The 57671-nt window shown below is 71.5% G+C and carries 51 protein-coding genes (1 of these 51 only partly in view); 42 read left to right on the forward strand and 9 right to left on the reverse strand.

The genetic code is table 11. The features are described from left to right. A protein-coding gene (locus ABD691_RS20690; RefSeq protein ID WP_344682129.1) for a methyltransferase domain-containing protein crosses the window boundary here: on the forward strand, nucleotides 1-371 show its 3' end. Its footprint begins 466 nt before the window's first position; 371 of the gene's 837 nt are visible here — the last part of the coding sequence; its start codon lies beyond the left edge, outside the window; it ends in the stop codon at nucleotides 369-371. Between the two features lie 103 nt (nucleotides 372-474). Here ABD691_RS20690 and ABD691_RS20695 read toward each other — a convergent pair whose 3' ends face one another. Next, entirely contained in the window at nucleotides 475-1827 is a 1353-nt protein-coding gene (locus ABD691_RS20695; protein ID WP_344682131.1) for an FAD-dependent oxidoreductase, read from the reverse strand. Between the two features lie 338 nt (nucleotides 1828-2165). Between ABD691_RS20695 and ABD691_RS20700 the strand changes: the two genes are divergently transcribed. From ABD691_RS20700 to pgsA, 5 genes are all read left to right on the forward strand, one after another. Continuing rightward, nucleotides 2166-2975 (forward strand): SAM-dependent methyltransferase, encoded by an 810-nt coding sequence (locus ABD691_RS20700; RefSeq protein ID WP_344682133.1) that lies wholly within the window; start codon nucleotides 2166-2168, stop codon nucleotides 2973-2975. After that, a complete protein-coding gene (locus ABD691_RS20705; protein ID WP_344682135.1) occupies nucleotides 2976-5078 on the forward strand; it encodes a putative bifunctional diguanylate cyclase/phosphodiesterase in 2103 nt (700 codons plus the stop codon). A gap of 215 nt (nucleotides 5079-5293) precedes the next feature. Continuing rightward, on the forward strand, nucleotides 5294-7318 hold the full coding sequence (thrS, locus tag ABD691_RS20710) for a threonine--tRNA ligase (protein ID WP_344682356.1): 2025 nt from the start codon (nucleotides 5294-5296) through the stop codon (nucleotides 7316-7318). Then, the gene (locus ABD691_RS20715; RefSeq protein WP_344682137.1) at nucleotides 7315-7884 is read left to right on the forward strand and encodes an HIT family protein; all 570 of its coding nucleotides are present in this window, start codon (nucleotides 7315-7317) and stop codon (nucleotides 7882-7884) included. The genes thrS and ABD691_RS20715 overlap by 4 nt, the downstream gene beginning before the upstream one ends. Nucleotides 7885-8071: 187 nt before the next feature. Then, a complete protein-coding gene (gene pgsA, locus ABD691_RS20720) occupies nucleotides 8072-8680 on the forward strand; it encodes a phosphatidylinositol phosphate synthase (RefSeq protein WP_344682139.1) in 609 nt (202 codons plus the stop codon). A gap of 4 nt (nucleotides 8681-8684) precedes the next feature. Here pgsA and ABD691_RS20725 read toward each other — a convergent pair whose 3' ends face one another. Next, the gene (locus tag ABD691_RS20725; RefSeq protein WP_344682141.1) at nucleotides 8685-10748 is read right to left on the reverse strand and encodes an elongation factor G-like protein EF-G2; all 2064 of its coding nucleotides are present in this window, start codon (nucleotides 10746-10748) and stop codon (nucleotides 8685-8687) included. Nucleotides 10749-10978: 230 nt separating this feature from the next. On the opposite strand from ABD691_RS20725, the gene pdxS reads away from it, so the two are divergent. From pdxS to ABD691_RS20745, 4 genes are all read left to right on the forward strand, one after another. Then, nucleotides 10979-11857, forward strand: coding sequence for a pyridoxal 5'-phosphate synthase lyase subunit PdxS (pdxS, locus tag ABD691_RS20730; RefSeq protein WP_344682143.1), 879 nt, complete (start codon nucleotides 10979-10981; stop codon nucleotides 11855-11857). A 134-nt stretch (nucleotides 11858-11991) separates the two neighbouring features. Next, a complete protein-coding gene (locus ABD691_RS20735; protein ID WP_344682145.1) occupies nucleotides 11992-13149 on the forward strand; it encodes a glycosyltransferase in 1158 nt (385 codons plus the stop codon). A 27-nt stretch (nucleotides 13150-13176) separates the two neighbouring features. Continuing rightward, entirely contained in the window at nucleotides 13177-14016 is an 840-nt protein-coding gene (locus ABD691_RS20740; RefSeq protein WP_344682146.1) for a helix-turn-helix domain-containing protein, read from the forward strand. 74 nt (nucleotides 14017-14090) lie between these two features. Continuing rightward, nucleotides 14091-14483: a VOC family protein gene (locus ABD691_RS20745; RefSeq protein ID WP_344682148.1), complete on the forward strand. Its 393-nt coding sequence runs from the start codon at nucleotides 14091-14093 to the stop codon at nucleotides 14481-14483. A gap of 3 nt (nucleotides 14484-14486) precedes the next feature. Here ABD691_RS20745 and ABD691_RS20750 read toward each other — a convergent pair whose 3' ends face one another. Then, the gene (locus ABD691_RS20750; protein ID WP_344682150.1) at nucleotides 14487-15047 is read right to left on the reverse strand and encodes a helix-turn-helix domain-containing protein; all 561 of its coding nucleotides are present in this window, start codon (nucleotides 15045-15047) and stop codon (nucleotides 14487-14489) included. 70 nt (nucleotides 15048-15117) lie between these two features. Here ABD691_RS20750 and ABD691_RS20755 point away from each other — a divergent pair, with 70 nt between their 5' ends. Then, nucleotides 15118-15819 carry an AzlC family ABC transporter permease gene (locus ABD691_RS20755; RefSeq protein ID WP_344682151.1) on the forward strand — a complete coding sequence of 234 codons (702 nt, stop codon included), beginning with the start codon at nucleotides 15118-15120 and terminating at the stop codon, nucleotides 15817-15819. After that, nucleotides 15816-16124: an AzlD domain-containing protein gene (locus ABD691_RS20760; protein ID WP_344682153.1), complete on the forward strand. Its 309-nt coding sequence runs from the start codon at nucleotides 15816-15818 to the stop codon at nucleotides 16122-16124. Before ABD691_RS20755 ends, ABD691_RS20760 begins: the two co-directional genes overlap by 4 nt. 32 nt (nucleotides 16125-16156) lie before the next feature. On the opposite strand, the gene ABD691_RS20765 is transcribed toward ABD691_RS20760, so the two are convergent. After that, nucleotides 16157-17479 (reverse strand): phytase, encoded by a 1323-nt coding sequence (locus tag ABD691_RS20765; protein ID WP_344682154.1) that lies wholly within the window; start codon nucleotides 17477-17479, stop codon nucleotides 16157-16159. Nucleotides 17480-17843: 364 nt separating this feature from the next. On the opposite strand from ABD691_RS20765, the gene ABD691_RS20770 reads away from it, so the two are divergent. The 8 genes from ABD691_RS20770 (at nucleotide 17844) to ABD691_RS20805 (ending at nucleotide 26280) form a co-directional block, all read left to right on the forward strand. Continuing rightward, entirely contained in the window at nucleotides 17844-18167 is a 324-nt protein-coding gene (locus tag ABD691_RS20770; RefSeq protein WP_344682156.1) for a hypothetical protein, read from the forward strand. A gap of 225 nt (nucleotides 18168-18392) precedes the next feature. Then, a complete protein-coding gene (locus ABD691_RS20775; RefSeq protein ID WP_344682157.1) occupies nucleotides 18393-20636 on the forward strand; it encodes a SulP family inorganic anion transporter in 2244 nt (747 codons plus the stop codon). 112 nt (nucleotides 20637-20748) lie between these two features. Continuing rightward, complete coding sequence (locus ABD691_RS20780) at nucleotides 20749-21141, forward strand: hypothetical protein (RefSeq protein ID WP_344682158.1); 393 nt, start codon at nucleotides 20749-20751, stop codon at nucleotides 21139-21141. Next, nucleotides 21131-22594, forward strand: a complete 1464-nt coding sequence (locus tag ABD691_RS20785) for a sensor histidine kinase (RefSeq protein ID WP_344682159.1) — start codon at nucleotides 21131-21133, stop codon at nucleotides 22592-22594. Before ABD691_RS20780 ends, ABD691_RS20785 begins: the two co-directional genes overlap by 11 nt. Continuing rightward, nucleotides 22591-23262, forward strand: a complete 672-nt coding sequence (locus ABD691_RS20790; RefSeq protein ID WP_344682161.1) for a response regulator transcription factor — start codon at nucleotides 22591-22593, stop codon at nucleotides 23260-23262. Before ABD691_RS20785 ends, ABD691_RS20790 begins: the two co-directional genes overlap by 4 nt. A 240-nt stretch (nucleotides 23263-23502) precedes the next feature. Beyond that, nucleotides 23503-24819, forward strand: a complete 1317-nt coding sequence (locus ABD691_RS20795; protein ID WP_344682358.1) for an amino acid permease — start codon at nucleotides 23503-23505, stop codon at nucleotides 24817-24819. Nucleotides 24820-24834: 15 nt separating this feature from the next. After that, on the forward strand, nucleotides 24835-25479 hold the full coding sequence (pdxT, locus tag ABD691_RS20800; protein WP_344682163.1) for a pyridoxal 5'-phosphate synthase glutaminase subunit PdxT: 645 nt from the start codon (nucleotides 24835-24837) through the stop codon (nucleotides 25477-25479). Between the two features lie 51 nt (nucleotides 25480-25530). Then, nucleotides 25531-26280: a YebC/PmpR family DNA-binding transcriptional regulator gene (locus ABD691_RS20805; RefSeq protein WP_344682164.1), complete on the forward strand. Its 750-nt coding sequence runs from the start codon at nucleotides 25531-25533 to the stop codon at nucleotides 26278-26280. A 195-nt stretch (nucleotides 26281-26475) separates the two neighbouring features. On the opposite strand, the gene ABD691_RS20810 is transcribed toward ABD691_RS20805, so the two are convergent. Together ABD691_RS20810 and ABD691_RS20815 are read right to left on the reverse strand one after the other, a co-directional pair. Then, nucleotides 26476-26802 carry a putative quinol monooxygenase gene (locus ABD691_RS20810; RefSeq protein WP_344682166.1) on the reverse strand — a complete coding sequence of 109 codons (327 nt, stop codon included), beginning with the start codon at nucleotides 26800-26802 and terminating at the stop codon, nucleotides 26476-26478. 56 nt (nucleotides 26803-26858) lie between these two features. Beyond that, nucleotides 26859-27488: a class I SAM-dependent methyltransferase gene (locus ABD691_RS20815; protein ID WP_344682167.1), complete on the reverse strand. Its 630-nt coding sequence runs from the start codon at nucleotides 27486-27488 to the stop codon at nucleotides 26859-26861. Between the two features lie 165 nt (nucleotides 27489-27653). Here ABD691_RS20815 and ABD691_RS20820 point away from each other — a divergent pair, with 165 nt between their 5' ends. The 9 genes from ABD691_RS20820 (at nucleotide 27654) to ABD691_RS20860 (ending at nucleotide 37194) form a co-directional block, all read left to right on the forward strand. Continuing rightward, the gene (locus tag ABD691_RS20820) at nucleotides 27654-28160 is read left to right on the forward strand and encodes a DUF4262 domain-containing protein (protein ID WP_344682169.1); all 507 of its coding nucleotides are present in this window, start codon (nucleotides 27654-27656) and stop codon (nucleotides 28158-28160) included. 106 nt (nucleotides 28161-28266) lie between these two features. Next, the gene (gene ruvC / locus ABD691_RS20825) at nucleotides 28267-28911 is read left to right on the forward strand and encodes a crossover junction endodeoxyribonuclease RuvC (protein ID WP_344682171.1); all 645 of its coding nucleotides are present in this window, start codon (nucleotides 28267-28269) and stop codon (nucleotides 28909-28911) included. After that, the gene (gene ruvA / locus ABD691_RS20830) at nucleotides 28908-29510 is read left to right on the forward strand and encodes a Holliday junction branch migration protein RuvA (protein ID WP_344682173.1); all 603 of its coding nucleotides are present in this window, start codon (nucleotides 28908-28910) and stop codon (nucleotides 29508-29510) included. The genes ruvC and ruvA overlap by 4 nt, the downstream gene beginning before the upstream one ends. 10 nt (nucleotides 29511-29520) lie before the next feature. After that, on the forward strand, nucleotides 29521-30609 hold the full coding sequence (ruvB, locus tag ABD691_RS20835; protein WP_344682175.1) for a Holliday junction branch migration DNA helicase RuvB: 1089 nt from the start codon (nucleotides 29521-29523) through the stop codon (nucleotides 30607-30609). Between the two features lie 188 nt (nucleotides 30610-30797). Continuing rightward, on the forward strand, nucleotides 30798-31193 hold the full coding sequence (gene yajC, locus ABD691_RS20840) for a preprotein translocase subunit YajC (protein ID WP_344682177.1): 396 nt from the start codon (nucleotides 30798-30800) through the stop codon (nucleotides 31191-31193). 200 nt (nucleotides 31194-31393) lie between these two features. Continuing rightward, the gene (secD, locus tag ABD691_RS20845; protein WP_344682179.1) at nucleotides 31394-32962 is read left to right on the forward strand and encodes a protein translocase subunit SecD; all 1569 of its coding nucleotides are present in this window, start codon (nucleotides 31394-31396) and stop codon (nucleotides 32960-32962) included. 1 nt (nucleotide 32963) lies between these two features. After that, complete coding sequence (gene secF / locus ABD691_RS20850; protein ID WP_344682181.1) at nucleotides 32964-34154, forward strand: protein translocase subunit SecF; 1191 nt, start codon at nucleotides 32964-32966, stop codon at nucleotides 34152-34154. Between the two features lies 1 nt (nucleotide 34155). Further along, complete coding sequence (locus ABD691_RS20855) at nucleotides 34156-34704, forward strand: adenine phosphoribosyltransferase (protein WP_344682183.1); 549 nt, start codon at nucleotides 34156-34158, stop codon at nucleotides 34702-34704. 174 nt (nucleotides 34705-34878) lie between these two features. Beyond that, on the forward strand, nucleotides 34879-37194 hold the full coding sequence (locus ABD691_RS20860) for a RelA/SpoT family protein (protein WP_344682185.1): 2316 nt from the start codon (nucleotides 34879-34881) through the stop codon (nucleotides 37192-37194). Between the two features lie 51 nt (nucleotides 37195-37245). On the opposite strand, the gene ABD691_RS20865 is transcribed toward ABD691_RS20860, so the two are convergent. Then, nucleotides 37246-38079, reverse strand: a complete 834-nt coding sequence (locus tag ABD691_RS20865) for a peptidylprolyl isomerase (RefSeq protein WP_344682187.1) — start codon at nucleotides 38077-38079, stop codon at nucleotides 37246-37248. 181 nt (nucleotides 38080-38260) lie between these two features. Between ABD691_RS20865 and ABD691_RS20870 the strand changes: the two genes are divergently transcribed. Genes ABD691_RS20870 through ABD691_RS20880 form a run of 3 tightly spaced genes read left to right on the forward strand, consistent with a single transcriptional unit; the run spans nucleotide 38261 to nucleotide 40857 of the window. Beyond that, complete coding sequence (locus ABD691_RS20870) at nucleotides 38261-38944, forward strand: MBL fold metallo-hydrolase (protein ID WP_344682188.1); 684 nt, start codon at nucleotides 38261-38263, stop codon at nucleotides 38942-38944. 18 nt (nucleotides 38945-38962) lie between these two features. Continuing rightward, entirely contained in the window at nucleotides 38963-40225 is a 1263-nt protein-coding gene (gene hisS / locus ABD691_RS20875) for a histidine--tRNA ligase (RefSeq protein ID WP_344682189.1), read from the forward strand. After that, nucleotides 40222-40857: a hypothetical protein gene (locus ABD691_RS20880; RefSeq protein ID WP_344682191.1), complete on the forward strand. Its 636-nt coding sequence runs from the start codon at nucleotides 40222-40224 to the stop codon at nucleotides 40855-40857. Before hisS ends, ABD691_RS20880 begins: the two co-directional genes overlap by 4 nt. Nucleotides 40858-40860: 3 nt before the next feature. Here ABD691_RS20880 and ABD691_RS20885 read toward each other — a convergent pair whose 3' ends face one another. Further along, nucleotides 40861-42231, reverse strand: coding sequence for a YibE/F family protein (locus ABD691_RS20885; protein ID WP_344682192.1), 1371 nt, complete (start codon nucleotides 42229-42231; stop codon nucleotides 40861-40863). A 98-nt stretch (nucleotides 42232-42329) separates the two neighbouring features. Here ABD691_RS20885 and ABD691_RS20890 point away from each other — a divergent pair, with 98 nt between their 5' ends. Continuing rightward, entirely contained in the window at nucleotides 42330-43397 is a 1068-nt protein-coding gene (locus ABD691_RS20890) for an Rv2578c family radical SAM protein (RefSeq protein ID WP_344682194.1), read from the forward strand. Nucleotides 43398-43566: 169 nt separating this feature from the next. Beyond that, nucleotides 43567-45216: an FAD-binding oxidoreductase gene (locus ABD691_RS20895; RefSeq protein WP_344682196.1), complete on the forward strand. Its 1650-nt coding sequence runs from the start codon at nucleotides 43567-43569 to the stop codon at nucleotides 45214-45216. Nucleotides 45217-45918: 702 nt separating this feature from the next. Here the strand turns inward: ABD691_RS20895 and ABD691_RS20900 are convergent. Continuing rightward, nucleotides 45919-46962 (reverse strand): hypothetical protein, encoded by a 1044-nt coding sequence (locus ABD691_RS20900; protein WP_344682198.1) that lies wholly within the window; start codon nucleotides 46960-46962, stop codon nucleotides 45919-45921. Between the two features lie 997 nt (nucleotides 46963-47959). Between ABD691_RS20900 and aspS the strand changes: the two genes are divergently transcribed. The 8 genes from aspS (at nucleotide 47960) to ABD691_RS20940 (ending at nucleotide 57384) form a co-directional block, all read left to right on the forward strand. Further along, nucleotides 47960-49780, forward strand: a complete 1821-nt coding sequence (gene aspS, locus ABD691_RS20905) for an aspartate--tRNA ligase (RefSeq protein WP_344682200.1) — start codon at nucleotides 47960-47962, stop codon at nucleotides 49778-49780. Nucleotides 49781-49884: 104 nt separating this feature from the next. Beyond that, the gene (locus tag ABD691_RS20910; RefSeq protein ID WP_344682202.1) at nucleotides 49885-50826 is read left to right on the forward strand and encodes a DUF389 domain-containing protein; all 942 of its coding nucleotides are present in this window, start codon (nucleotides 49885-49887) and stop codon (nucleotides 50824-50826) included. 227 nt (nucleotides 50827-51053) lie between these two features. After that, nucleotides 51054-52265 (forward strand): phosphotransferase family protein, encoded by a 1212-nt coding sequence (locus tag ABD691_RS20915; protein ID WP_344682204.1) that lies wholly within the window; start codon nucleotides 51054-51056, stop codon nucleotides 52263-52265. A gap of 7 nt (nucleotides 52266-52272) precedes the next feature. Further along, the gene (locus tag ABD691_RS20920; RefSeq protein WP_344682206.1) at nucleotides 52273-52989 is read left to right on the forward strand and encodes a GNAT family N-acetyltransferase; all 717 of its coding nucleotides are present in this window, start codon (nucleotides 52273-52275) and stop codon (nucleotides 52987-52989) included. 332 nt (nucleotides 52990-53321) lie between these two features. Continuing rightward, complete coding sequence (locus ABD691_RS20925) at nucleotides 53322-53693, forward strand: hypothetical protein (protein WP_344682208.1); 372 nt, start codon at nucleotides 53322-53324, stop codon at nucleotides 53691-53693. A 68-nt stretch (nucleotides 53694-53761) separates the two neighbouring features. Beyond that, nucleotides 53762-54361: a carbonic anhydrase gene (locus ABD691_RS20930; protein ID WP_344682210.1), complete on the forward strand. Its 600-nt coding sequence runs from the start codon at nucleotides 53762-53764 to the stop codon at nucleotides 54359-54361. 119 nt (nucleotides 54362-54480) lie between these two features. After that, on the forward strand, nucleotides 54481-55986 hold the full coding sequence (locus tag ABD691_RS20935; RefSeq protein WP_344682212.1) for a SulP family inorganic anion transporter: 1506 nt from the start codon (nucleotides 54481-54483) through the stop codon (nucleotides 55984-55986). A gap of 36 nt (nucleotides 55987-56022) precedes the next feature. Beyond that, nucleotides 56023-57384, forward strand: coding sequence for a replication-associated recombination protein A (locus tag ABD691_RS20940; RefSeq protein ID WP_344682213.1), 1362 nt, complete (start codon nucleotides 56023-56025; stop codon nucleotides 57382-57384). Nucleotides 57385-57671 lie beyond the last annotated feature (287 nt).

The raw sequence follows: 57671 nt of genomic DNA on the forward strand, positions 1-57671 counted from the left end.
TGAACGTCTTCGCACCGCGCAACGCCGCGGAGATGCACCGCGTGCTGCGGCCAGGAGGCCACCTGGTGGTGGTCACCCCGAATTCCGGGCACCTGGCCGAGCTGGTGACCAGCCTCGGTCTGCTCAACGTCGACGAGCGCAAGCGGGAACGGCTCGACGAGCAGTTGTCCGGCCTGTTCGAAGCCGTCGCGCTGCGGCCCCGCGAGTTCACCATGTCGCTGGGCGCAGGCGAGGTCGAAGCCGTGGTCGGGATGGGGCCGAGCGCGTGGCATTCAGCGCCGGAGGACATGCGCGCCCGCATCGCCGAGCTGCCCGACCCGGTGCGCGTGTCGGCGGCGGTGACCGTCTCGGTGTACCGACGCCGCTCCTGAGCGGATCAGCGGAAAAGCCCTTGTGCGGCAACGGGAAGCGCTGGTCCGGAAACGCGAAAAGCGGCCCGCGCCGAGGCACGGGCCGCTTTCCGGTCCGGAGTGGTCAGCCTTCGGCGCGGGCGATGCGGACCATCTCGTCGCGCGGAACGACCTTGATGCGCTCCCGGCCCTCGGCCTCGCCGAGCGCCTTCTCGTGGGCGTCCAGCCGGTTCCAGCCGTCCCACGTCGTGTACTCGACGCCACGCTCCTCCAGCAGCCGCAGGACGCTTTCCTGCTCCGGCTGCTCGGCGGAGGACAGCGAGTCCAGGTCCGAGAGCAGGTTGTTGATCGTCTCCAGCGCGTCACCCTTGGTGTGGCCGATCAGGCCGACCGGGCCGCGCTTGATCCAGCCGGTGGTGTAGACGCCGGGGATGTGGTCGCCGTCGATGTCGAGCACCCGGCCGCCGTCGTTGGGCACGGTGCCGCTGCCGTGGTCGAACGGCAGGTCCGCCACCGGGGAGCTGAGGTAGCCGACGGCGCGGTACACCGCCTGCACCGGGTACTCCTCGAACTCGCCGGTGCCGCGCACCCTGCCGTCACCGGTGAGCTCCATGACCTCGGTCCGCAGCCCCTCGACCCGGTCGGTGCCGGTGATCTCGGCGGGACTGCGCAGGAAGTGGAAGTGCAGCCGCCGCGGGGTGTTGTCCTGGCGGTCCCGCAGCGCCCAGTCCTGCAGGGTCTTGACGATCGTCTTGACCTGGTTGTTCGTGCGGATGGCTTCCTCGCTGGCCTCGTCCAGTTCGAAGCCCTCGGGGTGCACGATCAGCTCGACGCCGTCCTGGTGGTCGAGCTCCCGCAGTTCGAGCGGGGTGAACTTGGACTGCGCCGGGCCGCGCCGGGCGAACAGGTGCACGTCGGTCACCTTGGACGCCTTGAGCCCCTGGTAGACGTTGTCCGGGATCTCGGTGCGCAGCAGGTCGTCGGCCTGCTTGGCCAGCACCCGCGCCACGTCCAGCGCGACGTTGCCCGCACCGATGACCGCGACCTGCTCGGCGTCGAGCGTCCAGTCGCGGGTGGCCTCGGGGTAGCCGTCGTACCAGTAGACGAAGTCCGCGGCGCCGTGGCTGTGCGCCAGGTCGACGCCGGGGATGTCGAGCTCGCGGTCCTTGTCGGCGCCGGTGGAGAAGATGATCGCGTCGTAGTGCCGGCGCAGGTCGTCGAGCTTGAGGTCCACGCCGTAGTCGACGTGGCCCAGGAAGCGGATCTCGGGCTTTTCCAACACGCGGTGCAGCGCGTTGACGATGCCCTTGATCCGCGGGTGGTCGGGTGCCACGCCGTAGCGGATCAGTCCGTACGGTGCGGGCATCCGGTCAAGCAGGTCGATGTCCACCGGCGTTTCCGACTTGGTCAGGATGTCGGCGGCGTAGATGCCTGCCGGTCCTGCCCCGACGATCGCTACACGCAGTGGGCGGGTCATCAAATCTCCTCCTGCTCCCCGCCACGAGAGACAATGGTCGCGGGGACGAATACGTCTCGGCTCGCACGTTGAGCCGCTGGATTGCACCGGGATCGAACCGGGATGCGTTCCAGCTTAGGGATGCCTTACTCGGGATCCCGCGATGCGGACGGTGACAATCGTCATACCGGCCCGGCGATGGCTCCTCCGCCCGCCGGGAAGCTCACCGACTTCCACAATCAGTACGTGACCGACTGCGGTCCGTGACAGTACGATGCGGCTTGATCAATCCACCCGATGTGCTGATCACCGGGTGCTGCGACCGTCCTCCGGGCCGTCTCACGAGGGAGTCACTGTCGATGGAACTGCGGCCGGACTGGCTGCCCACGGGCGTCGATCTGGAAACCCCGAGCGCTGCGAGGTGTTACGACTACTACCTCGGCGGCGCGCACAACTTCGCCGTCGACCGCGAGCTCGCGCGCCGGGTCGAGGCCGCGGTTCCCAACGTGCGGGAACTGGCGCAGAACAACCGCGCGTTCCTGCGCCGCGCCGTGCGGTACCTGCTCGACCGGGGCGTGCGCCAGTTCCTCGACATCGGCTCGGGCATCCCGACCGCGGGCAACGTGCACGAGATCGCCCAGCGCGTCGATCCCACCGCCCGGGTCCTCTACGTCGACAACGAGGCGGTCGCGGTCGCCCACAGCGAAACGATCCTGGAGGGCAACGAGCACGCCGGCGTCCTGCGCGCCGACCTGGTCGACGTGCCCGGGGTGCTCGACTCGCCGGAGGCGAGGCGATTACTGGACTTCGACCAGCCGGTCGCGGTGCTCATGATCGCGCTGCTGCACTTCGTGCCCGACTCGCAGCGGCCCGCGGAGGTCCTGCGCGCCTACGGCGACCGGCTCGTCCCCGGCAGCTACCTGGGCCTGTCGCACGCGAGCCGCGAGCACCACCCGGAGTCGCTGGACCCGATCATCGAGCTCTACAAGAACAGCAGCAACCCCGTCGTGTCCCGCACCAGGGAGGAGGTGGCCGACCTCATGTCGCCCTTCGAGCTCGTCGAACCGGGCGTGGTCTACGTCCCGTCGTGGCACCCCGACAGCCCGGAGGACGTGTGGGCCGACCCCTCGGAGTCGATCGTCTACGGGGCCCTCGGACGAAAGGTCTAGATGGACCGGACCCCAGTCTCCGGGCCGGACCGGGTGGAACTGGCCCGGCGCTGGACCCAGGAGATCATCAACACCAGCTACGTGCCGTTCGCCCGCCAGGAGGTGCAGGGGTTCCTGGCGGTGCACGTGGACGAGCTGCTGGCGGCGATGACCGCCGCCGACGAGCCCGGCCCGCCCGCGACCGGAGTGGGCTCCGGGCTGGTCGAGGTCCACTTCACGCACACCGACGCGCTGGCGCGGACGCTGCGGCTGCTGGCCGCGGAGCTCCCGCGCCTGCTCCCCGGCGCCGCGCCGGCGCGCATCGCCGCCGTGCTCGGCGCGCTGGCGGCCGGGTTCGCCGGGAAGCTGCGGTGCCGGACCCTGGAACAGCAGGAAGTGATCAAGCAGGCGGTGCTGCGCGCCCGCGACGCGGCCGAGGAGGCGCTGCGCGCGAGCGAGGCCCGCTCCCGCGCGGTGTTCGTCTCCTCGGCGCTGGGCATCGCGATCGCCACCCTCGACGGGACGATCGAGGAGGTCAACCCGTCGATGGAGCGGATCTTCCGGTGCACCGGCCGGAGGCTGGTCGGCGACAGCATGTTCGACCTCGCCGACCAGGACTGGATCGACGACCTGCGCGCCGCCGACGGCGACCTGGTCGTCGGGCGCAGCGAGCGGTTCCAGCGCGACCTGCGGTTCAGCGGACCGGACGGCGCGCACATCTGGACCAGGCTTTCGGCGTCGCTGGTCCGCGACGCCCACGGCGAACCGGACTACCAGGTCCTGCTCTACGAGGACATCACCGAGCGGCACATGCTCCAGGAGCAGTTCCGCAGGCAGGCCACCCACGACCCGCTGACCGGCCTGGCCAACCGGATCCTGCTCAAGACCACGATGGATGCCGCGCTCGAACCGACCCACCCGGGGCGGCGGGTCGGGCTGTGCTACTTCGACCTCGACGGGTTCAAGGCGGTCAACGACAGCCTCGGCCACCCCGCGGGCGACGACCTGCTGCGCGCGGTCGCCCAGCGGATGCAGGCGCTGACCACCGGCGAGTCGATGCTGACCGCGCGGATGGGCGGCGACGAGTTCGTGGTGCTGACCGCCGACAGCCAGGGGACCGCCCGGCAGCTGGAACTGGTGGAGCGGATCCTGGCCGAGATCACCCGGCCGGTGCGCATCGGCGGGCACGAGCTGACCGCCTCGGCCAGCGTGGGCGTGGTCGAGTGCGAGGTCGCGACGACCAGCCCGGACGAGCTGCTGCGCGACGCCGACATCACCCTCTACCGGGCCAAGGCCGACGGCCGGGCGCAGTGGATGCTGTTCGACCCGCACCGCAACGCCGACGCCCGCAGGCGGTTCCGGCTCTCCGCGGCGATGCCCGCCGCGCTGGAGCAGAACGACATGTTCGTCGAGTACGAGCCGGTCGTGTGGCTGGAGACCGGCGCCCTGGTCGCGGCCGACGCGCAGCTGCGCTGGGACCACCCCGAGCTCGGCGAGCTCGGCGAGGAGCACTTCATCGAGCTCGCCGAGGAGACCGGGATGATCACCCGGCTGGGCAGCTGGCTGCTGGAGCGGGTGTGCGAGCAGGCGCTGGTGTGGGCCAGGCGGTTCGGCCGGTCCGCCCCGATCGCCCGGGTCAACCTCTCCGCGCGGCACTTCCGCGACCCCGAGCTGGTCGGCGACCTCCAGCGCATCCTGCGCGAGACCGGCCTCCCGCCGGGCAGGCTGGCGCTGGGCATGCCGGAGTCGGCGCTGTTCGACGCCAGCGGCGACCCGCTCGACGTGCTGGACATCATCGCCGAGATGGGCGTGCGGCCGACGCTGTTCGACTTCGGCCGCGACCTGGCGCTGATCCCGAGGCTGCGCCCGCTCCCGCTGACCGCGGTGCAGATCCGCGGGGACTACCTGGACAGCTTCACCGAGCCCGCCGGGCCGGATCCGCTGGACGAGCACCTGGTGTCCAGCCTCGCCGAGTCGGCCCGGCTGCTGCGGGTGCCGGTGGTGGCGCACGGCGTGCGCACCGACGAGCAGGCCAAGCGGCTCCGGCAGCTGGGAGTGCGGGCGGTGCAGGGGCCTTACACCGGTGGGCGGGCTTCGGCGGGTGAGATCGAAGTGATGCTCTGAGGCGGCCGGGATCGGTGGTGCCGCTCGACGCGGCCTGATCCCGGCGGGCCGGGTCGCAGGCGCGGCCGAGCCCTCGCCGACCGGAGCTGGCCGGAACGGGCACGCGACCGGCCGATAGCATCGATGTGCGAAGCGTGTCAGCGTGCCGGCCCGGCCGGCCCAGCCTAGGAGTAACCGTGTCCGTTCAGCCTTCCGCCGCCCAGCAAGCACCCCGGGTGAAGGTTCCGGCGGGCACTACTGCCGGGGAGGCGGTCCTGGAGGCGGGGCTGCCGTCCAAGGGGCCGGACGCGGTCGTGGTGGTCCGCGACGCCGAGGGCGCCCTGCGCGACCTGGCCTGGTCGCCGGAGGCCGATGTCGAGGTGGAGGCGGTGGCCGCCAGCACCGAGGACGGCCGCAGCGTCATCCGGCACTCCGCCGCGCACGTGCTGGCCCAGGCGGTCCAGCAGCTGCACGACGAGGCCAAGCTGGGCATCGGACCGCCGGTGCGGGACGGCTTCTACTACGACTTCGACGTCGCCCAGCCGTTCACCCCGGAGGACCTGCAGGCGCTGGAGAAGCGCATGAAGCAGATCATCAAGTCCGGGCAGAAGTTCTCCCGCCGGAAGCTGGAGTCGATCGAGGCCGCCCGGGCCGAGCTCGCGGACGAGCCGTACAAGCTGGAGCTGGTCGACCTCAAGTCCGGCAGCGAGGACGTCGACACCAGCGAGGTCATGGAGGTCGGCGCCGGTGAGCTGACCGTCTACGACAACGTCGACCGGCACGGCGAGGTCGTCTGGGGCGACCTGTGCCGCGGCCCGCACGTCCCGCACACCCGGTTCATCCCGGCCTTCAAGCTGATGCGGGTGGCCGCCGCCTACTGGCGCGGCGACCAGAACAACCAGCAGCTCCAGCGGATCTACGGCACCGCGTGGGAGTCGAAGGACAAGCTCGACGAGCACCTGGAGCTGCTGGCCGAGGCCGAGCGCCGCGACCACCGCCGCCTGGGCGCCGAGCTGGACCTGTTCTCCTTCCCCGACGAGGTCGGCTCCGGGCTGCCGGTGTTCCACCCGAAGGGCGGCATCATCCGCCGCGCGATGGAGGACTACTCGCGGCGGCGGCACGAGGAGGCGGGCTACGAGTTCGTCTACAGCCCGCACATCACCAAGGGCGCGCTGTTCGAGACCTCCGGCCACCTGGACTGGTACAAGGACGGCATGTTCCCGGCGATGCACCTCGACGAGGAGCGCGACGAGGACGGCGAGGTCCGCAAGCCGGGCCAGGACTACTACCTCAAGCCGATGAACTGCCCGTTCCACAACCTGATCTACCGCTCGCGCGGCCGGTCCTACCGGGAGCTGCCGCTGCGGCTGTTCGAGTTCGGGTCGGTCTACCGGTACGAGAAGTCCGGCGTGGTGCACGGCCTGACCCGGGTGCGCGGCATGACCCAGGACGACGCGCACATCTACTGCACCCCGGACCAGCTGCAGGACGAGCTGAAGTCGCTGCTGGACTTCGTGCTCAACCTGCTGCGCGACTTCGGCCTCGACGACTTCTACCTGGAGCTGTCCACCCGCAACGAGGAGAAGTACGTCGGCGACGACGAGAGCTGGCAGATCGCGACCGAGGCGCTGCGCGAGGCCGCCGAGTCCTCCGGGCTGGAGCTGGTCCCGGACCCGGGCGGCGCCGCGTTCTACGGCCCGAAGATCTCGGTGCAGGCCAAGGACGCGCTGGGCCGCACCTGGCAGATGTCGACCATCCAGGTCGACTACCACCTGCCCGACCGGTTCAACCTGGAGTACACCGCCCCGGACGGTTCCCGGCAGCAGCCGATCAAGATCCACCGGGCGCTGTTCGGGTCGATCGAGCGGTTCTTCGGCGTGCTCACCGAGCACTACGCGGGCGCGTTCCCGGCGTGGCTGGCACCGGTGCAGGCCGTGGGCATCCCGATCGCCGACGAGCACCTCGACCACCTGCACCGGGTGGCGAAGGCGTTGCGCGCCAAGGGGATCCGGGTCGACATCGACGGCGGTGACGACCGGATGCAGAAGAAGATCCGCAACCACACCACGCAGAAGGTGCCGTTCCTGCTGCTGGCGGGCGGCAAGGACGTCGAGGCCGACGCGGTCTCGTTCCGGTTCCGCGACGGCACCCAGATCAACGGGGTGCCGGTGGACAGCGCGGTGGCCGCGCTGACCCGCTGGGTGGAGCGGCGGGAGAACTCCTCGCCGACCGCGGAGACCTTCCAGACGGAGCTGGCGTGACCGGTCGGCCGGAGGAACCCGAACTCGTCGAGCAGCACGGCATCGGCGTGCACGACGCGCTCCAGCGGCTGTGGACCCCGCACCGGATGGCCTACATCCAGGGCGAGAACAAGCCGCAGGGCGACGAGAGCGACGGCTGCCCGTTCTGCCGGCTGCTCGACTCGGGGCGGCCGGACGACGAGACGCTGATCGTGGCCCGCGACGAGGTCGTGTTCGCGATCCTCAACCTCTACCCGTACAACCCGGGCCACCTGATGGTGCTGCCGTACCGGCACGTCGCCGACTACACCGACCTGACCAGCGAGGAGACCAGGGCGGTCGCCGAGTACACCCAGCACGCGATGCGGGTGATCCGGAAGGTCTCGGCGCCGCACGGCTTCAACATCGGGCTGAACCAGGGGCCGGTCGCGGGCGCGGGCATCGCCGCGCACCTGCACCAGCACGTGGTCCCGCGCTGGGGCGGCGACTCGAACTTCATGCCGGTCATCGGCCACACCAAGGTGCTGCCGCAGCTGCTGGGCGAGACCCGGCAGCTGCTCGCCGCCGCCTGGCGCGAGGTGGACTGACTTCCCTGCGCCGCAAGGGCTTCCGCGCCGTTCCCTCTGGACTCACCGGATCGGGTGAGGTCCGGCGGGCGGCGGGCCCGGCTCGGACCGGGTTACCCGAGGTGGTGACAACCGGCTGGCACCTGCGCCGTGATCAGGGGAGCTACTCTGCACGGAGTAAGCAGACGGCACAGCGCACAGGCGGGTAATGCTCAACATCTTCGCGCGGGCTTCGTTGTCGCGGGTCACCGATCCGGTCGGGAGCGCGCTGGTGCGGCTCGGTCTCACCCCGAACGCGGTGACCGTCGCCGGGACGGTCGCCAGCGTCGCGTCCGCCCTGTGGTTCTTCCCGCGCGGAGAGCTGTTCGTCGGTTCCGCCGTGGTGACGGTGTTCCTGCTGTTCGACGTGCTGGACGGGGCGATGGCGCGGGCCGGGGGGCGGGCCACGCGGTTCGGCGGGGTGCTCGACGCCAGTTGCGACCGGATCGTCGACGGGGCGCTGTTCGGCGCGTTCGTGTGGTGGGCGCTGGTGGTCGACGGCAGCCGGGTGCGCGGGCTCGCGCTGCTGATCTGCCTGGTCTGCGCGCAGGTGATCTCCTACGTCAAGGCGCGCGCGGAGGCCAACGGGCTGCGGGCCGACGGCGGCGTGGCCGAGCGCGCCGAGCGGTTCATCCTGCTGCTGGTCGGCGCCGGGCTGCACGGCCTGGGCCTGCCGTACGTGCTCGACATCGCGTTGTGGCTGCTGGCAGCGCTGTCGGTGGTCACCATCGCGCAGCGGCTGCACGCCGTGCACCGCAGCGCCCGTCAGGACCGGTAGCCGCTCACTTCCTCAAGGCGGCGGGCATCGGTTCGTAGCGTTCGAAGTGGCGGCTGAACGACGCGCTGCCGGAGCTCAGCGACCGCACGTTGATCGCGTAGCGCACCAGCTCGCTCGACGGGACGTGCGCGCGCACCGTCGTCCACCCGGCGTCCTCGGGCTCGGTGCCGACCACCTTGCCCCGGCGGCCGGACAGGTCGCCCAGCACCGCGCCCAGGTGCTCGTCCGGGATGTGCACCTCGACCTCGTCGACCGGCTCCAGCGTCACCAGCCCCGCCTGCTCCGCCGCCGCCTTCAGGGCCAGCGCGCCCGCGGTCTGGAACGCCGCGTCGGACGAGTCGACGCTGTGAGCCTTGCCGTCGACCAGCGTGATCCGCAGGTCCACCAGCGGCTGGCCCTCCTCGATGCCCTTCTCGATCTGCTGCCGCACGCCCTTCTCCACGCTCGGGATGAACTGGCGCGGGACCGCCCCGCCGACCACCCGGTCCAGGAACTCGATGCCGGACCCGCGGGGCAGCGGCTCCACCTCGATGTCGCACACCGCGTACTGGCCGTGCCCGCCGGACTGCTTCACGTGGCGGCCGTGGCCCTTCGCCGGCTGGGCGAAGGTCTGCCGCAGGGCGACCCGGACCGGCTCGGTGTCGATCTCCGCGCCACCCTCGCGCAGCCGTTGCAGCACCACCTCGGCGTGCGCCTCGCCCATGCACCACAGCACCAGCTGGTGGGTCTCGCTGTCGCGGTCCAGCCGCAGGCTGGGGTCGGCGGCGATGAGCCGGTTGAGGTTGCGCGCCAGCGCGTCCTCGTCGCTGCGGGTGTGCGCGGTGACCGCGATCGGCAGCAGCGGCTCGGGCATCGGCCACGGGGTGAGCAGCAGCGGCTCGGACGGGTCGGACAGCGTGTCGCCGGTCTCCGCCGAGCCGATCTTGGTCAGCGCGCACAGGTCACCGGCCACGCAGTGCGGGGTCTCGCGCAGGTTCTGGCCCAGCGGCGAGTACAGGTGCGCGACCCGCTCGTCCTCGTCGTGGTCGGGGTGGCCGCGGTCGGCCATGCCGTGGCCGGAGACGTGCACCGCGCGCTCGGGGAGCATGGTCCCGGAGAACACCCGTGCCAGTGACACCCGGCCGACGTAGGAATCGACCGAGGTGTGCACGACCTCGGCCGCCAGCGGCCCGGACGGGTCGCAGGTCAGGGTCCGCGGGTTGCCGCCCTGCGGGTCGGTGAACTCCGGCAGCGGGTGCTCCAGCGGGGACGGGAAGCCCCGGATGATCCCGTCCAGCACCTCGGTCACGCCCACCCCGGTCAGCGCGCACACCGGCAGCACCGGGTGCAGGCCGCCGCGCGCGACCGCCGTTTCCAGGTCGCTGATCAGCGTCTGCTCGTCGACGGCCTCGCCGCCGAGGTAGCGCTCCATCAGCGTCTCGTCCTCGCTCTCGGCGATGATCGCCTCGATGAGCTCGTCGCGCCGCTGCCCGTCCTGGCCCTCCCCGGTGATCAGGCCGATCAGGCCGGAGACGGTCCCGTCGGACTCGCGCCGCGGCAGGTAGAGCGGCAGCACGCCGGGGCCGAACGCCTCCCGGCAGGACTCGATCGCGGCGTCGAGGTTGGCGCGCGGGGCGTCGAGCCGGGAGATGACCACGGCGCGCGGCATCCCGACCGCGCCGCACTCGTGCCAGATGGTCTGCGTCGGCGCGTCCACGCCTTCGGCAGCCGAGACGACGAACAGCGCCGCGTCGGCGGCGCGCAGGCCCGCGCGCAGCTCGCCGACGAAGTCGGCGTACCCGGGGGTGTCGATCAGGTTGATCTTGTGGTCGCCGTGGTGCATCGCGGCGACGGCCAGGCCGACCGAGCGCTGCTGCTCGATGGCCGCCGGTTCGTGGTCGCAGACCGTGGTGCCCTCCACGACCGAACCGCTGCGGTTGATCGTCGAGGTGGCCGCCAGCAACGCCTCGGCCAGCGTGGTCTTGCCGGATGCGGAAGGCCCGACCAGGACGACGTTGCGGATCATGGCCGGGTCCGATGGAGCCGGCCCGGCGTGACCTCCCACGGTGCTTGTCTGCTTGGTGCCCATGACTCGCTCCCTGCGTTGATGGCCGGCTGCCCTGCCCGCGCTGCCGGCACCAGATGTGTCCCCGATCACACACCTGTCGTGCGGGTCGTGCAAGGGAGCCGCCCGCGCCGGAGAAGTGGACTACCAGGAAAGCGGATTAGTGGACTGCGCATGTGGTCCAGTTCGGACCTAGCCTGGGACCGGCAGTGCGTTGACTTCGAGAAAGGCCGAACGTGACCCAGGACAAGCCCGTGACCGGAACCGACGGTGTCAAGCGCGGCATGGCCGAGATGCTCAAGGGCGGCGTGATCATGGACGTGGTCACCCCCGAACAGGCGAAGATCGCCGAGGCGGCCGGCGCGGTGGCCGTGATGGCGCTGGAGCGGGTGCCCGCCGACATCCGCGTGCAGGGCGGCGTCGCCCGGATGTCGGACCCGGACATGATCGAGGGCATCGTCAACGCCGTGTCCATCCCGGTGATGGCCAAGGCCCGCATCGGCCACTTCGTCGAGGCCCAGGTGCTCCAGTCGCTGGGCGTGGACTACGTCGACGAGTCCGAGGTGCTCACCCCCGCCGACGAGGCGCACCACATCGACAAGTGGGCGTTCACCGTGCCCTTCGTCTGCGGCGCGACCAACCTCGGCGAGGCGCTGCGGCGGATCTCGGAGGGCGCGGCGATGATCCGCTCCAAGGGCGAGGCGGGCACCGGCAACGTCGTCGAGGCCACCCGGCACATGCGGCAGATCCGCGCCGACATCCGGCGGCTGTCGACGCTGGACGACGACGAGCTCTACGCCGCGGCCAAGGAGCTGCGCTCGCCGGTCGAACTGGTCCGCGAGATCGCCCGCACCGGGCAGCTGCCGGTGGTGCTGTTCACCGCCGGTGGCATCGCGACCCCGGCGGACGCGGCGATGATGCGCCAGCTCGGCGCCGAGGGCGTGTTCGTCGGCTCCGGCATCTTCAAGTCCGGCAACCCCGCCCAGCGGGCCGAGGCGATCGTGAAGGCGACCACCTTCTACGACGACCCGGACGTGATCGCCAAGGTCTCGCGCGGTCTCGGCGAGGCGATGGTCGGCATCAACGTCGAGGACCTGCCGACCGAGCAGCGCTACGCCCAGCGCGGCTGGTGAGACCGCGGGCGCCCGGCCGCCGAAACCGGGCGCCCGCCGATTTCCGCCACTGTTCGGACAGGGCCGGAATCCGTGCCGCCCACGGGACCGAAAATCCGTGCGCCCCAAGGGAATCGCGCGCGTAAGCTGGCCGGGTGCGCATTCTCTTCTCCAGTCTTACCTCCCACGGACACACCTATCCGCTGCTGCCGTTGGCCAGGGCCGCCCGGGACGCCGGGCACGAGGTCCTCTACGGCACCGGCGAGGACTTCCACCCCGTGCTCGAATCGCTCGGCCTGACCCCGGTCTCCGCGGGCGGATCGATGCATGACGCGTTCGCCCGCGCTTCGACCGCCATCGCGGGCGTCGGCGACGCGCGCGAGGTGGATCCCGCGCAGCGCAACCTGATCATCGGTCGCGCGTTCGGCTCGGAGATGCCCCGGCAGTTCGCCGCCGACCTGGAACCGGTGGTGCCCACCGTCGACCTGGTGGTGCACGAAGCGGGCAACCCGGGCGCCGGGCTGGCCGCGCGGCGGGCCGGGGTTCCCGGCGTGTGCCACGGGTTCGGCCGGATGACGCAGGACGAGTCGCTCAGCGCGTTCATCACCGACGAGCTCGGCGCGTTCGCCGCGGAAATCGGCGTCGAGGTGCCCTCCGGCGACTACTCGATCGGGCTGGGCAACCCGTACCTGGACATCTACCCGCCGTCGTTACAGCATCCCGACTTCGTCGCCAACGGGGACCGGATCGAGCTCCGCCCGGTGCCCTACGCCGAGCCCGGCGAACTGCCCGCCGCGGTGACCGAGGGCAGCGGTCCGCTGGTCTACCTGACGCTGGGCACCGCGTTCGGCAGCGCGCCGGTCCTGAGCAAGGCGATCGAGGGGCTGGCGTCGCTGGACGTGCGGGTGCTGGTCTCGGGCGGGCGGATCGTCGAGGAGTCCGAGCTGGGCGAGCTGCCCGGCAACGTCAGCGTCGTGTCCTGGCTGCCGCAGGCCGACCTGCTGCCGCACCTGGACCTGGTCGTCCACCACGGCGGTTCCGGCACCACGCTCGGCGCGCTGGGGGCCGGGGTCAAGCAGCTGTTCATCCCGCAGGGCGCGGACCAGTTCGTCAACGCCGAGGCGGTCGTCGGCGGGGGTGCGGCGATGAGCCTGCAGCCCGACGACGTCAGCGCGGAGGCCGTGGCGACCTGCGCGCGCAAGCTGCTCGGCGCCGGCGAGGTCGACGAGCCGGTCCGGCGGATCGCGGCCGAGATCGCCGCGATGCCCGCCCCCTCCGAGGTCGCGCGGCGGCTGCCCGAACTCGCCCGCTGAGGCTTCGCGGCGGCTACCGTTGCCGGCGTGCCCGAGGTGCTGCGCGGGGAGTCCGAACACGGCTGGTGGGAGCTGGTCGGCGGACTTCCCGCGCCTGCGCTGCGCGGCGCCGTCCGGAGCTACACGGGGTATCGCGAGAAGTCCTCGGCTCCGGTCCGCCGCAGGGAGGTGCCCACCGGCGACGTCACCCTGATCCTCAGCTTCGGCCCGACGATCGACGTCGCCGACCCGGCCGGTGGCCCGCCGCTGCGGCTGACCAGCTTCGTCGCGCCGGTCGACGACACCTGGGCGGTCACCGAGTACACCGGTGAGCAGCACGGGCTGGAGATCGCGCTGACCCCGCCGGGCGCGAGCAGGCTGCTCGGCGTGCCCATGGACGAACTGGCCGGTCAGGCGCTCGACCTCGGCGACGTCATCGGCGCGCCGGGCAGGCGGCTGGCGCACCAGCTCGCGGACCTGCCGGACTGGCCGACGCGGTTCGCGCTCCTCGACCGGGTGCTGCCCGGTCTCCTGGACCGCGGCCGGGCACCGTCACCGGCCGCGGCGTGGGCGTGGCGGCGGCTGACCGAGACCGACGGGCGGATCGCGATCAGCTCGCTGACCGACGAGCTCGGGTGCAGCCACCGCTACCTGGTCACCGAGTTCCGCCGCCACGTCGGCGTGCCGCCCAAGACGCTGGCCAGGGTGCTGCGCTGCACGCGGGCGATCCGGCTGCTGGAACGCGGTGGCCTGCGCGTCGGCGACGTCGCGCTGTCCTGCGGCTACAGCGACCAGGCGCACCTGAACCGGGACTTCCGGCTGCTGACCGGGATCACCCCGACGCAGTGGGGGAGCGAGTACAGGCTGGACCTGCCCAAGCCCGCCTGACGGTTCAGTTTCTTCCAAGCCGCCGCGGGCCGGTTCTTCTAACGTCGAGTCCACAAGCGACGAAAGGAAGCACGATGAGCAACCCGAACATCTTTCCCGCACTGCGCTACACCGACGCGCAGAAGGCGCTGACCTGGCTGCGCGACGCGTTCGGCTTCGAACAGGTCATGTCGGTGCCGGGCCCGGACGGAACCGTCGCGCACGCCGAGATGCGCCTGGGCGCGGGCCGGGTCATGTTCGGCTCCGCGCCGAAGGGTTCCGTCCCGGAGACCGACCCGGATCCGCGCGCCGCGCACTTCACGGTTTACGTGGCGGTGCCCGACGTCGACGCGCACTACGCGCGGGCGCGTGAGGCAGGTGCCGAGATCACGATGGAGCTCCGCGACACCGACTACGGCTCGCGCGAGTACAGCGCGCGCGACTTCGAGGGGAACCACTGGGCTTTCGGCACCTACCAGCCGCAGTGATCCTCAGACGTGCTCCATGACGAGCACGGCGGTCGTCCCCGACTCCAGCGCCTCGTAGACGTGGGGCACGTGCCCGGAGAACGAGATGTAGTCCCCCGGCGCGAGCTCGACGGGGTTCTCCACCGGTCCGACCCGCGCCCGGCCCGCGGTGAGGATCAGGTGCTCGACCGTGCCGGGGATGTGCGCGTCGGCGTTGCGGACTCCGCCGGGGTCGAGCTGGAGCAGGTAGACGTCGCGCCGCGCGCCTGCGGGGCAGGACGACAGCAGCGCCGCCGCGTACGGCGACTGCTCGGACCGCACCAGCGTCGCCTGGCCGGAGCGCACGACGCGCACCTGCGGCGTCGGCGGGTCGACCAGGCGGCTGAACGGCACGCCCAGGGCCACGGCCAGCGCCCACAGCGTCTCCACGCTGGGGTTGCCGGACCCGGACTCGAGCTGGGACAGCGTGGACTTGGCGACCCCGGCCCGCTTGGCGAGGTCGGTCAGCGACAGCCCGACGCGCTCGCGTTCCCGGCGCAGCGAGGCGGAGATGATCTCCAGGGGGGTGTTCTCGGTCGCGCTCATCTTCGTTCGTTTCGTCGGTCCATTTGTTCGCCTTGACGAACAAGGGGTGCTTTGTTCAGGATAACGGACTGTGAGTTCGTTACAGCGAACGCGCCGGGGCCTCTGGCACGACAAGCTCCTGCGCGACGTGACGTCGATGGCGGCGGCCATGGCGATCGTCGGCCTCTCGCTCGGCGCCATCGCCGTGACCAAGGGCGTTCCGCTCTGGATGATCACGCTGATGGGCCTGGTGATCTTCGCCGGCGGCTCGGAGTTCATGGCCGTCGGCCTGATGACCGCCGGCGCCGCGCCGCTCACGGCGATCCTGGGCGGGCTGATGCTCAACGCCCGGCACTTCCCGTTCGGCCTGGCCGTCGGCGACCTGGTCGGCCGCCGCTGGCCCGCCCGGCTGCTCGGCAGCCACCTGATGGTCGACGAGTCGGTCGCCTTCGCCCTCGCGCAGGAATCGCCCGCCGAGAAGCGGCGCGCCTACTGGATCACCGGTGCGGTGCTGTACTGCACCTGGGCGCCGTCGATCTTCCTCGGCGGACTGCTGGGCCAGCAGATGGGCGATCCCGACGCGCTCGGCCTCGACGCGGCGCTGCCCGCCGCGCTGCTCGCCCTGATCATGCCGTCGCTGCGCGAGCACGCGACGCTGCGCGCGGTCGCCGTCGGCGCGCTGATCGCGGTCGTCACCACGCCGGTGCTGCCCGAGGGGCTGCCCGTGATGGCCGCGCTGGTCGGCGTCGCCGCCGCGCTGCCGCTGCCGAACCGGCGGGAGGAAGCGCGATGACGATGACCGTGGTGCTGGCGCTGGCGGCCGGGACGTACGCGATGCGGCTGGCCGGTCCGCTGCTGCGCGGCCGGATCACCTTCTCCGAGCGCTGGGAGCGGCTGATGTCGATCGCCGCGATCACGCTGCTGGGCGCGTTCGTGGTCACCAGCGCGGTCGCCGAGGGCGGCGGCTTCGCGGGCTGGGCCCGGCTGACCGGGGTCGCGGTCGGCGGCGTGCTCGCCTGGCGGCGCGCGCCGTTCGTCGTCGTGGTGCTGGCCGCTGCGCTGACCACCGCGGGCCTGCGGCTGTTCGGCCTGGCCTGAGGCGGGCGGCACGGGCCGCCCGCCTCGGGTGCTCAGTCCTTGGTCAGCCCGGCCGCTTCGGCGAACTGCTCCCAGCGCAGGAGCTTGAAGTTCGTGTCCGGCCGCGGCTCGCCGCCTTCGCCGGGAGTTTCCGGCGTGTTGTCGCCGTCCTGGACGACGAGCAGACCATGCGGGTAGTCCGGCCCGAACGGGGCGGTGACCACCGCCGCTCCATCGCATTCCTGCACGCCGTCGATCGTTCTGGAGTCGGTGACCTGCGCACCGCCCTGGTGGGCCAGACCGCTGCTGGTGATCTCGTAGCCCGCGAAGGTGTTGTCGCCCTGGCTGGACACGACCAGGCTCCGCCGCGTTCCGCTGGCGGCGATGGTCAGCCCTTCCACGTCGGCGCTGAGGTGCTTTCCGGCCTCCGGTGACGCGGGGCCGGTGGCCTGGCACTCCTCGGTCTGCTCGTCGTAGCTGGCAGGCTGGCCGTACTCGCGGGTGCGCTCGGCGAGCACCGGTTCACCGAAACCGTTGTCCCGCAGGGGAATGCGCCAGATGCCCACATCCTCCTGGCCGGCGTAGAGCGCTCCGGCGGGATCGAACACCATGCCCTCGACCTGCGGCCGGACGCCCGGTTCCTCGCAGGGGGTCCACTGCTTGCCGTCCACTGTGAACTCGCCCGGAAGGTCCACCGCGGAGACCCGCTCGTAGCTGATCTTCCCCGTTTCGTCGGCGGTGAGGCGGAACAGGCCGACGGTCGTCTCGCTGCGCCGGCTCACCGCGACCAGGGGCGCGCCGCCCGCCGGGTCGGGCAGCAGGGCCAGGCCGTAACCGGTGTGCTGCTGGTCCACCTCGGCCTCGTTCGCGGAGAACAGCAGGGGCGCGCTGTCGGTGGTGACGTCGGCCAGCACCTCGGCACCGGCCTTCGCACCGCGCGGATCGATGCGGTAGATCCGCAGCCGGTCGCGACCCCGGTCGGTCACCACCGCGAGATCGGCGACCTGGTCGCCGATCCGGACCCCCTGGACGATGTCGACGTTGTTGAACCGCCCGGGCTCGGCCTCCGGTGCCGGGGCAGCCGGTGCCGGAATGCGCTGGAGTTCCCGGCCCCGCAGGTCGAACACCGTCAGACCGCCGTTCTTCAAGGTGCCGACGACGACGCTGTCGGCGGGTGCGGCGGGGTGCCGCCAGATCGCGGGATCGTCGGCGTCCGCGTCACCGCCGGCCTCGTCGTCGAAGTTGGACGCGGTTTCGAACAGGGCGTGCGCTTGACCGAGCTCGTCGTCGGCCGACGCGCTCGGCGCGCCGGTCAACAGCAGCGCGAGAACGCTCGCGGCGACCACGGTGGTCGACGGCGTGCGGGACGGTGCCATGCCATCTCCTTCGTCGAAGGTGGAGCTGAGTTCTCCACGCGAGATCGAAGCGCAGGCAGGTGAACCGGACGTGTCGTGCAAGGTGCTCGTCCGGAACCAACGGGTTTACCGGATTCGCCGAAAAGAAGAGAAAATCCCCCATTCCTCGCGCCGGTCCGAGGATGGGAAAGCGCTCATCCGATCGTCCGCGGCAGTGCGCGCTCCCGCTCGCCGGTATTTCGCCCGCGGTCACGAACTGTTCACCACCGTGGCTTTCGATCTACGGGCCGCCCGGACCCGCGGGGCGGCGACCGACGGTTCGCCGACGATGACGCCGAGTCTGACCGTCGCATGAGCTGGATCGTTCGTGCGAAAGGGAAAAGACATGTCAGTTCTCACTGATCAACGCAGGCCCGCCGAGCCGAGGCCGCGGAAAGCCGATGCGAGGTACGTGTTCGTCGCGACCGTGACGGGGTCGCTGGCCGTGGTGGTCGGGGTGATCCCGAGGCTGTGCTGGGTCTCGGTCGCACTCGGCCTGGCCGGGATCATCTGCTGCCTGGCCGTGCTGTGGGGCGCTTCGCGGTCCGTCCCCGAGGTCAGGGCGCAGGCGTCGTGGGCGGCGGGGCGGGCGGTGACCGGTGCGCTGCTGGGATTCCTGCAGGCCGGTGGCGTGCCTGCCGCGGCTGCGCACGCGTTCGGGCTCTACTAGGCGTGAAACGTTTCCCGAGCGCGGAGATGGCAGATCTCTCATGAGATCGACCGTTTTCCCCGGGAATCCGATCAGGCCGCCGTCGACCCGCCGTCACGGGTCGTTCACCTTGCTTTTCTTCCATTCCATCGCCGCCGGAAATGCGTTCGCCGGTGGCTTCGACGGATCCGCCGCCGATGACGTCGTGCTCCGTTCCGTCGCGATTTTCCTGCACAGGAGGAATTCATGGCGCATATCGACCAAGAATCCCCGCAACGCACTTCCGGCGGGTGGTGGCACAACCTCCGGTACGACCTGGCGTCCTCGATCGTGGTCTTCCTGGTGGCGATCCCGCTGTCACTGGGCATCGCGCTCGCGTCCGGAGCGCCGATCATGGCGGGGCTCATCGCCGCCGTCGTGGGCGGCGTCGTCGCGGGCATGGCCGGTGGTTCGGCCCTCCAGGTGAGCGGTCCCGCGGCCGGGCTGACGGTGATCGTCGCCGGCCTGGTGCACGAGGTGGGCTGGGCGGTGACCTGCGCCGTCACGGTCGCCGCCGGGCTGCTGCAGATCCTGCTCGGGCTGTCCAGGGTCGCCCGGATGGCGCTGGCGATCTCGCCCGCGGTCGTGCACGGGATGCTGGCCGGCATCGGCATCGTCATCGCGCTGGCGCAGATCCACGTGGTCCTCGGCGGCAAGCCGCACACCTCGGCCAACGAAAGCCTGCTGGCGCTGCCGGACCAGCTCGCCCACCTCAACCTCGCCGCGGTGGGGCTGGGCGCGCTCACGATCGCCGTGCTCGTCGGCTGGCCGAAGCTGCCGCGCCGGATCAGGGTGGTGCCCGCGCAGCTCGTCGCGGTCGTGCTGGCCACGGCCACGGCGTGGATCGCCGGGCTGGACGTTCCCCGGGTGGACATCCCCGAAGACCTGCTGGGCGCGCACGTCCTGCCCGAGCTGCCCGGCGACTGGGGCGGGTTCGCCCTGGCCGCGGTGACCGTAGCGCTGATCGCCAGCATCGAGTCGCTGGTGTCGGCGGTCGCCGTCGACCGGATGCACGACGGCCCGCGCGCCGACCTCAACCGGGAGATGGTCGGGCAGGGCCTGGCGAACATGGTCTCCGGCGCCCTCGGCGGGCTGCCGATCACCGGCGTGATCGTGCGCAGCTCGACCAACGTCGCGGCCGGCGCGCGCAGCCGCGCCTCGGCGATCCTGCACGGCGTCTGGGTGCTCGCGTTCGTCGCGCTGGCGGCGGGCCTGCTCCGGCAGATCCCGACCTCGGTGCTGGGCGCGCTGCTGGTGATGATCGGCATCAAGCTGGTGAACCTCAAGGAGATCCGCGGGCTGCTGCGCCACCGCGAGCTACCGCTCTACGTCATCACGGCGGTCGGTGTCGTGGAGCTGAACCTCATGGACGGCGTCCTGCTGGGCATCGGCGCGGCGATCCTGCTCGCGCTGTTCCGGCTCACCCGCTGCACGATCCGGACCGAAACCCGCGATCAGCGCTGGCACGTGGTCGTCGAAGGCTCCATGACCTTCGTCGCGGTGCCCAAGCTGTCCCGCGCGCTGGCCCAGATCCCGGCCGGTGCGGACGTGGACGTGGACCTCGCGGTCGACTTCCTCGACCACGCCGCCTTCGAGTCCTTGCACAACTGGCGCACCTCGCACGAGCGGCTGGGCGGACGGGTCGACATCGACGAGATCCACGAGTCCTGGTACCGCAACGCGTCGTCCACCGGCGCCGGTGGACGCAAGTCCGGTCCCGCCAGGCCGAACTTCCTGCCGTGGTCGCACCACCCGGTCGCCCACGAGCAGGTGGTCGAAGGCGTCCAGGAGTTCCACCGCGGGCTGGCGCCGAAGATGCGGGAGCTGTTCGAGCAGCTCGCCGGAGGCCAGTCGCCGTCCCAGCTGTTCATCACCTGCTCGGACTCGCGGGTGGTGCCACACCTGATCACGGCGAGCGGTCCCGGTGATCTGTTCGAGGTGCGCAACGTCGGCAACCTCGTGCCCCGGTACCAGGAGGCGTCGGCCGGATCCGGGGAGTTCTCGGTGACCGCGGCCATCGACTACGCCACCGAAGTCCTCGGCGTCCGCAGCATCACCGTGTGCGGGCACTCCGGCTGCGGTGCGATGAAGGCGGTCCTGGACGGCCGTGGCGCCAACGCCGACAGCGGGCCGGATTCGCGGCTCGGCCGCGGCGGCTTGGACTCGTGGCTCGGCCACGGCGCCCACAGCCTGGCCCGGTTCGGCGTCGACTCCACAGTGGACAACGGTGGATCGGACCACGAGACGTTGTGCCGCACCAACGTGGTCCAGCAGCTCGACAACCTGCTCACCCACCCCGGTGTGCGGGAACGGGTCGCCCGCGGCGATCTCGAGCTGGTCGGGATGTACTTCGACATCGCCACCGCGCGGGTCCACCTGCTGGACCGGGAGAGCGGCGAGTTCACCCCGGTCGGGGAGACGACGCAGTCGGGAGAGCTGGCAACGGTTTGAGAACTGGTTCCGTACGGCAGGCGAACTCCTGTCGTGCGGAACCGGAAACCGGCGTTTCCGGCGTTACTCTGCCCGCGCCGCCCCGGCTCAACCACGTGGGGGAGAGCGATCGATGCGTCACGGTCACCGCACCGCCGCCGGCATCGGGCGGCGCGGCCTGCCGCACCTGCTGCTCGCGGTGGCCGCGGTCGTGTTCGCGGCCGTGCTGGTCGTGCTGGCCGAGCATGAGGATCCGCCCCACCTCGGCGAGACCGTCCTCGTCCCGAGCCGCCCGGCCGCACCGGTACCGACGTCCGGCACCGGCGAGCCCGCCCCGCGGCCGTCGGCGACGGTTGACCGACCAGTCGACCGACCGGTGCGGCCGGCTCCTCCCGCCCCGCCGACCGAGCTGGTCGCCCGCCGGACTTCGAGCGCCGTGCCGCGGCCGGCGACGTCCGCACGACCGACGCAGGACACATCGTCCGGCAGCGATGACGGCGATGACGGCGGCGGCGATGACGACTGAGCCCGGGACTCGCCTGCGAACGGGCGCCCTGCAGTCCGCCCGGGTGCGGATCCTGGCCTGGATGCTGCTCCTGGTGGGGATCACGCTCGGGGTCACCACCAGCGCGATGGCCGTCGTCCTGACGACGCAGCTGGAGGAACGGGTCGACGTGCGGCTCGCCGAGGAGGTGAGCGAGTTCCGCAAGTACGTCGCCAGCCACGCCGAAATGAGCGCGCATCCGGTGACCAGCGTGCGGGGCTTGCTGGAATCGGCGCTGCGCACCGTCGTCCCCGACGAGCACCAGACCTTCCTCGCGCTGGTCGACGGCTCGGTGCTGCCGCCAGGTGAGGCAGGTCCGGGCGGCGACCTCCTCGACGATCCGGCGCTGCGGGCCCGGCTCGTCTCCGCCGACAGGCCGGTCTACGGCGACGCGATGACCGAGGCGGGCCGCGTCCGCTACGCCGTCGTGCCCGTCGCGGTGGCGTCCGACTCCGCGCGGGGCACCTTCGTCGTGGTGGCGTACCCGGACCAGGAGCGGGCCGAGATCCTCGACGCCGTCCGCACCGACGTGCTCATCGGCTTCGGGGCGCTGCTCATGGCCGCCGTGGTCGGCTGGCTGTTCGCCGGTCGCCTGCTCGCGCCCCTCCGGCTGCTGCGAGCCACCGCCAACTCGATCACCGAGTCCGACCTCGCCCGGCGCATCCCGCTGCGGGGAGACGACGAGATCACCCAGCTGGCCGAGACGTTCAACCGCATGCTGGACCGGTTGCAGGAGGCGTTCTCCACGCAGCGGCGGTTCCTCGACGACGCGGGCCACGAGCTGCGCACCCCGATCACCATCATCCGCGGCAACCTCGAACTGGTCGACGCCGATCCGCGAGCCCGCCGGGCGCGGATCGAGCTGGTCACCGACGAACTCGACCGGATGAGCCGGATGGTCGAGGACCTGCTGGTGCTGGCCACCGCGAACCGGCCGGACTTCCTGCTCCCGGCGCCGATCGAGGTGTCCGAGGTGGTCGAGGAGGTCTTCGTCAAGGCCTCGGCGCTGGCCGACCGGACCTGGCTGCTGGACCAGCCCGCGGACGCGCCGCCCGCGGTGCTGCACGCGGATCGCCAGCGGATCACGCAGGCATTGATCCAGCTCGCGCAGAACGCGGTCCAGCACACCGCGCCGGACAGCCCGATCTGGATCGGCTCCGACGTCGACGGCCGGGTCGCGCGGATCTGGGTCCGCGACAGCGGCCCGGGCGTCCCGCCGGACCAGCAGGACCACGTCTTCGACCGGTTCGCCCGCGCGACCCGCACCCGGCACTCCCAGGGGGCGGGGCTCGGACTGGCGATCGTCAAGGCGATCGCCGAAGCGCACGCTGGCCGCGTCCGGCTCCACAACCGGCCCGGAGCCGGAGCGACGTTCGTGCTGGAACTGCCCATCAGCGAGTCCGTCCCGACCAGCCACTCCCAGGTTCCGCGATGAACGCATCGAGCAGGCAGAAGATCCTGATCGCCGAGGACGAGCGGCGGATCGCCGCGCTGCTGGAAGACGGCCTGCGCGCGGGCGGCTACGCCACGACGGTCGTCGCCGACGGCCGGGACGCCTACGTGCAAGCCAGATCGGGCGAACACGATCTCCTGGTCCTCGACATCGCGTTGCCCTCCGTGGACGGGTTCACCGTGTTGCGGCGGCTTCGCGAGGAGGACCGCAGAACCCCGGTGATCATCTTGACCGCCCGCGGCGGCGTCAAGGACACCGTCGCGGGCCTCGAGGGCGGGGCCGACGACTACATGAGCAAACCCTTCCGCTTCGAGGAGCTGCTCGCGCGCATCCGGCTGCGGCTGCGGGACGACAACGACGCCGCGGCGCACCTGCTGCGCCACGGCGGGCTCGCGCTCGACCTCCGGCTGCGCCAGATGCACGTCGACGACCGGATCGTCGACCTCACCGCCCGGGAGTTCACGCTCGCGGAGGTCCTCCTGCGCAACCGCGGACGGGTGCTCACCCGGGAGTACCTGGTCTCGGCCGTGTGGGGCGCCGACCACGACCCCGGCTCGAACGTGGTCGACGTCTACGTCCGGTACCTGCGGCGCAAGCTCGGCGCCGACCGCATCACCACCGTGCGCGGCAAGGGGTACCGGCTGGACTGAGCGCCGGGGTGTGAGCGCTCGTTAACCCCCGTGGCGATCTTCCGGACGCGGGTGATTAGGGTCTCCCACGCCAAACCGGGTGACACCCGGACGTAGTAACGAGCTGGGCCATCCGAACCCGGCACGGGAGGCCGTTCCTTGGTCACGACACCCGATTCGCCGCACGACGTGCGCACCACCGACGAGGTGCCCACCACCGACGACGGCTATGCGGCCGGGCTGGGCAACCGGCAGGTCCAGATGATCGCGATGGGCGGCGCCATCGGCGTCGGCCTGTTCCTCGGGGTCGGCGGCCGGATGGAGCAGTCCGGTCCCGCGCTGGTGCTCTCGTACGTGCTGTGCGGGGTCGCCGCGTTCTTCGTCATGCGCGCCCTGGGCGAACTGGTGCTCTACCGCCCCGTGGCGGGAAGCTTCGTCGAGTACTCCCGCGAGTTCATCGGCCCGTGGGCCGGTTTCGCGACCGGGTGGATGTACTTCCTGAACTGGGCCGGTGCCGGCATCGCCGAGATCACCGCCGCCGGGATCTACGTCGCCAAGTGGTTCCCGGACTTCCCGCAGTGGCTGACCGCGCTGATCTGCCTGGTCGTGCTGTTGGCGGTGAACCTGCTGTCGGTGCGGCTGTTCGGGGAGCTGGAGTTCTGGTTCTCGGTGATCAAGGTGCTGGCCATCCTCGCGTTCCTGGCCGTCGGCCTGTCGCTGGTGCTCACCGACGCCGAGGTCGGCGGCACCACCGCGGGCCCGCACAATCTGGTCGACCACGGCGGCTTCCTGCCCAACGGCCTGCCACTGGTGCTGATGAGCCTGCAGGGAGTGATGTTCGCCTACGCCTCCATCGAGATGGTCGGCATCGCCGCGGGGGAGACCAAGGACCCCGGCAAGGTCATGCCGAAGGCGATCAACAGCGTGGTCTGGCGGATCGGCGTCTTCTACGTCGGCTCGGTGCTGCTGCTGGCGATGGTCCTGCCGTGGACCGCCTACAACGGCGACCAGAGCCCGTTCGTCACGGTCTTCTCCAGCATCGGCATCCCGTGGGCGGGCGACCTGATGAACTTCGTCGTGCTCACGGCGGCGCTGTCGAGCTGCAACTCCGGGCTCTACTCGACCGGCCGCATCCTGCGCTCGCTCGCGCAGCGCGGCGAAGCACCGGCGTTCACCGAGCGCCTGAACTCCCGCCGCGCGCCCTACGGCGCGGTGCTGTTCACCGGCGCGGTGTTCCTGGCCGGGGTGCTGCTCAACTACGTCGTGCCGAAGGAAGCCTTCGACATCGCCACCTCGATCTCCGCGCTGGGCGTGATCGCGACCTGGGCGGCGCTGCTCCACGCGCAGACCAGGCTCCGCAAACGCGCCGCCTCCGGCGAACTCGTGCGCCCGGCCTACCGGATGCCGGGCTCGCCTTACACGAACTGGGTGGTGCTGGCCTTCCTCGTGCTCATCGTGCTGCTCGCCGGGTTCTCCGACGAGACAGCGGTGCGGTGGTCCTTCTACGCGGTGCCGGTGGTCGCGGTCGCCGTCGCGGTCGGCTGGCGCCTGGTGCGCGGCCGGGCTTCGTCAACCTGACCCGCGTGCTGGACAATGGGTGACGTGCCAAAACCCGCAATCGGAGTGCTCGCCCTGCAGGGGGGCGTCGCCGAACACCTGACCGCGCTGGAGCGCAGCGGCGCCGACGCCCGGCCCGTCCGGCGGCCGGAGGAGCTCGCCGCCGTGCACGGCCTCGTGCTGCCCGGCGGGGAGTCGACCACGATGACCCGCCTGCTGGAGAGCTTCGAACTGTTCGACCCGCTGCGCGAGCGGCTGGCGGCGGGCATGCCCGCCTACGGCTCGTGCGCGGGAATGGTGCTGCTGGCGGCCTCGGTCCTCGACGACCGGGCCGAGCAGGACGTGCCGCCGGTGAAACCGCTCGGCGCGCTCGACGTCGTCGTGCGGCGCAACGCGTTCGGCCGCCAGGTCGACTCCTTCGAGGCCGACCTGGACTTCGCCGGGATCACCGGCGGCCCGGTGCACGCGGTGTTCATCCGCGCGCCGTGGGTGGACAAGATCGGCGCCGACGTCGAGGTGCTGGCCACGGTCACCCCCGGTGGAACCGGCGTCACACCGGCCGCCGGTAGGATCGTCGCGGTTCAGCAGGGGCCCGTGCTCGCTACCGCCTTCCACCCGGAGCTGGTCAGCGGGGATGAGCGCGTGCACCGCTACTTCGTGCAGACCGTCCGCGCGTCCTGACCGGACCGCGTCGCGACCGGTCGTGCGGTCACAGAATTTGACGGAGGAGAGATGAGCGGCCACTCCAAGTGGGCCACCACCAAGCACAAGAAGGCCGCCCTCGACGCCAAGCGCGGCAAGCTTTTCGCGAAGCTGATCAAGAACGTTGAGGTTGCCGCGCGGACCGGCGGGGGCGACCCCGAGGGCAACCCGACCCTGTACGACGCGATCCAGAAGGCGCGCAAGAACTCGGTCCCGCTGGACAACATCGAGCGCGCCCGCAAGCGCGGGGCCGGCGAGGAGGCCGGTGGCGCCGACTGGCAGACGATCATGTACGAGGGCTACGGCCCGAACGGCGTGGCCGTGCTCGTCGAGTGCCTGACCGACAACCGCAACCGGGCCGCGGGCGAGGTGCGCACCGCGATGACCCGCAACGGCGGGTCGATGGCCGACGCCGGTTCGGTGTCGTACCTGTTCAACCGCAAGGGCGTGGTGATCCTGCCCAAGAACGGGCTGAGCGAGGACGACGTGCTCTCGGCGGTGCTGGAGGCGGGTGCCGAGGAGATCAACGACCTCGGCGACAGCTACGAGATCCTCGCCGAGCCGACCGACCTGGTCGAGGTCCGCAAGGCGCTGCAGGCCAGCGACATCGAGTACGACTCGGCGGAGACCAACTTCCTGGCCTCGGTGAACGTGCCGCTGGACGCCGACGGCGCGCGCAAGCTGTTCAAGCTGATCGACGCGCTGGAGGACTGCGACGACGTGCAGAACGTCTTCGCCAACTTCGACGTGTCCGACGAGGTCATGGCCGAGGTCGGCTGAGCCTGCGAGGTTCCTCGCGGCGGGGTGTGGCCGAACGGCGGCCGCACCCCGCTCTTGTTGTGCTGCGCTCGACGCCGCACGAGCGCGCTTGGGAGGCCTCGCGCCGATCTTCGGCGAACCGCGAGCGCCTGTGCGGCCATGCTCTGTGCGGGCGAGCGAACGCGGTGGGACCGGTGCGGCCCCACCGCGCTCCGGTCAGCGGTCGACGGCCAGCTCGCCGAGCTCGGACCAGTCGTTCTGCGGAAGGGTCGTGTTGATCACCCGCGGCGTCTCGGCGAGGTGGGGCGGCAGCTTCTCCTGCGCGGCCCGGAAGTGGTCGGACTGCACGTGCGCGATACCCGCCTCCTCGTCCCGGAACGCCTCCAGCAGGACGTACTCGGCGGGGTCGGCGATGCTGCGCGACCAGTCGAACCACAGGCACCCCGGCTCGGCGCGGGTCGCCTCGGTGAACTCCCTGGTGATCTCGGGCCACTGCTCGGCGTGCTCGGGCCGGACCCGGAACCTGGCGGTAATGAAGATCATCGACGGTCCTTGATCGATCTTGTCGGATGCGGCCCAACCGTAACCGACCGCCGCGGTCACAGCCGCCGGGCGCGGGCCAGCCAGGCGGTGGCGTCCGAGATCGTCCCGGTCTCCAGCCCGGCCCGCCGGGCGTCCTCCTCGCCGAACACCCCGCGGTAGCTGCTCGGCTCCAGCGACTCCAGGTCCCAGCCCTCGGTGAAGACGTCGCGGATCACGTCGTCGCCGATCCGGGGCCCGATGCCGGGATCGGTGTTGGACAGGGCCAGCACGTGCACCAGTCCGCCGGGACGGCACGCGGCGTGCAGGCTGCGGGTGTAGGCGACCCGCTCCTCGGGGCCGAAGATGTGGAACAGGGCGCTGTCGACGATCGTGTCGAACGGCGGCAGGTCGCCCAGCTCCATCGCGTCGGCCACCTCGAAGCGCGCGGCCACCCCGTGCTCGGCGGCGTTGGCGCGGGCCTTCTCGATCGCCCGCGGTGAGAAGTCGATCCCGATCACGTCGTAGCCGAGCTTGGTGAGCAGGATCGTGTGCTCACCGGTGCCGCAGCCCGGGTCGAGCACCGAGCCGCTGATCAGGCCCGCGCGCTCAAGCTCGATGATCGCGGGCTGGGGCTCGCCGATCACCCAGGGCGCGAAGCCGGTCTCGTAGGCGCTGTCGAACCGGGTGCGGGGGATGGACGCTTCCATGTCGCTGACTCCTCACGGTGCGGGATGGCACCACCTTCGAACTTAGAGATGGCTGTAAGTCAAGCCACGTTGCGTGCGCGTCCGGTTTCCGCAGGTACCGGTGTGGCCGAACGCACCCCGCGTGCGGGGTGGGGCGCTTGGTCGCGGATGTGCCGATGGGCTTCAATGGCCGCCGTGGTCGACACGGATGAGCGCCTGCGCAAATGGTTGGTGAACACGGCGGACCGCGACGGCGCCGCGGTCATGCACGTCGCGGGCGACGAGCACGGCGCGCCCTACGCCTTCTCCGTCGGGGCCTGGCGCCGGTTCGGCAAGCCGGAGGCGGTCGTGATCGGGTTGCCCAAGGAGGTCGCGCACGCTGTCGTCAACACCTACGTGCAGCGGGCCGCCGGGGGCGAGCGGTTCAGGCCGGGGCGGCTCTACGACGGGTTCCTGGAGGGCTGCCCGATCACCCTGGAGAAGGTCGCCAAGCAGCACTACCCGGAGTTCCTGGGCAGCGCGTTCCTCGTCTACGGCGACGGCGACTTCCCCGCGGTGCAGCTGATCGCGGCCACCCCGGACGGGAAGTTCCCGTGGCACGAGGACGCGCCGCAGGGCTTCGCCGAGTACCAGCCGGTGCTGACCGCCAGCGGGGCACCGGAGAGCTGGACGCCCGGTTCGGACGGTCCCTGACCTCGCCCGTCCGGGTGGCGGCGTGCGCGTGTCGTGCGGAGGCGCCCGAAGTCGACCGGGTAGGGTTCGAACGAATGTTCACCGACTGGCGGGGGAGTGGATCGTCGTGCGCGTGCTCGGAGTCGACCCCGGGCTGACCCGGTGCGGCATCGGCGTGGTCGACGGCGGCCGCGGCCGCTCGGTCAGCTGCGTCGCGGTCGGCGTGGCCCGCACCCCGGCCGACGCCGAGCTGTCCGCGCGGCTGCTGGGCGTGGCCGACGTGGTCGAGGAGTGGATGGACACCCACGAGCCAGAGGTGGTCGCCGTCGAGCGGGTGTTCAGCCAGCACAACGTCCGCACCGTGATGGGCACCGCGCAGGTCTCCGGGATCGTGGCGCTGGCCGCCGCGCGCCGCGGGCTGCCGGTCGCCTTCCACACCCCCAGCGAGGTCAAGGCCGCCATCAGCGGCTCCGGCCGGGCCGACAAGCGCCAGGTCACTACCATGATCACCAAGATCCTCGGCCTCGCCGAGGCACCCAAACCCGCCGACGCCGCCGACGCGCTCGCGCTCGCCGTCTGCCACCTGTGGCGCGCGCCGATGGCCGGGCGGCTCGCCGCGGCCGAGGCCAGGGCCGCCGAGCTGGCGCGCCACCACCGGGAGCGGCTCCGGGCCGCGCAGCGGTCGGCCGCCAACGGGTCGGCCAGCAAGGGGCCGGCCGCCAAGGGGTCGGCGGGCAAGGGGTCGGCACAGACAGGAGGACTGCCGTCATGATCGCCTCGGTGCGAGGACCGGTGCTGTCGACCGGGCTGGACCACGCCGTGATCGAGGTCGGCGGGGTCGGTCTGGCGGTGCACGCCACCCCGGCCACCCTGGCCGGGCTCCGGCGCGGCGAGGAGGCCAGGCTGTGGACCTCGCTGATCGTGCGCGAGGAGTCGCTGACCCTCTACGGCTTCGCCGACGCCGAGTCCCGCGACCTGTTCGGGCTGCTCCAGACCGCCTCCGGCGTCGGTCCCCGGCTCGCGCTGGCCACCCTCGCGGTGCTCTCGCCCGACCAGCTCTGCCACGCGCTGGCCGACGGCAACCTGACCACCCTGACCCAGGTCCCGGGCATCGGGAAGAAGAGCGCGGAGCGGCTGATCCTGGAGCTGCGCGACAAGGTGGGCGTGCTCGCCGGGACCGGCGGGGCCGAGCCGGTGGCGGCGGACCGCGGCCGGCTGCGCACCGAGGTTTCCGAGGCGCTGGTGGGCCTGGGCTTCTCGGCGAAGCAGGCCGAGCAGAGCGTGGAGGCGGTGCTGGCCGCCGACGGCGGGACCACCGACACCTCGGCGGTGCTGCGCAAGGCGCTCGCCGCGCTCGGACCGAAGAAGTGACGGTGGCGTGATGCACGAGGACGACCGGGCGGTCGATGCCAGCGCGCCGCTGCCGGGGGAGGAGGTCTCGCTCGCCCCGCAGCAGGAGACCGCCGAGCAGGACGTCGAGACCACCCTGCGGCCCCGGCGGCTGAGCGAGTTCGTCGGCCAGGCCCGGGTCCGCGAGCAGCTGGAGCTGGTGCTGCACGGCGCGCTCAACCGCGGCGACCAGCCCGACCACGTGCTGTTCTCCGGCCCGCCCGGGCTCGGCAAGACCAGCCTCGCCATGATCATCGCCGCCGAGCTGGGCGCCTCGATCCGGGTGACCTCCGGCCCCGCGCTGGAACGCCCCGGCGACCTGGCCGCGATGCTGTCCAACCTGGCCGAGGGCGACGTGCTGTTCATCGACGAGATCCACCGGATCGCCCGCCCGGCCGAGGAGATGCTGTACCTGGCGATGGAGGACTTCCGGGTCGACATCGTCGTCGGCAAGGGCCCCGGCGCCACCAGCATCCCGCTGGAGATCGCGCCGTTCACCCTGGTCGGGGCCACCACCCGGTCCGGATCGCTGACCGGTCCGCTGCGCGACCGGTTCGGCTTCACCGCGCACATGGAGTTCTACTCGCCCGCCGAGCTGGAACTGGTGATCCGCCGGTCGGCCGGGATCCTGGGCGTCGACCTCCGCGACGACGGCGCGGTGGAGATCGCCCGCCGCTCCAGGGGAACCCCGCGGATCGCCAACCGGCTGCTGCGGCGGGTGCGCGACTTCGCCGAGGTGCGCGCGGACGGCGCGGTGACGCTGGAGGTGGCGCGGGCCGCGCTGGAGGTCTACGACGTCGACGAGTTCGGGCTCGACCGGCTCGACCGCGCGGTGCTCGGCGCGCTGGTGCGGTCGTTCAACGGCGGACCGGTCGGCGTGTCCACGCTGGCCGTCGCGGTCGGGGAGGAGCCGACCACCGTGGAGGAGGTGTGCGAGCCGTACCTGGTGCGCGCGGGCATGCTCGCCAGGACGCCCCGGGGCCGTGTCGCGACGGTGTCGGCTTGGCAACATCTGGGACTCGTTCCGCCGCAGCACGCACCCGGCGAGGGCCTGCCCGGTCTGTTCGCGGAGGACCCATGAGCCCCGGCAGTGCACTTCCAGCACGTCATCGGGGCCCCCGAGACGAGGCCGGGACGAGGCTGCCTGGTAGTAGTGTCCCCGCCACACCTCGTGGAACTGGCACACTGGGGGGCGTACATCCGAACAATTCGGACGCGCACGCTCTCCTGAGGTAGTTCCTCAGCCCCGCGTCCGCCGAACGGAGCAAGATGGAATCCCTGATTTTCCCGCTGCTGATCGCCCTGCTCGCCGTGCCGCTGTTCCTGCAGGCGCGCAAGCAGAAGAGGGCCATGCAGGAGCAGCAGAAGCTGCAGAGCTCGCTGACCACCGGTGACCGGGTGATGACCACCTCCGGCCTGTTCGGCACCGTGGTCGCCACCAGCGACGACAGCATCGACCTGGAGATCGCCCCCGGCCTGACCACCACCTGGGTCCGCGCCGCGGTCCGGGAGAAGGTCAGCACCGACGCCGACGATGCGGCCACCGAGGAGACCTCGTCCGACGACGAGCAGTCCGCCGCCGCGCCTGCCGAGTCGAAGGCCGAGACCACCGAGTCGAAGGCCGAGGTCGCCCAGCCGATCGAGCAGCAGCAGAAGACCAACTGAGCTCCCACCACACGAGCACCGCTCCCGCCGCCGGGGCCGGTGCCGCCCGGGTCGCATTCGTTGCGGAGGACCCCGGCGGTGTGCTGAGCTCGCGCGGCCTGCAAGACTGACCAACGCTCGTGGTGATCATCCGCCGCCGAAACCCGGCGGCGGATGATCACTGACCTCGACACAGACCGTGGACAGGAGACCGACGCACCGTGGCACCTCCGGCCGGGCAGATCCGCCCAGGGCGTTACCTCGCGATCTTCGTGCTGATCGTGGCGGCCTTGTACGCAATGGTGTTCTTCACCGGCGACCAGAAACCCGTCCCGAAGCTGGGCATCGACCTGCAGGGCGGCACCCGCGTCACGCTCACGGCGCGCACGCCGGACGGCAGGCCGCCGAGCACGGAGTCGCTGAACCAGGCGCGGCAGATCATCGAGACCCGCGTCAACGGCATGGGCATCAGCGGATCCGAGGTCTCCCGCGACGGTTCCAACCTGGTGATCACCGTTCCCGGTGCGGGCGGTGAGGAGGCCAAGCAGCTGGGCCAGACCGCGGAGCTGAGCTTCCGCAAGGTCGTGCCGGGCATGATGGTCGCGGCCGGCCCGCCCGCGCCGAACCCGGCGGGCACCACTCCGCAGGCCACGACCCAGCAGCCGGGCGCCGACCCGGTCGCCGAGGCGCGCAGGACCCGCCAGAGCACCGACCCGAACGTGCAGATGCAGGCGCTGCAGGCGCTTGACTGCAACGCCGACGACCCGCTGCGCGGCAACGACGACCCGACGCTGCCACTGGTCGCCTGCGACCGGGAGAAGGCCCGCAAGTACGTGCTGGAGCCGGTGTTCCTGGAGGGCAAGGAGATCGCCGGTGCGCAGGCGGCTCCGCCGGACCCGACCCAGGGCAACCCCGGCTGGTCGGTCAACCTCCAGTTCAAGAGCGGCGGCGCCAAGACCTGGGCGGACTTCACCTCCGCCAACGTCGGCCAGAACGCCGCGTTCGTGCTCGACACCGAGGTGGTCTCGGCGCCCACGATCAACCAGCCGCTGCTGGGCGGCAGCGCCAACATCAGCGGCCAGTTCAACCAGCAGAGCGCCACCGACCTCGCCGACATCCTCAAGTACGGCTCGCTGCCGCTGGCCTTCGACCAGTCCGAGGCAGAGACGGTCTCGGCGACGCTGGGCGTGGCCTCGCTCCAGGCGGGCCTGCTCGCGGGCGGGCTCGGCCTGCTGCTGGTCGCGATCTACTGCCTGTTCTACTACCGCCTGCTCGGGCTGCTCACGATCCTGTCGCTGGCGCTGTCGGGCGTGATCGTCTACGCGGTGCTGGTGCTGCTGGGCCGCTGGGTCGGCTTCACCCTCGACCTCGCGGGCGTGGCCGGTCTGATCATCGCGATCGGCATCACCGCGGACTCGTTCATCGTGTTCTTCGAACGGCTCAAGGACGAGATCCGCGAGGGCCGCACGTTCCGCTCGTCGGTGCCGCGGGCGTGGGAGCGGGCCAAGCGCACGATCCTGTCGGCCGACGCGGTCAGCTTCCTGGCCGCCGCGGTGCTCTACGTGCTGGCCGTCGGGCAGGTGAAGGGCTTCGCGTTCACCCTCGGCATGTCGACCGTGCTCGACCTGGTCGTGGTCTTCCTCGTGACGCACCCGCTGGTCGCGCTGGCGTCGAAGAACAAGATCCTGTCGAAGCCGTCGCTGTCGGGCCTGGGAGCGGTGCAGCGCCTGGGCGAGCAGTACAAGTCGGAGCGCAAGCGCGCCGCGCAGACCACCGCCAAGGAGGCGTGACGTGACGACTCCCGCCACCGCCAAGCGCGAGAGCGTGTTCCAGCGCCTCTACACCGGAACCGGCGCGTTCGACGTCATCGGCAAGCGCATGCGCTGGTACGTCGCGCTCGGCCTGCTGGTGCTGGTCTGCGTCGGCACCATGGGGATCAAGGGCTTCAACCTCGGCATCGACTTCGAGGGCGGCACCAAGATGCAGCTGCCCGCGGTCGGCGCCCAGGGCCCGATCAGCCCGGACCAGGTCCAGGAGGGCTTCCGGGAGGCCGTCGGCCACCCGGCCGAGACCGTGCAGCTGGTCGGCTCCGGCGGCAGCCAGAGCATCCAGGTGCGCACCGAGACGCTCTCTCCCGACGACGTCGCCAAGGTCAAGGACGTGCTGTTCGACCGGCTCCAGCCGGTGAACGCGCAGGGCCAGCCCAGCGAGCAGACGATCAGCGACAGCGCGGTCAGCGGCACCTGGGGCGGTGAGATCACCAAGCAGGCGCTGATCGCGCTCGGCGTGTTCATCGTGCTGGTGACGATCTTCCTGACGTTCTACTTCGAGCGCTGGATGGCGGTCGCGGCGCTGATCTCGCTGCTGCACGACGTGGTGGTGACCGCGGGCGTGTACTCGATCATCGGCTTCGAGGTCACCCCGGCGACCGTGATCGGCCTGCTCACCATCCTCGGGTTCTCGCTCTACGACACCGTCGTGGTCTTCGACAAGGTCAAGGAGAACACCCGCGGCCTGCTCGGCCTGACCCGCCGCACGTACGGCGAGGCCGCCAACCTCGCGGTCAACCAGACCCTGATGCGCTCGATCAACACCTCGATCATCGCGCTCCTGCCGGTCCTGGGCCTGCTCGTGATCGGTGCCGGAGTGCTGGGCGTGGGCGTGCTCCGCGACCTCGCGCTGGTGCAGATGGTCGGCATGATCGCGGGTGTCACCTCGTCGATCCTGCTGGCGACCCCGCTGCTGGTCGACTTCAAGATGCGCGACCCGAAGTACAAGGCGCAGGCGGCCAAGGTCCGCGCGCGCCGCGACCGGGCCGCGGGCAAGGCGGAGTCCGGCGACGAGCCGCAGCAGGAGGAGCAGCGCCGGGAGCGGGAGATGGCGGCGGCCGCCAGCGCGCCCGCGCGCACCGGCAAGGGGCCCGAGTCGCGGCGCAGGCCCGCGGGCAAGTCGGGACGTCCGACCGGCAAGAAGCGGCGCTGACGTGGGCGACCAGGTTCAGGTGCTCGACGGTTCCGACGACGACCTGCGGCAGGCCGCGAAGCTGATCCGGGAGGTCCCGGACTTCCCGGAGCCCGGCGTGCTGTTCCGCGACATCAGCCCGATGCTCGCCGACGGCGCGGCGCTGAACGCGGTCGTCGCCGCGCTCGGCAGGGGGCTGGAGTTCGACGTCGTCGCCGGTGTGGAGGCCCGCGGGTTCCTGCTGGGCGCCGCGGTGGCGCAGGCGTTCGGGACCGGTGTGATCGGCCTGCGCAAGCCGGGCAAGCTGCCGGAGGTGGCCGACCGGGTCGACTACGACCTCGAATACGGCTCGGCGACGCTGGAACTGCCCGCCGACACCCTCCAGGCGGGCCAGCGGGTGCTGGTCGTCGACGACGTGCTGGCCACCGGCGGAACGCTCGACGCGGCCTGCCGCCTGGTGCTGCGGGCCGGGGCCGGCGTCGCCGCGGCGGCGGTCGTGCTGGAGCTCACCGCGCTCGGCGGGCGCGCCCGGCTCGACGAGCAGGACCTGAGGCCGCTGCTTTCGGTCTGATCGGCACGCCGAGTGATCGGTCAGGCTGAACTCCCGATGGCGGTTCACAGCAGAGAGTGACCGCCTGGCGTTCGAGGGGCACGCCGGGGAAGGGCCGTCGCCCGAACGGCGTTATTCTCAATGCCCGGGTCCTGAAGCACCGATCCGGGACAGAGCCAACCCCGGGAGCGTGCGGTGAGCCACGACGTAGAGTCTCCTGCCCCGGCGACCGATCCGGCCGCCCCACCGCGCACCGCGTCGGCGACCCGGCGCGTGCGCGCCCGGCTGGCGAGGAGAATCACGGCGCAGCGCGCCGCCCAGGTAAAGCAGGTCCTCGAACCGCTGGCCGCGGTCCACCGGGAGCTGCACCCGCAGGCCGACCTCGCGCTGCTGCAACGCGCCTACGACGTCGCCGAGGACAAGCACAAGGAACAGCGCCGCAAGTCCGGCGACCCCTACATCACCCACCCGCTGGCGGTGGCCACGATCCTCGCCGAGCTGGGCATGGACACGACCACGCTGGTCGCCGCGCTGCTGCACGACACGGTCGAGGACACCGACTACTCGCTCGACCGGCTGCGCGACGACTTCGGCGAGGAGGTCGCGCACCTCGTCGACGGGGTGACCAAGCTGGACAAGGTCAAGCTGGGTGCGGCGGCCGAGGCCGAGACCATCCGCAAGATGATCATCGCGATGGCCCGCGACCCGCGGGTGCTGGTGATCAAGCTCGCGGACCGGCTGCACAACATGCGCACCATGCGCTTCCTGCCGCCGGAGAAGCAGGCGCGCAAGGCCAGGGAGACCCTGGAGGTGCTGGCCCCGCTGGCGCACCGGCTCGGGATGGCCACCGTCAAGTGGGAGCTGGAGGACCTCGCGTTCGCGATCCTGCAGCCCAAGAAGTACGACGAGATCGTCCGGCTGGTCGCCAACCGCGCCCCGTCCCGCGACACCTACCTGCGCACGGTGATCGACGAGCTGTCCGGCCAGCTCGACACCGCGAGGCTCGCCGCCAAGGTCGAGGGCCGACCGAAGCACTACTACTCGATCCACCAGAAGATGATCGTCCGGGGCCGCGACTTCGACGACATCCACGACCTGGTCGGGGTCCGCATCCTGGTCGACGAGGTCCGCGACTGCTACGCCGCGATGGGCGTCGTGCACGCGCTCTGGCAGCCGATGCCCGGGCGGTTCAAGGACTACATCGCCCAGCCCCGGTTCGGCGTCTACCAGTCGCTGCACACCACGGTGATCGGTCCGGAGGGCAAGCCGCTGGAGGTGCAGATCCGCACCCACGAGATGCACCGCACCGCCGAGTACGGCATCGCGGCGCACTGGCGGTACAAGGAGACCAAGGGCCGCAACGGCGGTTCCGGGCACGCGGCCGTCGAGGTCGACGAGATGGCGTGGATGCGCCAGCTGCTCGACTGGCAGCGGGAGGCCGCCGACCCGGGCGAGTTCCTGGAGTCGCTGCGCTACGACCTGGCGACCAGGGAGATCTTCGTGTTCACGCCCAAGGGCGACGTGATCACGCTGCCGTCCGGGTCGACCCCGGTGGACTTCGCCTACACCGTGCACACCGAGGTCGGGCACCGCTGCATCGGCGCCCGGGTCAACGGCAGGCTGGTGGCGCTGGAGCGCAAGCTGGAGAACGGCGAGGTCGTCGAGATCTTCACCTCGAAGGCCGAGGGCGCTGGGCCGAGCCGGGACTGGCTGTCGTTCGTCGCCTCGCCGCGGGCCAAGGCCAAGATCAAGCAGTGGTTCGCCAAGGAGCGCCGGGAGGAGGCGATCGAGTCCGGCAAGGAGGCGATCGCCAAGGAGCTGCGCAGGCTGGGCCTGCCGATCCAGCGGCTGGTCTCGGCCGAGAGCATCGGCGCGGTCGCCAGGGAGCTGCACTACGTCGACGTCACCGCGCTGTACGCGGCGGTCGGCGAGAAGCAGATCTCGGCGAACCACCTGGTCAGCAGGCTGGTCGCGTCGGTCGGCGGGGTCGACCAGGCCGCCGACGAGATCGCCGAGCGCTCCACGCCGTCGACCATCCAGGGCCGCCCGAGCCGCGGCGACTCCGGCGTGGTGGTCAAGGACGCCGGGGACGTGTGGGCGAAGCTGGCGCGCTGCTGCACCCCGGTCCCCGGCGACGAGATCCTGGGCTTCGTCACCCGCGGCGGCGGGGTCAGCGTGCATCGGACGGACTGCACGAACGCCGACGAGCTGCGCAAGTCGCCGGAGCGGCTGGTCGAGGTGTACTGGGCGCCGTCGGCGTCGTCGGTGTTCCTGGTCGCGATCCAGGTCGAGGCGCTGGACCGGCACCGGTTGCTCTCCGACGTGACCAAGGTCCTCGCCGACGAGCGGGTGAACATCCTGTCCGCCTCGGTGACCACCTCGAAGGACCGGGTCGCGGTGAGCCGCTTCTCGTTCGAGATGGGCGACCCGAAGCACCTGGGCCACGTGCTCAAGGCGGTCCGCAACATCGAGGGCGTCTACGACGTCTACCGCGTGACCTCGGCGTCCTGAGAAGCCAGAAGGCCCGGACCTCGCGGGGTCCGGGCCTTTTCGCCTGTCAGGTCAGGCGTTGACCGTGACGTTGGTGAACCTGACGTCCTTGAGCGGCTTGCCGCCGCCGGGGGAGGGCTCGAACGCACCGTCGTGGCCCGCGCGGGCGATGTCGTCGATGACCTTCAGGCCGTCCTCGGAGATCGTGCCGAACACGGTGTAGTCGGGCGAGAGCGGGGCCTCGCCGAAGACCATGAAGAACTGGCTGCCGTTGGTGTTCGGCCCGGAGTTCGCCATGGCGAGGTAGCCGCGGCCGTAGCTGAGCTCGGGGAAGGTCTCGTCGTCGAAGGCGTAGCCGGGGCCGCCGCTGCCGGTGCCGCTCGGGTCGCCGCACTGGAGCATCTGCAGGCCCTCGGTGCCGATCCGGTGGCAGCTGGTGTCGGTGTAGTAGCCCTGCTTGGCGAGGTTGATGAAGCTGTTCACCGTGCAGGGGGCCAGCGACCGGTCCAGGGTCAGCGGGATCGCGCCGGAGTTGGTCTCGATGGTGGCCTGCACGGTGCCCTTCGACGACACCTCGCCGTTGGCGGGCGGCTGCACCGGCTTGGCGGCCTGCTTGTCGGGCCGGTACGTGCAGGACGTCGGGTCGGGCAGCGCGACCGGTCGGACCGGCGGCGGCGCCGGCTCGGTCGGGATCTGCACCTGCGGCTGCGGGGGCTGCGCGGCCGGGGGCTGCTGCTCGCCGCCGCTCCTGGTGAAGTAGAAGACACCCGCGACCAGCACGACGACCACCGCGATCGTGGTCCCGATGGTGATCATCCGCTGTCGCTTGGCCTGCTCGGCACGGCGCTCCAGCTGACGTTCCAGCTTCCGCTTGGCCGCCTGCCGACGTTGCTCGTTGCTGGGCAAGTGCTCCCCTCCCCGGTCGGGCGAAATCGATGACGTTGCGGGGGAGTTTATGGGGTGCGCCGTCACCCGAACCTGAGAGATCGGGGGGCGGTAACCTGAACCGGACATCTGCCGTTGTGCAGGTTGACCAATCCCGGGCCATCACACCGGTACTCGCACGATCGAAGGAAGGTCGCACCTAGTGCTCGTCCTCGGATTTCCCGCCGGGCCGTTGCAGGCGAACTGCTACGTGCTCGCGCGCGGTGACGGACAGCCCTGCGTCGTCGTCGACCCCGGGCAGGAGGCGTCCGAGCCGCTGCGCGCCCAGCTGCGCGAGCACGGGCTGACCCCTGCCGCGGTGCTGCTCACCCACGGGCACTTCGACCACGTCTTCTCCGCCGGAGAGGTGTGCCGGGCCTACGACGTCCCGGCCTGGATCCACCCCGACGACCGGTTCATGCTCGCCGACCCCGGCGCCGCGCTCGGCCCCGCGGGCCGCCAGCTGTTCGGCGACGTGGCGATGGCCGAGCCCGCCGACGTGCGCGAGATCGCCGACGGCGAGCGGCTGGAGCTGGCCGGGATCACCTTCGAGGTCACGCACACCCCGGGCCATACCGGCGGGTCGGTGCTGTTCGGCACCGCCACCGACGAAGGCGGTCGGCTGGTGCTCTCCGGCGACACCCTGTTCGCCGGTTCGATCGGACGGACCGACCTGCCCGGCGGCGACCACGAGCGGATGCTGCACAGCCTGCGCACCAAGGTGCTCCCGCTCGCCGACGACACCGCCGTGCTGCCGGGCCACGGACCAACGACCACCATCGAGCGGGAACGCGCGAGCAACCCCTTCCTGCAGGACCTGCCCGCACCCGTTCCCCCGCGCGACTAGGACTGCGAACCAGAACCGATGAGCACTTTCAGCGCCCCCAAGGGCATTCCCGAATACCTCCCGCCGGAGTCGGCGAGCTTCCTCGCGGTGCGCGAGACGCTGGCCGACGCCGCCCGCCGCGCGGGCTACGGCTACGTCGAGCTCCCGCTGTTCGAGGACACCACGCTGTTCGCGCGCGGTGTCGGCGAGTCGACCGACGTGGTCAGCAAGGAGATGTACACCTTCGCCGACCGCGGCGGCCGGTCGGTGACGCTGCGGCCGGAGGGCACCGCGGGCGTGACCAGGTCGGTCATCGAGAACGGCCTCGACCGCGGCCAGCTGCCGGTGAAGCTGTACTACAGCGGCGCGTTCTTCCGCTACGAGCGCCCGCAGGCGGGCCGCTACCGGCAGCTCCAGCAGCTGGGCGTGGAGGCCATCGGGGTCGACGACCCGGCGCTGGACGCCGAGGTGATCGCGATCGCCGACGAGGGCTACAAGCGCCTCGGCCTGACCGGCTACCGCATCGAGCTGACCTCGCTGGGCGACGACTCCTGCCGTCCGGCCTACCGCGCGAAGCTCCAGGAGTTCCTGCGCGGCCTGCCGCTGGACGAGGAGACCCGGCGCCGCGCGGAGCTCAACCCGCTGCGCGTGCTCGACGACAAGCGGCCCGAGGTCCGCGACCTGCTGGCCGAAGCGCCGCTGATGGTCGACCACCTCTCGGCCGAGGCCAAGGAGCACTACGAGCAGGTCAAGGGCCACCTCGCCGACTTGGGCGTGGAGTTCGCCGAGAACCCGCGGCTGGTGCGCGGGCTCGACTACTACACCAAGACGACCTTCGAGTTCGTCCACGACGGCCTCGGCGCGCAGTCGGGCATCGGCGGCGGTGGCCGCTACGACGGCCTGATGGCCGAGCTGGGCGGGCAGGAGCTGTCCGGGGTCGGGTTCGGCCTCGGCGTCGACCGCACGCTGCTGGCCTGCCAGGCCGAGGGGCTGACCGTCGGCGAGCAGGCCCGCTGCGACGTCTACTGCGTGCCGCTGGGCGAGGTGGCCAAGCGCAGGCTGGTCACCGTCGCCGGTGAGCTGCGGCGGGCGGGCGTCCGCGTGGACCTCGCCTACGGCGGCAAGGGCCTCAAGGGCGCGATGAAGGGCGCCGACCGCTCGGGCGCCCGGTTCGCCCTGGTCCTGGGCGAGCGCGACCTGGAGTCCGGTGCCGCGCAGCTCAAGGACCTCGGCAGCGGCGAGCAGCGGCCGGTGCCGCTGGAGTCGGCTGTGGACACGATCCGGGAGGCGCTGCGACCGTGACCGACGCCGAGCCGGTGCCGCTGGACCTGCTGGACCGCGCCACGCTGCGCAAGCGCTCCCGCAACGTGGCCTTCGCGGCGCTGGTGGTGGCCGCCGCGCTCGGCGGTGTCGTGGGGCTGATCGCGGGGCCGCAGGGCTTCGCGATCACCGCCGCGATCGTCGCGGTCCCGTTGCTGCTGCTGGCGTGGTCGGAGTCCCGCAAGACGTGCTGGCTCACCGGGACCCGCGTCTCGGTGCGCGCCATCGGTACCCGCGCGGTCGAGCTGAAGGAGGCGACCCGGCTCGACGTGATCGTCACCGACACCCGCGGCATGCGGACGGTGAGCCTGCTGGTCGCGGGCCCGCCGAAGGGCAAGGCGATCAGCATCGCGCTGGCGATGTACGCGGGCACCGGAGGCCGGGAGCTCGGCGTGTACCCGCTGCGCAGGCTGGCCGACGCGCTGGCGGGCACCGGCTACGCGCACGCGCTTGTGCTCTCCGAGCTGGTGGTCGCGCAGCTAAGGTCCGAGGCCAGGGGAGACGCCGCGGCCGACCGGCCGCTGTACCGGCTGGCGTCGCTCGCCCCGCAGGGCAGGCTGGCGCAGCGGTTGCACCCCGATGCCGTCGCCAAGTTCGTGACCGCGCTGGGCTGAGCGTCAGTCCGCCTCGCCGCGGTGCGGCAGCCCGCCGGGCCTGCGGCGCCGGGTGGGCGTGCCCGCGCTGATCGCCGCGCCGCGGCTGACCTGGTCGGCGGCGTTGGCGCTGCCGTTGCCGACCGGCTCGCGGATCGCCACCGCTGCCGCGATCGCCGTGGTGATCGGAACGGCGGCGACCAGCCCGATGCTGCCCACGAGCGTGCGGACCACTTCCTGGGCGACGGCCTGCGAGCTGACGATCTCGCCGAACGTGCGTCCGGACAGCGCGTAGGCCAGCAGCAGCGGCAGCGCCGCACCCGCGTACGCGAGGACGAGCGTGTTCACCGCCGAGGAGACGTGGTCGCGGCCGATCCGCAGGCCGGCCGAGTAGAGCCGTCGCCAGGACATGCCCGGGTCGGCTTTGCGCAGCTCCCACACGGCGCTGGTCTGGGTGACCGTGACGTCGTCGAGCACCCCCAGGGCGCCGATGACGATTCCGGCCAGCAGCAGACCGCGGGCGTCGATGGGGACGCCCAGCACGCCGATCAGGCCGGCCGTGTTCTCGTCGAGCCCGGTGAGCTGCGTGAACGCGGAGAACACGGCGCTGAGGACGCCGATCAGCGCGAGGCTCAGCAGCGTGCCGAGCACGGCCGTGGACGTTCGCGCGGAGAATCCGTGGGTCAGGTACAGGACCACGAACATGATCAGTCCGGAGCCCACGATCGCGACGAGCAGCGGATCGCGTCCGGCCAGGATCGCGGGTAGCACGAACGCCACCAGGACCACCAAGCTCAGCCCGAGCGCGACCAGCGCCGCCAGGCCCTGCCAGCGGCCCAGCACCAGCACCGCGGCGGCGAACAGCAGCGCGAGCAGGCCGAGCGAGCCGCTGCGCTGGAAGTCGACCACCTGGTAGGAGCTCTCGCTCTCGGGGCTCGCGCCCGCGTAGGAGAGCACGACGTCGTCGCCGACGGCGAACCTCGGGGTTCCGGGGTCGGTCGGCATGACCTGCTCGATGACCTGGTCCGGTCGGGGTCCGTCGTGCATGCGGACCTTGAGGTGCACGCAGCCCGGATCGCCGGGGGCGGCGCCTTCGGTGCAGGGACCGGCCTCGGCGGCGATCACCTCGCCGTTGACCGGGTACTGGCCGAAGCCGAGGTCGGCGCCGGTGCGCTGCTGGTGCCCGAAGGGGTACAGCAGCAGGACGCCGATGATCGCGGCGAGCGCGAAGGGCACCAGCGCGATCGCGAGTACGCGCTTGACCTGCCGGGACGCCGGATCAGCCGGGCCGTGGCCATGACCGTGGCCGTGGCCGTGGTTCGGCTCGCGCTGCCGACGGCGCGGGGGCGGTTCCCCGCCTTCGGGGGAGTGCGCGGGATGGGGGCCGTCGGTCATCCGCCAATCGTATGGGGGCGCCGATCGGCTGTCGCTCGGAGAGGTGATCCGGGGGCGGTGCGCTCGACTTGATCTCGAAACTGTGTTCGAATCGAATCATGCGATGGGAACAGCAGCGGGTGTCGCCGCCCGCCGAAGCAGGTGTGACGCGGGAGCTGCCGCTGGCGCTGCCCGAGCGTCCGGCCGCCGGTGGCCGGGCGGGGCTGCGGCTGCCGGACCCGGTCCCGATCGAAGCGGGCACCGACGACGCCTTCGCGATCGAGATCCACGCGAAGTCGATCCTCAACCGGGTCCCATCCGCCTCGCGGGTGCCGATGGAGTGGACGATCAACCCGTACCGCGGTTGCGGCCACGCCTGCCGGTACTGCTTCGCCCGCAACACGCACACGTATCTGGATCTCGACGCGGGCCACGACTTCGACAGCAAGATCGTGGTCAAGGTGAACGCGGCGGCCCTGCTGCGGCGCGAGCTGGCCAGTCCGAGCTGGACGGGCGCGCCGATCGCGATGGGGACCAACACCGACCCGTACCAGCGGGCGGAGGGCCGCTACCGGATCATGCGCGAGATCCTGGCCGTGCTGCGAGATCACGCCAACCCGTTCTCGATCCTGACCAAGGGCACGCTGATCCTGCGCGACCTGGACCTGATCCTGGCCGCGGCCGAGGTCACCCGGGTCTCGGTGGCGGTATCGGTGGGGTCGGTCGACGAGCGGCTGTGGCGGGACGTCGAGCCGGGCGCGCCGTCACCGCTGCGCAGGCTGGACGTGGTGCGCCGGTTCGCCGACGCGGGGCTTGGCTGCTCGGTGCTGATGGCGCCGATCCTGCCGGGGCTCAGCGACTCGCCGGAGCAGATCGACCGGACCGTGGCCGCGATCCTGGAGGCGGGTGCGGCGAACCTGACCCCGCTGGTCCTGCACCTCCGACCAGGGGCGCGCGAGTGGTATCACCGGTGGCTGAGCCGGGAGCATCCGCGACTGCTGCCGCTGTACGAGCGGCTGTACCGCAACGGGGCTTACGCGCCGAGGTCGTACCAGTCCTATGTGGTCGATCTGGTGGAGGCGGCGAAACGGCGGCACGGCGGGAGCCGGGCGCCGGAGCGGAACTTCCGGGAGGTGTCGGAGGCTCCCGCGCGCGAGGCGCGAGCCGATCAGCTGAGCCTGTTGTGATGCTTTCGCCCAACCCTCGGCCTGGCTGTCCGTGACCGTCGCTGTCCGGCCGTTGCCGGGTTCGAGTGAGTAGCCGTTCGGCGGCCTTCGCTACACGTGATCACGTGATGCGATGACGCACTTGCCGTTGGCATTGTTCGCACGCACGTGTCCGTGAACCACCAAGAGGATGGCGACGGAGGTCGAGTACATGGGCGGAGTGTCACGGCGGACCCTGCTCGCGGGGGCTGCCTCGCTGAGCGGATCGGCACTCGTCGCGGGAGCCGCGACCGGTGCCGCCCAGGCAGCGCCGACCGGTCCCGCGCGGTCCGGGGCCGCCGAGCCTGCGCCGGTCGTGGTCGAGGGCGACATCCGCTATCCCGCGCTGACCAGGGGGCAGAACCAGCGGTTCGCGAGCAGGCCCGAGTCGATCCACCTGCCGGGCACCACCGACCAGGCCGTCGGCGCCGTCCAGGACGCGGTCCGCGCGGGCAAGCGGATCAGCGTGCGCGGCGGTGGGCACTGCTACGAGGACTTCGTGGACCACCCCGAGGTCCAGGCGATCGTCGACCTGTCGCGGATGGCAGACATCGGTTACGACGCCGGGATGGGCGCCTTCTACGCGGGCGGCGGGGCCCGCCTGGGCGATGTGTACTCGACCCTGTTCAAGGGCTGGGGCGTGACGCTGCCCGGTGGCTCGTGCCCGTCGGTCGGCGTCGGCGGCCACGTCCCGGGCGGTGGTTACGGCAACCTCAGCAGGCGGCACGGCCTGATCGTCGACCACCTGCACGCCGTCGAAGTCGTCGTCGTGGACGCGGAGGGCACCGCCCGCGCCGTGATCGCCACCCGCGATCCGGCCGACCCGAACCACGACCTGTGGTGGGCGCACACCGGTGGCGGCGGAGGCAGCTTCGGCGTCGTGACCCGCTACTTCTTCCGCACGCCCGGTGCCACGGGCGAGCCGTCGCGGCTGCTGCCCGCCCCGCCGTCGACGCTGTTCGTGGCGTGGCTGCGATGGCCGTGGGACAAGCTCGACGAGCGCAGCTTCTCCCGTCTGGTGCGCAACTACGGCACCTGGTGCGAGGAGAACAGCGCGCCGGACTCGCCGTACCGCGGCCTCATGGCCCGGCTGGATCCGGAGGCGCGCGCCGCCGGGCAGGTGCTGCTGTCGGTCCAGATGGACACCTCGGTCCCGGGCGCCGGAAAGCTGCTCGACGACTTCATCGCGGCGATCAACGACGGCGTCGGCGTCGACGTGGAGTTCTACCAGGAGAAGCACGAGCTCCCGTTCGAGCAGGGCACCGGCTGGCCCGGCTTCGCGGGCGGCAACCCGACCGAGCGGTACAAGTACAAGTCGAGCTACCACCGCAAGGGCCTGACCGACGACCAGATCGGCGCGTTGTACCGGGTGTTGGCCGAGACCGACTACGACCACCCGGGCTACGTCCTGACGATCGCCACCCACGGCTGCCAGGTCAACGCGGTCGCACCGGACGCGACGGCCCAGCCGCACCGCGACAGCGTGCTCAAGCTGCTGTGGGGCACGACGTGGGCGAACCCGAGCGAGGACGCCAAGCACATCGACTACCACCGCAACGTCTACCGGTCCGTTTACGCAGGCACCGGTGGAGTCTCGGTCCCCAACGACGTCACCGACGGCTGCTTCATCAACTACGCCGACGGCGACCTGGCCGACCCGGAGTGGAACTCCTCCGGCGTGCCCTGGCACGAGCTGTACTTCAAGGGGAACTACCCGAGGTTGCAGCAGGCCAAGGCCGCCTACGACCCGCAGGACATCTTCCGCCACGCCCAGTCGATCCGGTTACCGGGACAGCAGTGACGATCCCGGCCGTCGCCACGGCGACGGCCCGCCCGTCGCGGACGCCACTCCGGCGCCCGCGACGGGTGCCGGTGGGCGAGCGACGGGCGCCGGTGGCGCGGTGGGCGTCAGCGGGCGCGGTGGGGGCCGGTGGCGACGGACTCCGATGGGCGCGTGGTCTCGGTGGCTGCGTGGCTCGGTGCCCGCGATGGACTCCGGTGCCTGCGACGGGCGTCGGTGGCTGCGTGGCTCGGTGCCCGCGACGGACGCCGGTAGCTGCGTGGTCTCGGTAGCTGCGACGGCCGCTGGCCGCCGCATGGTGCCGGCGGCGGCTCCGGCGGGAGCGTCCGGTCCGGTAGCCACGCGATCTTGTTCGTGGCCTCGCCGAGAGCACCGGCGGGTCGCCGCCTCCGCCAGGAGCACCGGCGCCTGCTGCGGCGGTTTGAGCGGTGCTGCGGCCACCGGGAGCACTCGGCGGGCTCAGCTGCGTTCCCAGTGATCGCGAAGCTTCCAGGGTGGCCGCTGATTTCCCGCTCGGAATAATCGCGGATTTCGGCCGTTCTCCCGCGCCCCAATCGAGAAAACGATTTCTTCACTTCTCGTCCAGAAGGCCGTTGTTTCTGCCGGGCAAATCCGGGCCGATCTCGTTCGGATCTCAACGAAACGGCCCGGAAAACCCGGGCCGTCGTTACGGTGCGTGCTCGACTGAATAAGCTGAACGGATCAACGTCCATTCGTCCGGGTTGCGGCAGCGGTCGGTCCGGATGCCGCCAGGTCCGGGTCCCACCGGACGCCGAAGACGCCCATGCCGAAGTCGAGGGCGACCGCGTGGGTCCGGCCGTAGCGGTCGACGGTCAGCGGCTTCGGCGGCTCGACCTCCTGCGAGGTGGAGTCGCCCACGTAGCTCTCGCACCGCACCGGCGGGCGCGCCGGGTCGAACTGCAGCTCGATGACGTACTGCCGCACCGGGAGCCGGAAGAGCCTGCAGAACGTGTGGTCGTCCTCGTTGAGGCCGGTCGGCGGCTCGATGATCTCGTACTCGATCAGCGTGGTCTCGCCGCGCGCCAGGGCGCGGTCGAACAGCAGCTCGGCGACCACCATGTCGCGGGCGTGGTCGGTGAGCACCTGGCCGAGCCGGCAGGACCGGATCGGCCGGATGATCGGCGGCGTCTCGCTGGACGAGGCCCCGTCGAACATGATGATCCACCGGTCGGCGCCGTTGCACTCGGCGCGGATGAGCTTGCGGGTGCGGATCTTGCGCAGCTTGCCCTGGTCGTCGATGTGCACCACGTCGTGGTGGCTGAGCCGGGTGAGCTTGCTGTCGTGGCTGGTGTCGATCCTGGTCAGCAGCTCGACCGCGGACTCGTTGTCGGCCCACAGCGCGCTCAGCGGCGGCGCGTCGCTGGACGCCTGGCGGGTGCGGCCGCGCGGGCGGGGTGGTCCCAGCAGCGCGGACAGCGAACCTTCCGGTACGCCGAGGACGCTTTCGAGCTGCTGGAGGGCCAGCAGCGAATCGGGCCGTTCGGGCCTGCGGCGACCGGACTGCCAGTAGCTCAGGGCGGTGATGCTGACCGGGGTGCCCCGGGCGCGCAGCCGGTGCTGGATTCGCTCCAGGCTCAACCTGCTGCAGCGGATCGCCGTGCGCAGGGCGGCTTCGAACGGCCCGGTGCGCAGGAGCTCGGCGAGTTCGGCCGAGATGGTGCTCTCGCGCTCGGCGCGGACGACGGTGGATGCTGTCGAACGCGGCTCGGTTTTCGGACCGGTCATCGTTACTCCTCGTGTCCGCCGAATTCCGCACTAAACCTAATGAGTGGATCAACGATGTGCAACGACTGAGTACCGGATTGGTCCTAGTACTTAAGGCGGTGGGGGACCCGACTTAAGGATGGTTTCGGTCCGGTGATCACTCGAACCGGCACTCGGCTGATCACTGATAACGGCTGCGATGACCCGAATTCTGGACCGGCCGCCGCCAAATTGGTATCGACCATTTGCCGGGTCCGCGGCGTCCGCATCGCGGACAACGTCCACTGTGGCCGGACGGTGCCGGCGGGCGCTCGGCCGCGGCGACGCGGAGGTCGCGCAGGGCAACCGGGCGTGGAGTCCGGCGGCCGTGCGGTGAGAACGCGGCCCCCATGGGACTGCGGCCCCCACGAGACCGTGGCCACCCACAGGACTGCGGCCGCCCACGGGACTGGGGCCGCCGACAGGACTGCGGCCAGTCGGGGACTGGGGCCGCCCACGGGACTGCCGCCAGCCACCGGACTGGGGCCAGCCACGGGACTGCGGCCAGTTGGGGCTGGCGCCACCCACGGGACCGTGGCCAGCCGTGAGACTGGGACCATCTCGGGACGTCGGCCACGTCGCGGGACTGTGGCCAGTCGCGAGATTGCGGCCACTGCGGGGCTCTGGCCCTGCCGCGAGACTGTGGCCAGTCGCGACACGGTGGCCACCTCGGGACCGGCCACGTCGTGGGGCCGCAATCCTCATCGTCGACCCGCCCGAAGCCCCTGCGCCGACCTGCCGACCGCAGCCCCGCGTCGACCCCGCCGCCGGCCCGCCGACCCCGCCGCCGCCCGCCCGCCAACCCCGCTGCCGACCGCGGCCTCCGGAACGAAACCTGCTCGACAGCCCCGCCCGCCGGTTGGCTAGCCTTGACATCTCACGTCCTCGCCGCCGTCCGCAGGCCGCCACGCCGCCGCGGGCACCGGCGCCGGGGCGCTGACCAGATCCCGCGCCGTCCATGAAGAGGAGCTCAGTACCCGTGATGCGCACGCACGAGGCCGGATCGCTTCGCGCCGGTCATGCCGGGCAGTCCGTCACCTTGGCCGGGTGGGTGGCGCGCCGCCGCGATCACGGTGGAGTGATCTTCATCGATCTCCGCGACGCCTCCGGCGTGGCCCAGGTCGTCTTCCGCGAGGGCGAGATGGCCGAGCGCGCCCACCGGCTGCGCTCCGAGTTCTGCCTGCGCATCACCGGCGAGGTCGTGCGCAGGCCGGAGGGCAACGAGAACCCCGAGATCGGCACCGGCGAGATCGAGGTGACCGCCACCGAACTGGAGGTCCTCTCCGAGTCCGCCCCGCTGCCGTTCCCGCTCGACGAGCACCTGGAGGTCGGCGAGGAGGTCCGGCTCCGGCACCGCTACCTGGACCTGCGCCGCCCCGGCCCGGCCCGGGCCATGCGGATGCGCAGCGAGATCAGCCGCATCGCCCGCGAGGTCCTGCACGGCCGCGACTTCGTCGAGGTCGAGACCCCGACGATGACCCGCTCCACCCCCGAGGGCGCCCGCGACTTCCTGATCCCGGCCCGCCTCCAGCCCGGCAACTGGTACGCGCTGCCGCAGTCGCCGCAGCTGTTCAAGCAGCTGCTGATGGTCGGCGGCCTGGAGCGCTACTTCCAGATCGCCCGCTGCTACCGGGACGAGGACTTCCGCGCCGACCGCCAGCCCGAGTTCACCCAGCTCGACATCGAGATGAGCTTCGTCGACCAGGACGACGTCATCGAGCTCGGCGAGGAGATCATCGGCCAGCTGTGGAAGCGGCTCGCCGACCACGAGATCCCGCGCCCGATCCCGCGGATGACCTACGCCGACGCGATGGCCCGCTACGGCACCGACAAGCCGGACCTGCGCTTCGGCCTCGAGCTCACCGAGATGACCGAGTACTTCGCCGACACCCCGTTCCGGGTGTTCAAGGCCCCGTACGTCGGCGCGGTCGTGATGCCCGGCGGTGCGAGCCAGCCCCGCCGCCAGCTCGACGCCTGGCAGGAGTGGGCCAAGCAGCGCGGGCACAAGGGCCTGGCCTACGTGCTGGTCGGCGAGGACGGCGAGCTGTCCGGCCCGGTCGCCAAGAACCTGTCCGAGGCCGAGCGCGAGGGCCTGGCCAAGGCCGTCGGCGCCGCCCCCGGCGACTGCGTCTTCTTCGCCGCGGGCGAGCCCGGCCCGGCCCGCGGCCTGCTGGGCGCGGCGCGGCTGGAGATCGGCGAGCGCTGCGGCCTGATCGACCACGACGCCTGGGCGTTCGTGTGGATCGTCGACGCCCCGATGTTCGAGCTGGTCGACCAGAGCGACGACGTCGCGGTGGGCTCCGGCCGCTGGACCGCGGTGCACCACCCGTTCACCTCGCCCAACGCCGACTGGGTCGACAACTTCGAGTCCGACCCGGGCAACGCGCTGGCCTGGGCCTACGACATGGTCTGCAACGGCAACGAGATCGGCGGCGGCTCGATCCGTATCCACCGCTCCGACGTGCAGCAGCGGGTGTTCGAGATCCTGGGCATCTCCGAGGAGCAGGCGCAGGACAAGTTCGGCTTCCTGCTGGAGGCGTTCAAGTACGGCCCGCCGCCGCACGGCGGCATCGCCTACGGCTGGGACCGGATCACCATGCTGCTGGCCGGTGCCGACTCGCTGCGCGACGTCATCGCCTTCCCCAAGAGCGGCGGCGGCTTCGACCCGCTGACCGGCGCCCCCTCGCCGATCACGGTCGAGCAGCGCAAGGAGGCCGGGGTCGACGCCAAGCCCGCTTCGCAGGTCGGCGGCGAGAGCATCTCGGTCTTCCCGCCCGGGGTGGTCGAGAAGCAGGGCTGAGGTTTTCCGGTCCGCGGGCCCGTGCGATCACCGATCGCGCGGGCCCGCCGTGCATTAGCGTCCGGTAGCCACTGCCGGACCGGGTTGGAACGAGGACACGAGCCGTGCTTCACCTGCGCGTCATCTGCCCCGCTGGACGAACCGAGACCGTGCTCGCCGCGTTGCGCGCGCAGCCGGGTGCGACGCACCTGACGATCGCCCGCGGCGGCGCGCTGGACCCGCCGGGGGACCTGATCGAGGCCGATGTGGCCAGGGAGGCCGCCGACGACGTACTCGACGCCATCGGAGCGGCGGAACTCGGCGAGGACGGGGCGGTCGTGCTCACCGACGCGGGCACCACGATCTCCGAACGCGCCGAGCGGGCCGAGGAGTCCGCTCCCGGGGAAGGGTCCGACGCCGTGGTGTGGGACCAGCTGATCGCCAACACCGGCGAGGAGTGCAGGCTCAACGGCACCTTCCTGGCGTTCCTGTCCATCGCGTGCCTGCTGGGCGCGGTGGGCGTGGTGACCGACTCCCCGGTGACCATCGTCGGCGCGATGGTCGTCGGCCCCGAGTTCGGGCCGCTGGCCGCGCTGGCGGTGGGGCTGGTGTGCCGCCGGTGGCTGCTGGTGCGGCGGGCCGCGGTCGCGCTCGCCGTCGGTTTCCCGGTGGCGATGGGCGTGACCGCGCTGGCGACGCTGGCGGGCAAGTGGACCGGGCTGATCGACGCGAGCAGCCTGCCGACCGGAGGTCAGGTGTCGTTCGTCTACACCGTCGGCTGGTCGTCGCTGATCGTGGCGCTGCTCGCCGGAGCGGCCGGGATGCTCTCGCTGACCTCGGCGAAGTCGGCGGCGCTGGTCGGGGTGTTCATCTCGGTGACCACGGTTCCCGCCGCCGGCTACTCGGTGGTGGCGTTGCTGCTCCGGGACTGGGGACAGGCCGTGGGGTCAGCCACCCAGTTGGTTGTCAACCTGGTGGGGATCGTGCTGGCCGGGGTCCTCGTGCTGCTGGTGCGCGGCGCACCCGAGCGCGCCGAGGACCGGGTGCGCACCCGCGAACTGTCGTAACTCCTTGCGCGGAGGGGTAAACAGGAAGGCGGTTGCGTGTTCGTCGTTGTCGTGCAACGTGGGCGGTACGGGGCTCCGTCATCGTCCAAGGGGGCCGCTCGGTGGTTGGAGCAAAGGAGGAGAACCGCCTGGCGAACACACAGCGCTTACGGTTTACCACCAGCTGTGTGTCACTTGACCGGTCATGCCCGTTCGGGTTCGGGCAGTGGGGGTAGGGTCTGGAGACGATGAGCGTGGAGATCACCACCGGCCCGCCGGAGGTCCGCATCCCTGCGAGCACGGAGGTGACCGACACCGTCGGCACCGCGGAAGCCGTGCTCAGCAGGCGTACCGGGGCCGCGGTGCGGCTCGCCGATGCCGAGGACCTCGGCGGCAGCGACCGTTCGGTCGTGATGCGGGTCCGGGTTGCCGAGTCCCCCTTCGAGCTGCCGCGGACCCTCGTGGTCAAGCACTACGGGGAGTGTCCGGAGTCGGCCCGGTCCGATCCGTTCGCGCACGAGGCGGCCAGCTGTCAGCTGTCGACCTCGCTGCCGCCGGAGATGCGGGTCGGGCCCGAGCTGATCGCCCACGACGTCAACGAGCGCCTGCTGGTGCTGGAGGACCTCGGACGCGGCTCGACGCTGGCCGACGTCCTGTTCGGCGAGGACCCCCGCGCCGCCGAGCGCGCGCTGCTGTCGTGGGCGCGGGCGCTGGGACGGCTGCACACCACGATGGCGGGCAGCGAGCCGGACTTCGACGCGCTGATGCGGCGGCTGGGCACCAAGTCGTGGACCGACCCGGTGGCCGACGACATCGTGCGCTCGCTGACCGAGCTGCCCGAGCTGCTGGACCAGATCCTCGGCGTGCGGACCTCGCCCGCGGTCGTCGAGCGGCTGACCAGCGCGGCCGAACTCCTCGGGCAGAGCAGGTACCGCTCGTTCAGCCCGTCCGACATCTGCCCGGACAACAGCCTGGTCACCGGGACCGGGGTGCGGTTCCTGGACTTCGAGTGGGGCTGCGTGCGCGACGTCGCGCTCGACGCGGCGTACCTGCAGTACCCGTTCCCGTCCTCGTGGTGCTCCTACGCGCTGCCGGACAACCTGGCCGAGGGCATGTTGTCGACCTGGCGCTCGGAGATCGTGGAGGTGTGGCCGGAACTCGACGACGACGAGGTCCTGCTGCCGCGCCTGTTCGACGCGCAGCTGCTGTGGGTCTGGGTGTCGACGTGGTGGTTCCTGCCGCGCACCGGTGAGACCGACCGGCCGATCGACCTGCACATGCCCTCGCCGCGCCGCAGCACGGCGCTGGTGGACCGCTGGCGGCACCTGCGCACCGATGCCGAGGCCGCGGGCATGACCGAGCTCGTCGACCACGCAGGCCGGCTGGTGGACGCGCTCGTGGACCGCTTCGGGGCGGGAGCGCTGCACCTGCTCCCGTACCCGGCGTTCCGGACCGAGTAGCGACCGCTTGCTCGAAGACCAGGTGGAACGCGCCGCGGTGGCGACCTGGCCCGCGTCGACCGTCGAGCGGGCGGACGGCTGGTTCCTGCGGCACTGCGAGGTGGTCCGCCGCAAGCGCTCCAACTCGGCGCTGCCTCCTGCCGTGATCGCGGACGTGGGGTCGGCGGTCGAGGCGGTGGAGGGTTTCTACGCCGAGCGCGGGTGCCGTCCGGTGGTGCAGGTGAGCCCGTTGGAGCGGCACGGGGAGCTCGACGGCTTCCTCGCCGGGCGCGGCTACCGCGCGGTGTCGGAGACCGAGGTGATGGTGGCCGACGTCGAGCCGGTCGCGGCTGCTGAGCCCGGGCTGGAGGTCCGGCTGGAGGCCGATCCGCACGAGTCGTGGTTCGCGGCGTGCGCGGCGGTCGGGCAGCCGGTGGAGCCGGGGCTGGACGCGATGGCCGGGCCCGCCGGGTTCGCGGTCGCGGTGGAGGACGGCGTGGCCGCGGGCGTCGGGCTGTTCGCGGTTTCCGGTTCCTGGTGCGGGGTTTACTGCATGGCCACGGCCGAGTCCCGGCGCAGGCGCGGGGTCGCCGGCTCGGTGCTGCGCGCGGGCGCGCGCTGGGCGGCCGGAGCGGGCGCGCGGCGGCTGTTCCTCCAGGTCGAGGCGGACAACCCCGGCGCGCGGGCGCTGTACGAGAAGGCGGGGTTCCGGCGCTCGCACGGTTACCACTATCGGGTCGGGTAATCGTCTGGTCCGCTTGGGTGACGCGTCGCGGTTCGCCCGGCACGCTGCGTTAGCTCGATCACACTTTTCCCGCCGTCCTACCCGCCAGTACCCCCGCGGACAGCCCCCGACCCCGTTCCGCGAGGGCCCTTTGGGGTGAATTTGCAGGTGACGGGCGTGTTGTCGAATGAACATTTCTTCATTCGGCGGACCCCGCTCATCTCAACCGAGACTTGCGGACCAACCGCCTATATCGGATACCTTGAGTTCAACGTTTTGATACCTCCGCCCCCTACTCTCGACGAGGAGATCGGGGGCGGCATCAGTCGCGTTTCATATCGTGGGAGGAACCGGTGGTCGGGCTGCTTTGGGGCACTGTGAGAGCGGGTATATTCCTGCTTTTCGTGGTGTTGCTGGCTGTCGTCGGCCCCCAGTCCTCGGCCGTCGCCGGGCCGGTGGCGCAGTCGGCGCCGTCGACATCGGAAGAGAAGAACGAGCACCGGGAGAGCCAGAAGCACCGCGAGCGGCTGCCCGGAATCACCTTCCACCGGAGGGACTTCGAGCCGGCCGAGCGCGGCCACAGGCCGCTTCCGGGGAGCATGCAGCACGGTGTGGCCGACCGGCTGCGCCCGCTGGCCGTGCCTCCCTCAAGAAATTCCAAACCGCACGAGAAGTGCTTCAGAGAACTCCACTCACCCGCCGCTCTCCAGGTGTTCCGGCACTGAGGTAACCCGCCCGAAACACGGGCGTTGCGTGCCGACAACAACACTGTTCACCTTGAGTGGGGCGAGCAATGAATTTCGAGCACTTCGTGCACCACGCACGTCGTCACCCGAGCATGCTGCCGGCCGACCAGCGCCGCCAGCTGGCCGCCGGACAGCAGCCCGCAGCCTTGTTCATCGGCTGCTCCGATTCGCGGGTCATCCCTTCCCAGATCACCGGTGCCGAACCCGGAAAACTGTTCGAGCTGCGCACTGCGGGGAATATCGTTCCGGCGTACAAGCCGGATTCCGGGTCGAGTGAAATGGGCACGATCGAATACGCCGTGCTGGTGCTCGGCATCCCGGAGATCATCGTGTGCGGGCACTCGCACTGCGGCGCGGTCACCGCGCTCACCGCGGCCGGACGCGGCCTGGACCAGCTGCCCGCGCTGCGGACCTGGCTGGGCACCGACGCGTCCACCGAACCGGCGGAGCCGTCGGACGGTGTCCGGATGGAGAGCAAGCGCCACCTGCGGGCCCAGCTCAGGACCCTGTACGACTACCCGTTCGTGCGGGAGCGGGTCGAGGCGGGCACGTTGCGCGTGCACGGCTGGTTCTACGAGATCGACACCGGCCTGGTCTACGTCTGCCCGAGCGACCTGAGGTCGGACTCGGACTTCCTCCCGCTCTGATCCCTGGCGGCGATCCCGCCGCACGACCAACCACCACCGGGGCACGCCCGCGCGATCAAAGGTGCGGGCGCGCTTCCGCATTCCCTTTTTCCGAAAACCTCCCAATTTGGAGTGCATTCATGTCTACGCATGTCGAGGCGCCGCGTCCCGCGGTGCGGCGAAGTGCGCCGCGTTGGCCGAAGGAATCGTTCGGTGCCGATCTCGGTGCTTCTCTCGTGGTGTTCCTCGTGGCGCTGCCGCTGTGCGTCGGCGTGGCCGTCGCCTCCGGTGTCCCGGCCGAGCTGGGGATCATCACCGGTGTTGTCGGCGGCATCGTCGTCGGCCTGCTGCCGGGGAGCACGATGCAGGTCAGCGGCCCCGCCGCGGGGCTGACCGTGCTGGTCGCGTCGGCGGTGGGCCAGCACGGCCTGGCCGCGCTCGGGGTGATCGTGCTCGGCGCGGGTGTCCTGCAGATCCTGATGGGCGTGTCCCGGATCGGTTCCTGGTTCCGGGCGATCTCGCCGTCGGTGGTGCAGGGGATGCTGGCCGGGATCGGGCTGGTGCTGATCCTGGGCCAGATCTACCCCGTCGGCGGCCTGCCGCAGCCGGCCCACACGCCGGAGAAGTTCGCGGGCATCCCCGATCTCGCCATCACCGCGCTGACCACGCCGGTCGGCCTGAGCGGGCTGTTCCTCGCGGTGCTGACCCTGGTCGTGATCTCGCTGTGGGGCCGCCTGCCCGAGAAGGTCCGCCTGGTCCCGGGGGCGCTCATCGCGGTCGTCGTCGCTTCCGCGGTGGCACTGGTGGCGGCGCTGCCGGTGAAGAAGATCGAGGTCGGCTCCTTGCTGGAGGCGATCAACCCACCCACCGCCTGGGGCGGACTGCTCGACCCGGCGCTGCTCGGCTCGATGCTCACCTTCGCGTTGATCGCCTCGGCGGAGAGCCTGTTCAGCGCCGCGGCGGTGGACCGGATGCACAACGGCCCGAAAACCCAGTACAACAAGGAACTCGTCGCCCAGGGCGCGGGCAACGCGGTGTGCGGTCTGCTTGGCGCGTTGCCGATGACAGCGGTGATCGTGCGCAGCTCGGCCAACGTCCAGGCGGGTGCGCGGACCAAGCTGTCCCGCGTGCTGCACGGCTGCTGGCTGCTGCTGTTCGTGATGCTGCTGCCCGGGGTGCTCAACTTCATCCCGACCGCCGTCCTGGCCGCCCTGCTGATCCAGGCCGGCTGGAAGCTGCTGGAGCTCAAGCAGGTCGTCGCGCTGGTGCGCGAGCACAAGTCGGAGGCGTTCGTCGTGGTGCTGACCGCAGGCATGATCGTGGCCACCGACCTGCTCATCGGCACCCTCGTCGGCCTCGGCGTCGCGATCCTGAAGACCGCGCTGGAGATGTCGCGGTTCTCCGTGGAGCACCACCACCGCGAGGACCACGTGCGCGTCGAGTTCGGCGGCAACGCGACCTTCCTGCGGCTGCCCCGGCTGCTCGACCACCTCGAGCGGCTGCCCGACGGCAAGCACGTGCACCTGGACATGACCATGGTCCGCCACCTCGACCGCGCCTGCCACCAGGCCGTCGAGCACTGGGCCGCTCAGCGCAGGCGCAGCCAGGACAGCGTCGAGGTCGCGCTGCCCGCGAGGACCGGCTGACCGGGGCCGTCGTGGGTGCCCGGTAGCGTCGGCGGGGTGAGTGAGGGCCTGTTCGACGAAGGGCTGTTCGGCGCCGAGACCGAGGACCGGGCAGGCGAGCGGTTGGCCGAGAACGCGCCGCTGGCGGTGCGGATGCGGCCCCGGTCGCTGGACGAGGTGGTCGGCCAGGACCACCTGCTGGGGCCGGGGGCCCCGCTGCGCAGGCTGGTCGAGGGCGCGGCCCCGGCGTCGGTGCTGCTGTACGGGCCGCCGGGGACCGGGAAGACGACGCTGGCGAACCTGGTGTCCCGGGCGACCGGGCGCCGGTTCGCGGCGCTGTCGGCGCTGTCGTCCGGGGTGAAGGAGGTCCGGGCGGTCATCGAGGAGGCCAGGCGCAGGCTCGGCCGGTCGGGCGAGTCGACGGTCCTGTTCATCGACGAGGTGCACCGCTTCTCCAAGACGCAGCAGGACGCGCTGCTCGGCGCGGTCGAGGACCGCACGGTGCTGCTGGTGGCGGCGACCACGGAGAACCCGTTCTTCTCCGTGGTCGCCCCGCTGCTTTCGCGGTCGCTGGTGCTGCAACTGCGCAGCCACGGCGACGAGGACATCCGCGAGCTGCTGTGCCGCGCGGTCACCGACGAGCGAGGTCTGGGCGGTGCGCTGCGGCTGGCCGACGACGCCGAGGCGCACCTGGTGTCGCTGGCCGGGGGAGACGCGAGGCGGGCGCTGACCGCGCTGGAGGCGGCGGCCGAGTCGGCCACCTCCACCGGCGCGGACGTGATCGACCTGGCGACCGTCGAAGCCACCGTCGACCGCGCGGCGGTGCTCTACGACCGCGGCGGCGACCAGCACTACGACGTGGTCAGCGCGTTCATCAAGTCGATCCGCGGGTCCGATGTGGACGCCGCGCTGCACTACCTGGCCAGGATGGTCGAGGCGGGGGAGGACCCGCGGTTCATCGCCCGCAGGCTCGTCGTGCACGCCAGCGAGGACATCGGCCTGGCCGACCCGACGGCGTTGCAGGCCGCGGTCGCCGCCGCGCACGCGGTCCAGTTCATCGGCATGCCGGAGGGCAGGCTCGTGCTGGCGCAGGCCACCATCCACCTGGCCACCGCACCGAAGTCCAACGCGGTGACGACGGCGATCGAGGAAGCGATCGGCGACGTCCGCGCGGGCAAGGCGGGCCCGGTGCCCCCGCACCTGCGCGACGGTCACTACGCGGGCGCGAGCAAGCTCGGCAACGCGCAGGGCTACCGCTACCCGCACGAGAAGCCGGAGGGCGTGCTGCGCCAGCAGTACCCGCCGGACGAGCTGGTCGGACGGGACTACTACCGCCCCACCGGCCGCGGCGCGGAGCGCACGCTCGGCGAGCGCGTGCCGAAGCTGCGCGACATCGTGCGCGGCGGATCTGGCGGGTAGGCAGGGCTTCAAGGCGGGTCGGGCACCAAGTCAGAACGGCGAACCTCAGAGCCCACGCGCCCGGCCGCGAAGTCCCCAACCGAACCGGCAAACCCGCTTCGGTCCAGGAGACCTGCCGGGGGTCTGGGGCCAACCGCGCTCAACACCGCGGACACACCCAATCCCCGGTCCCCTGCACGGGAATCATCGGCCCCCCGCAGATGGGACAGGTCTGGTTGCCGAGTCCGCCGGTCGGGGACCGCCGGGAGCGGTCGGCGACCGGCGCAGTGAAGTCCGCGTCGCTCATG

This window comes from Saccharopolyspora taberi, from assembly GCF_039534165.1.
Classification (GTDB): Bacteria; Actinomycetota; Actinomycetes; order Mycobacteriales; family Pseudonocardiaceae; genus Saccharopolyspora_D; species Saccharopolyspora_D taberi.

Bases quoted from the DNA above. Each gene is read 5' to 3' on its own strand.
- ABD691_RS20805 (WP_344682164.1), top strand. From the start codon at position 25,531: ATGAGCGGCCACTCCAAGTGGGCCACCACCAAGCACAAGAAGGCCGCC.
- ABD691_RS20695 (WP_344682131.1), bottom strand. From the start codon at position 1,827: ATGACCCGCCCACTGCGTGTAGCGATCGTCGGGGCAGGACCGGCAGGC.
- ABD691_RS20760 (WP_344682153.1), top strand. From the start codon at position 15,816: ATGACGATGACCGTGGTGCTGGCGCTGGCGGCCGGGACGTACGCGATG.
- ABD691_RS20895 (WP_344682196.1), top strand. From the start codon at position 43,567: ATGGCGACGGAGGTCGAGTACATGGGCGGAGTGTCACGGCGGACCCTG.
- ABD691_RS20775 (WP_344682157.1), top strand. From the start codon at position 18,393: ATGGCGCATATCGACCAAGAATCCCCGCAACGCACTTCCGGCGGGTGG.
- pdxT (WP_344682163.1), top strand. From the start codon at position 24,835: ATGGGTGACGTGCCAAAACCCGCAATCGGAGTGCTCGCCCTGCAGGGG.
- ABD691_RS20705 (WP_344682135.1), top strand. From the start codon at position 2,976: ATGGACCGGACCCCAGTCTCCGGGCCGGACCGGGTGGAACTGGCCCGG.
- ABD691_RS20765 (WP_344682154.1), bottom strand. From the start codon at position 17,479: ATGGCACCGTCCCGCACGCCGTCGACCACCGTGGTCGCCGCGAGCGTT.
- ruvA (WP_344682173.1), top strand. From the start codon at position 28,908: ATGATCGCCTCGGTGCGAGGACCGGTGCTGTCGACCGGGCTGGACCAC.
- hisS (WP_344682189.1), top strand. From the start codon at position 38,963: ATGAGCACTTTCAGCGCCCCCAAGGGCATTCCCGAATACCTCCCGCCG.
- ABD691_RS20820 (WP_344682169.1), top strand. From the start codon at position 27,654: ATGGCCGCCGTGGTCGACACGGATGAGCGCCTGCGCAAATGGTTGGTG.
- pgsA (WP_344682139.1), top strand. From the start codon at position 8,072: ATGCTCAACATCTTCGCGCGGGCTTCGTTGTCGCGGGTCACCGATCCG.
- ABD691_RS20770 (WP_344682156.1), top strand. From the start codon at position 17,844: ATGTCAGTTCTCACTGATCAACGCAGGCCCGCCGAGCCGAGGCCGCGG.
- ABD691_RS20785 (WP_344682159.1), top strand. From the start codon at position 21,131: ATGACGACTGAGCCCGGGACTCGCCTGCGAACGGGCGCCCTGCAGTCC.
- yajC (WP_344682177.1), top strand. From the start codon at position 30,798: ATGGAATCCCTGATTTTCCCGCTGCTGATCGCCCTGCTCGCCGTGCCG.
- ABD691_RS20725 (WP_344682141.1), bottom strand. From the start codon at position 10,748: ATGGGCACCAAGCAGACAAGCACCGTGGGAGGTCACGCCGGGCCGGCT.
- ABD691_RS20700 (WP_344682133.1), top strand. From the start codon at position 2,166: ATGGAACTGCGGCCGGACTGGCTGCCCACGGGCGTCGATCTGGAAACC.
- ABD691_RS20745 (WP_344682148.1), top strand. From the start codon at position 14,091: ATGAGCAACCCGAACATCTTTCCCGCACTGCGCTACACCGACGCGCAG.
- ABD691_RS20885 (WP_344682192.1), bottom strand. From the start codon at position 42,231: ATGACCGACGGCCCCCATCCCGCGCACTCCCCCGAAGGCGGGGAACCG.
- ABD691_RS20750 (WP_344682150.1), bottom strand. From the start codon at position 15,047: ATGAGCGCGACCGAGAACACCCCCCTGGAGATCATCTCCGCCTCGCTG.
- ABD691_RS20890 (WP_344682194.1), top strand. From the start codon at position 42,330: ATGCGATGGGAACAGCAGCGGGTGTCGCCGCCCGCCGAAGCAGGTGTG.
- ABD691_RS20935 (WP_344682212.1), top strand. From the start codon at position 54,481: ATGTCTACGCATGTCGAGGCGCCGCGTCCCGCGGTGCGGCGAAGTGCG.
- ABD691_RS20900 (WP_344682198.1), bottom strand. From the start codon at position 46,962: ATGACCGGTCCGAAAACCGAGCCGCGTTCGACAGCATCCACCGTCGTC.
- ABD691_RS20795 (WP_344682358.1), top strand. From the start codon at position 23,503: ATGATCGCGATGGGCGGCGCCATCGGCGTCGGCCTGTTCCTCGGGGTC.
- ABD691_RS20815 (WP_344682167.1), bottom strand. From the start codon at position 27,488: ATGGAAGCGTCCATCCCCCGCACCCGGTTCGACAGCGCCTACGAGACC.
- ABD691_RS20790 (WP_344682161.1), top strand. From the start codon at position 22,591: ATGAACGCATCGAGCAGGCAGAAGATCCTGATCGCCGAGGACGAGCGG.
- ABD691_RS20810 (WP_344682166.1), bottom strand. From the start codon at position 26,802: ATGATCTTCATTACCGCCAGGTTCCGGGTCCGGCCCGAGCACGCCGAG.
- ABD691_RS20780 (WP_344682158.1), top strand. From the start codon at position 20,749: ATGCGTCACGGTCACCGCACCGCCGCCGGCATCGGGCGGCGCGGCCTG.
- ruvB (WP_344682175.1), top strand. From the start codon at position 29,521: ATGCACGAGGACGACCGGGCGGTCGATGCCAGCGCGCCGCTGCCGGGG.
- ABD691_RS20930 (WP_344682210.1), top strand. From the start codon at position 53,762: ATGAATTTCGAGCACTTCGTGCACCACGCACGTCGTCACCCGAGCATG.
- ABD691_RS20915 (WP_344682204.1), top strand. From the start codon at position 51,054: ATGAGCGTGGAGATCACCACCGGCCCGCCGGAGGTCCGCATCCCTGCG.